Origin of the sequence: Hymenobacter terrestris (assembly GCF_013377905.1) — a bacterium.
GTDB lineage: Bacteria > Bacteroidota > Bacteroidia > Cytophagales > Hymenobacteraceae > Hymenobacter > Hymenobacter terrestris.
The window spans coordinates 1-56,912 of record NZ_JABKAV010000019.1; the positions used below are offsets into that span (position 1 = coordinate 1).

At 59.8% G+C, this 56,912-nt stretch carries 51 protein-coding genes (1 of these 51 running past the window's edge); 13 read left to right on the plus strand and 38 right to left on the minus strand.

The window, feature by feature from the left end; all coding sequences use genetic code 11:
* Window positions 1–1,054, minus strand: a 1,054-nt coding sequence (locus tag HW556_RS08700; protein WP_246289575.1) for an acyl-CoA dehydrogenase family protein, incomplete at its 3' end; no start/stop codon positions are given.
* Between the two features lie 233 nt (window positions 1,055–1,287).
* On the opposite strand from HW556_RS08700, the gene purH reads away from it, so the two are divergent.
* Window positions 1,288–2,820 carry a bifunctional phosphoribosylaminoimidazolecarboxamide formyltransferase/IMP cyclohydrolase gene (gene purH, locus HW556_RS08705; RefSeq protein WP_176899636.1) on the plus strand — a complete coding sequence of 511 codons (1,533 nt, stop codon included), beginning with the start codon at window positions 1,288–1,290 and terminating at the stop codon, window positions 2,818–2,820.
* A gap of 104 nt (window positions 2,821–2,924) precedes the next feature.
* Here the strand turns inward: purH and HW556_RS08710 are convergent, their stop codons facing one another.
* Window positions 2,925–3,245, minus strand: coding sequence for a PKD domain-containing protein (locus HW556_RS08710; RefSeq protein ID WP_176899637.1), 321 nt, complete (start codon window positions 3,243–3,245; stop codon window positions 2,925–2,927).
* A 240-nt stretch (window positions 3,246–3,485) separates the two neighbouring features.
* On the opposite strand from HW556_RS08710, the gene HW556_RS08715 reads away from it, so the two are divergent.
* The 5 genes from HW556_RS08715 to rodA all read left to right on the plus strand — a co-directional run bounded on the left by HW556_RS08715 (window position 3,486) and on the right by rodA (window position 9,727).
* A complete protein-coding gene (locus tag HW556_RS08715) occupies window positions 3,486–4,511 on the plus strand; it encodes a rod shape-determining protein (protein WP_176899638.1) in 1,026 nt (341 codons plus the stop codon).
* A gap of 200 nt (window positions 4,512–4,711) precedes the next feature.
* A complete protein-coding gene (mreC, locus tag HW556_RS08720) occupies window positions 4,712–5,635 on the plus strand; it encodes a rod shape-determining protein MreC (protein ID WP_176899639.1) in 924 nt (307 codons plus the stop codon).
* Complete coding sequence (locus HW556_RS08725) at window positions 5,632–6,168, plus strand: hypothetical protein (protein ID WP_218136888.1); 537 nt, start codon at window positions 5,632–5,634, stop codon at window positions 6,166–6,168. The genes mreC and HW556_RS08725 overlap by 4 nt, the downstream gene beginning before the upstream one ends.
* 296 nt (window positions 6,169–6,464) lie before the next feature.
* Window positions 6,465–8,309, plus strand: coding sequence for a penicillin-binding protein 2 (gene mrdA / locus HW556_RS08730; protein WP_176899640.1), 1,845 nt, complete (start codon window positions 6,465–6,467; stop codon window positions 8,307–8,309).
* A gap of 119 nt (window positions 8,310–8,428) precedes the next feature.
* Window positions 8,429–9,727 (plus strand): rod shape-determining protein RodA, encoded by a 1,299-nt coding sequence (rodA, locus tag HW556_RS08735; RefSeq protein WP_176899641.1) that lies wholly within the window; start codon window positions 8,429–8,431, stop codon window positions 9,725–9,727.
* A gap of 22 nt (window positions 9,728–9,749) precedes the next feature.
* Here the strand turns inward: rodA and HW556_RS08740 are convergent, their stop codons facing one another.
* Window positions 9,750–10,808 carry a hypothetical protein gene (locus tag HW556_RS08740; protein ID WP_176899642.1) on the minus strand — a complete coding sequence of 353 codons (1,059 nt, stop codon included), beginning with the start codon at window positions 10,806–10,808 and terminating at the stop codon, window positions 9,750–9,752.
* Window positions 10,809–10,867: 59 nt separating this feature from the next.
* On the minus strand, window positions 10,868–12,010 hold the full coding sequence (locus HW556_RS08745; RefSeq protein WP_176899643.1) for a hypothetical protein: 1,143 nt from the start codon (window positions 12,008–12,010) through the stop codon (window positions 10,868–10,870).
* 34 nt (window positions 12,011–12,044) lie between these two features.
* On the opposite strand from HW556_RS08745, the gene HW556_RS08750 reads away from it, so the two are divergent.
* The 4 genes from HW556_RS08750 (at window position 12,045) to recO (ending at window position 16,361) form a co-directional block, all read left to right on the plus strand.
* Window positions 12,045–12,377 (plus strand): 2Fe-2S iron-sulfur cluster-binding protein, encoded by a 333-nt coding sequence (locus tag HW556_RS08750; RefSeq protein WP_176899644.1) that lies wholly within the window; start codon window positions 12,045–12,047, stop codon window positions 12,375–12,377.
* A gap of 40 nt (window positions 12,378–12,417) precedes the next feature.
* On the plus strand, window positions 12,418–13,020 hold the full coding sequence (locus HW556_RS08755) for a thymidine kinase (RefSeq protein ID WP_176899645.1): 603 nt from the start codon (window positions 12,418–12,420) through the stop codon (window positions 13,018–13,020).
* A 69-nt stretch (window positions 13,021–13,089) separates the two neighbouring features.
* Window positions 13,090–15,465: a type IX secretion system anionic LPS delivery protein PorZ gene (gene porZ / locus HW556_RS08760; protein WP_176899646.1), complete on the plus strand. Its 2,376-nt coding sequence runs from the start codon at window positions 13,090–13,092 to the stop codon at window positions 15,463–15,465.
* Between the two features lie 179 nt (window positions 15,466–15,644).
* Window positions 15,645–16,361, plus strand: a complete 717-nt coding sequence (gene recO, locus HW556_RS08765; protein WP_176899647.1) for a DNA repair protein RecO — start codon at window positions 15,645–15,647, stop codon at window positions 16,359–16,361.
* A 174-nt stretch (window positions 16,362–16,535) separates the two neighbouring features.
* On the opposite strand, the gene HW556_RS08770 is transcribed toward recO, so the two are convergent.
* The 7 genes from HW556_RS08770 to HW556_RS08800 all read right to left on the minus strand — a co-directional run bounded on the left by HW556_RS08770 (window position 16,536) and on the right by HW556_RS08800 (window position 22,099).
* Window positions 16,536–17,513: an FKBP-type peptidyl-prolyl cis-trans isomerase gene (locus HW556_RS08770; RefSeq protein ID WP_246289576.1), complete on the minus strand. Its 978-nt coding sequence runs from the start codon at window positions 17,511–17,513 to the stop codon at window positions 16,536–16,538.
* 187 nt (window positions 17,514–17,700) lie between these two features.
* Complete coding sequence (locus tag HW556_RS08775; protein WP_176899648.1) at window positions 17,701–18,177, minus strand: FKBP-type peptidyl-prolyl cis-trans isomerase; 477 nt, start codon at window positions 18,175–18,177, stop codon at window positions 17,701–17,703.
* 25 nt (window positions 18,178–18,202) lie between these two features.
* Window positions 18,203–18,742: an FKBP-type peptidyl-prolyl cis-trans isomerase gene (locus HW556_RS08780; RefSeq protein WP_176899649.1), complete on the minus strand. Its 540-nt coding sequence runs from the start codon at window positions 18,740–18,742 to the stop codon at window positions 18,203–18,205.
* Window positions 18,743–18,785: 43 nt separating this feature from the next.
* Window positions 18,786–19,277, minus strand: coding sequence for an FKBP-type peptidyl-prolyl cis-trans isomerase (locus HW556_RS08785; RefSeq protein WP_176899650.1), 492 nt, complete (start codon window positions 19,275–19,277; stop codon window positions 18,786–18,788).
* Between the two features lie 28 nt (window positions 19,278–19,305).
* The gene (locus HW556_RS08790; RefSeq protein ID WP_176899651.1) at window positions 19,306–19,836 is read right to left on the minus strand and encodes an FKBP-type peptidyl-prolyl cis-trans isomerase; all 531 of its coding nucleotides are present in this window, start codon (window positions 19,834–19,836) and stop codon (window positions 19,306–19,308) included.
* 107 nt (window positions 19,837–19,943) lie between these two features.
* Window positions 19,944–21,002 (minus strand): FKBP-type peptidyl-prolyl cis-trans isomerase, encoded by a 1,059-nt coding sequence (locus HW556_RS08795; RefSeq protein ID WP_176899652.1) that lies wholly within the window; start codon window positions 21,000–21,002, stop codon window positions 19,944–19,946.
* 53 nt (window positions 21,003–21,055) lie between these two features.
* Window positions 21,056–22,099 (minus strand): DHH family phosphoesterase, encoded by a 1,044-nt coding sequence (locus HW556_RS08800; protein WP_176899653.1) that lies wholly within the window; start codon window positions 22,097–22,099, stop codon window positions 21,056–21,058.
* 287 nt (window positions 22,100–22,386) lie between these two features.
* On the opposite strand from HW556_RS08800, the gene HW556_RS08805 reads away from it, so the two are divergent.
* Complete coding sequence (locus HW556_RS08805; protein ID WP_176899654.1) at window positions 22,387–22,791, plus strand: nucleoside-diphosphate kinase; 405 nt, start codon at window positions 22,387–22,389, stop codon at window positions 22,789–22,791.
* Between the two features lie 296 nt (window positions 22,792–23,087).
* Here the strand turns inward: HW556_RS08805 and HW556_RS08810 are convergent, their stop codons facing one another.
* The 13 genes from HW556_RS08810 to HW556_RS08870 form a co-directional block, all read right to left on the minus strand.
* Window positions 23,088–24,455 (minus strand): nucleoside permease, encoded by a 1,368-nt coding sequence (locus HW556_RS08810; RefSeq protein WP_176899655.1) that lies wholly within the window; start codon window positions 24,453–24,455, stop codon window positions 23,088–23,090.
* A gap of 272 nt (window positions 24,456–24,727) precedes the next feature.
* Window positions 24,728–25,123 (minus strand): group III truncated hemoglobin, encoded by a 396-nt coding sequence (locus HW556_RS08815; protein ID WP_176899656.1) that lies wholly within the window; start codon window positions 25,121–25,123, stop codon window positions 24,728–24,730.
* 70 nt (window positions 25,124–25,193) lie between these two features.
* Entirely contained in the window at window positions 25,194–27,599 is a 2,406-nt protein-coding gene (locus tag HW556_RS08820) for a TonB-dependent receptor (protein WP_176899657.1), read from the minus strand.
* A 100-nt stretch (window positions 27,600–27,699) separates the two neighbouring features.
* Complete coding sequence (locus HW556_RS08825; protein ID WP_176899658.1) at window positions 27,700–29,076, minus strand: HTTM domain-containing protein; 1,377 nt, start codon at window positions 29,074–29,076, stop codon at window positions 27,700–27,702.
* 174 nt (window positions 29,077–29,250) lie between these two features.
* A complete protein-coding gene (locus HW556_RS08830; protein WP_176899659.1) occupies window positions 29,251–30,369 on the minus strand; it encodes an imelysin family protein in 1,119 nt (372 codons plus the stop codon).
* 99 nt (window positions 30,370–30,468) lie between these two features.
* Entirely contained in the window at window positions 30,469–31,578 is a 1,110-nt protein-coding gene (locus HW556_RS08835) for a DUF4856 domain-containing protein (RefSeq protein WP_176899660.1), read from the minus strand.
* A 470-nt stretch (window positions 31,579–32,048) separates the two neighbouring features.
* A complete protein-coding gene (locus HW556_RS08840) occupies window positions 32,049–33,158 on the minus strand; it encodes an alkene reductase (RefSeq protein WP_176899661.1) in 1,110 nt (369 codons plus the stop codon).
* Window positions 33,159–33,362: 204 nt separating this feature from the next.
* Complete coding sequence (locus HW556_RS08845) at window positions 33,363–33,968, minus strand: superoxide dismutase (RefSeq protein WP_176899662.1); 606 nt, start codon at window positions 33,966–33,968, stop codon at window positions 33,363–33,365.
* 180 nt (window positions 33,969–34,148) lie between these two features.
* Complete coding sequence (locus HW556_RS08850) at window positions 34,149–34,595, minus strand: nucleoside deaminase (protein ID WP_176899663.1); 447 nt, start codon at window positions 34,593–34,595, stop codon at window positions 34,149–34,151.
* A 42-nt stretch (window positions 34,596–34,637) separates the two neighbouring features.
* Window positions 34,638–35,207 carry a hypothetical protein gene (locus HW556_RS08855; protein ID WP_176899664.1) on the minus strand — a complete coding sequence of 190 codons (570 nt, stop codon included), beginning with the start codon at window positions 35,205–35,207 and terminating at the stop codon, window positions 34,638–34,640.
* Window positions 35,208–35,331: 124 nt separating this feature from the next.
* Window positions 35,332–35,793, minus strand: a complete 462-nt coding sequence (locus tag HW556_RS08860; RefSeq protein ID WP_176899665.1) for a hypothetical protein — start codon at window positions 35,791–35,793, stop codon at window positions 35,332–35,334.
* Between the two features lie 210 nt (window positions 35,794–36,003).
* Complete coding sequence (locus HW556_RS08865) at window positions 36,004–39,636, minus strand: ABC transporter permease/M1 family aminopeptidase (RefSeq protein WP_176899666.1); 3,633 nt, start codon at window positions 39,634–39,636, stop codon at window positions 36,004–36,006.
* A 147-nt stretch (window positions 39,637–39,783) separates the two neighbouring features.
* Window positions 39,784–40,674 carry an ABC transporter ATP-binding protein gene (locus HW556_RS08870; RefSeq protein ID WP_176899667.1) on the minus strand — a complete coding sequence of 297 codons (891 nt, stop codon included), beginning with the start codon at window positions 40,672–40,674 and terminating at the stop codon, window positions 39,784–39,786.
* A 219-nt stretch (window positions 40,675–40,893) separates the two neighbouring features.
* Between HW556_RS08870 and aspS the strand changes: the two genes are divergently transcribed.
* Window positions 40,894–42,657 carry an aspartate--tRNA ligase gene (gene aspS, locus HW556_RS08875; protein ID WP_176899668.1) on the plus strand — a complete coding sequence of 588 codons (1,764 nt, stop codon included), beginning with the start codon at window positions 40,894–40,896 and terminating at the stop codon, window positions 42,655–42,657.
* Between the two features lie 91 nt (window positions 42,658–42,748).
* Here aspS and HW556_RS08880 read toward each other — a convergent pair whose 3' ends face one another.
* The 6 genes from HW556_RS08880 to nuoK all read right to left on the minus strand — a co-directional run bounded on the left by HW556_RS08880 (window position 42,749) and on the right by nuoK (window position 49,179).
* Window positions 42,749–43,318 (minus strand): murein L,D-transpeptidase catalytic domain-containing protein, encoded by a 570-nt coding sequence (locus tag HW556_RS08880; protein WP_176899669.1) that lies wholly within the window; start codon window positions 43,316–43,318, stop codon window positions 42,749–42,751.
* Window positions 43,319–43,409: 91 nt separating this feature from the next.
* Window positions 43,410–44,819, minus strand: a complete 1,410-nt coding sequence (locus HW556_RS08885; RefSeq protein ID WP_176899670.1) for an NADH-quinone oxidoreductase subunit N — start codon at window positions 44,817–44,819, stop codon at window positions 43,410–43,412.
* 131 nt (window positions 44,820–44,950) lie between these two features.
* On the minus strand, window positions 44,951–46,438 hold the full coding sequence (locus HW556_RS08890) for a complex I subunit 4 family protein (protein ID WP_176899671.1): 1,488 nt from the start codon (window positions 46,436–46,438) through the stop codon (window positions 44,951–44,953).
* A 41-nt stretch (window positions 46,439–46,479) separates the two neighbouring features.
* Complete coding sequence (locus HW556_RS08895; protein ID WP_176899672.1) at window positions 46,480–46,650, minus strand: hypothetical protein; 171 nt, start codon at window positions 46,648–46,650, stop codon at window positions 46,480–46,482.
* Window positions 46,651–46,812: 162 nt separating this feature from the next.
* The gene (gene nuoL / locus HW556_RS08900) at window positions 46,813–48,768 is read right to left on the minus strand and encodes an NADH-quinone oxidoreductase subunit L (protein WP_176899673.1); all 1,956 of its coding nucleotides are present in this window, start codon (window positions 48,766–48,768) and stop codon (window positions 46,813–46,815) included.
* A gap of 78 nt (window positions 48,769–48,846) precedes the next feature.
* Entirely contained in the window at window positions 48,847–49,179 is a 333-nt protein-coding gene (gene nuoK, locus HW556_RS08905; RefSeq protein ID WP_176899674.1) for an NADH-quinone oxidoreductase subunit NuoK, read from the minus strand.
* A 276-nt stretch (window positions 49,180–49,455) separates the two neighbouring features.
* Between nuoK and HW556_RS08910 the strand changes: the two genes are divergently transcribed.
* Complete coding sequence (locus tag HW556_RS08910; RefSeq protein ID WP_176899675.1) at window positions 49,456–49,917, plus strand: MaoC family dehydratase; 462 nt, start codon at window positions 49,456–49,458, stop codon at window positions 49,915–49,917.
* Window positions 49,918–50,010: 93 nt separating this feature from the next.
* On the opposite strand, the gene HW556_RS08915 is transcribed toward HW556_RS08910, so the two are convergent.
* The 8 genes from HW556_RS08915 to HW556_RS08950 form a co-directional block, all read right to left on the minus strand.
* A complete protein-coding gene (locus HW556_RS08915) occupies window positions 50,011–50,523 on the minus strand; it encodes an NADH-quinone oxidoreductase subunit J family protein (RefSeq protein WP_176899676.1) in 513 nt (170 codons plus the stop codon).
* A 96-nt stretch (window positions 50,524–50,619) separates the two neighbouring features.
* Window positions 50,620–51,183, minus strand: coding sequence for a NuoI/complex I 23 kDa subunit family protein (locus HW556_RS08920; protein WP_176899677.1), 564 nt, complete (start codon window positions 51,181–51,183; stop codon window positions 50,620–50,622).
* Window positions 51,184–51,243: 60 nt separating this feature from the next.
* Window positions 51,244–52,323, minus strand: a complete 1,080-nt coding sequence (nuoH, locus tag HW556_RS08925) for an NADH-quinone oxidoreductase subunit NuoH (RefSeq protein WP_176899678.1) — start codon at window positions 52,321–52,323, stop codon at window positions 51,244–51,246.
* 85 nt (window positions 52,324–52,408) lie between these two features.
* Window positions 52,409–53,413 carry a 2Fe-2S iron-sulfur cluster-binding protein gene (locus tag HW556_RS08930; protein WP_176899679.1) on the minus strand — a complete coding sequence of 335 codons (1,005 nt, stop codon included), beginning with the start codon at window positions 53,411–53,413 and terminating at the stop codon, window positions 52,409–52,411.
* A gap of 121 nt (window positions 53,414–53,534) precedes the next feature.
* Entirely contained in the window at window positions 53,535–54,875 is a 1,341-nt protein-coding gene (gene nuoF, locus HW556_RS08935; protein WP_176899680.1) for an NADH-quinone oxidoreductase subunit NuoF, read from the minus strand.
* Between the two features lie 20 nt (window positions 54,876–54,895).
* Entirely contained in the window at window positions 54,896–55,465 is a 570-nt protein-coding gene (locus tag HW556_RS08940) for an NADH-quinone oxidoreductase subunit NuoE family protein (RefSeq protein ID WP_176899681.1), read from the minus strand.
* Window positions 55,466–55,484: 19 nt separating this feature from the next.
* A complete protein-coding gene (locus HW556_RS08945) occupies window positions 55,485–56,753 on the minus strand; it encodes an NADH dehydrogenase (quinone) subunit D (protein WP_176899682.1) in 1,269 nt (422 codons plus the stop codon).
* 104 nt (window positions 56,754–56,857) lie between these two features.
* Window positions 56,858–56,912 carry the final stretch of an NADH-quinone oxidoreductase subunit C gene (locus HW556_RS08950; protein ID WP_176899683.1) on the minus strand. It continues 509 nt past the right edge of the window, so 55 of the gene's 564 nt are visible here — the last part of the coding sequence; its start codon lies off the right edge, out of view — the gene reads right to left on this strand; its stop codon occupies window positions 56,858–56,860.

Here is a 56,912-nt window from a genome sequence, read left to right on the forward strand (position 1 = left end):
GGCGCTCGAAGGGCTCGGGCCGCAGCAGGCCGCGGGCCCCCACGCATCGCTCGGCCAGCGGCAACACCCGCAGGCAAATATCCTCGATGGCCGAGCGTACGAGGTTGGCGTGGGCTACCACAGTTTCAGCGTCGGGGCCAGGGCGGGCGGCCAGCTCGGCGGCGGCGTGCAGCCAGTGCTGGCCGCTAGCCACCAGAATGCTCAGCTGACCCAGACGCTGGCGCTGGTAGGGGTCGTCGGTTCGACCAAGGGCACGCAGAAAGCGGCGGGTTTCGTCGAATATGGCTTCGGCCCCGCCCAGCTGCACGGCGGCAAACCGGATGGCTCCACCGCTGAACCAAGGCTGCTGGTAATAGTCGCCGGGCGCACCCAGCAGCTGCTCAGGGACCACTTCCAAGCCCGTAAAATCGACCCGGAAGCTGGCCGAAGCCCGCATGCCCAGCGGCCGCCAGAACCGGGCGTCGTATTCGGGTGCCTGGGTGTCGGCGGGGAGTACCAGCATCTGCCAGCCGCCGTCGGGCAGGGCGGCCGTAAGCAGCGGGCGGGTGAGGTGGCCGGCACCCGAGCCGAAAGTTTTGCTGCCGCTGAGCCGGTACCGGCCATCGGACAGCGGCTCCAGCTTCACGCCGTCGTGCGCCTCGGTGTTCCAGACGCCAAACAGGTGGCCCGCCCGGGCATCTGCGGCCCAATTCTGCACCTGCGCCGGCCGGCCGAAACGCTTTATGAGCTGCAAGGCGTTGGCGTGGCCCTCATATACCCGGCCCACCGCCAGGTTGCCCCGCCCAATGTGGCGCAGGGTGCTGAGCAGCTCGTAGGTATGGGCAGGTTCGTTGAGGCCGCTGCCACCAAGTGCCTCGGGCAGCGGGGCAGCCAGCAGCCCGGCCTCGCGGAGCCAGTTGAATTCCTTGGTCGGGAAGCCGCCCTCAACGTCGGAGTGGGCGGCCTGGGCGAAGAGGCGCGGGGTGAGGGCTGCCGCCCCGGCAGCGGCCAGCGCTGGAGTAGCCGCGGGTAAAGTAGCGGCAGAAGTAGCAGGTGGATTAATCAGTTCAGGCATAAAAAACAGGGCCGGATGACAACTGTATCCTCTACGCACAGCAGCCCGCTTCGGCTGCCACGGTTGAGCTACGGAACTCGCCCGGTTGCCACCGCGCCGTGTGCTGCCCGAGTTGACTTTGTAGTAGTGCGGGCGCTGTGGCCGGGCCGGCTTAACAATTCGGTAACAGCCGGCCGCGCGCCGGTGCCTACCTTCGCGGAGCATTTCACAAACTCTTTCAGCCCCCTTCCGCCATGTCGCAGCCCATTCGTTCCGCCCTGATTTCGGTGTATTACAAAGACCGTCTCGGCCCGCTCGTGGAGTTGCTGAGCCAGCACGGCGTAACGATCTACTCGACCGGTGGCACCCAGCAGTTTATCGAGGAGCAGGGCGCGGCGGTAACGGCCGTGGAAACTCTGACCGGCTTTCCGGCCGTGTTTGGCGGCCGCGTGAAAACGCTGCACCCCACCGTGTTCGGTGGCATTCTGCACCGCCGCCACGAGGCCTCCGACCTGGCCGAAGCTGCCCAGCACGGCATCCCGCCCATCGATCTGGTGGTGGTGGACCTATACCCGTTCGAGGAAACTGTGGCTTCGGGCGCCGCTGAGGCCGATGTGATTGAGAAGATTGACATCGGCGGCATCTCGCTGCTGCGGGCGGCGGCCAAAAACTACCGCGACGTGCTCGTGGTCAGCAGCCGCGACCAGTACGCGCAGGTAACCGAGCTGCTGGCCCAAAAGAACTGCGCCACCGACCTGGAGGACCGCAAGCAGTACGCCGCCGCTGCCTTTGCCACCACCGCCCACTACGACACCGAAATCGGCCGCTATTTCATGGGAAGCAAAAACCCGGCTTCCACCGAAAAACCGGACAGCGCAACCGCAACACCTCTGCGCTACGGCGAAAACCCCCACCAGGCGGGCACGTTCCACGGCGACCTGAGCGCGTTGTTCGACCAGCTCCACGGCAAGCAGCTCAGCTACAACAACCTTGTGGATGTGGACGCGGCCGTGCTGCTCATGCGCGAATTCGAGGCGGCCGGCCCAGCCGCCTGCGCCATTCTCAAGCACACCAACGCCTGCGGCGTGGCCCAGGCCGATACGCTGCACCAGGCCTACCTCAACGCCCTGAGCTGCGACCCGGTGTCGGCTTTCGGCGGCGTAATTATCATGAACAAGCCAGTGGATGCGGCAACGGCCGAGGAGCTGAACAAGCTGTTTTTCGAGGTGCTGATTGCGCCCGAGTTCGAGGCCGAGTCGCTGCCGCTGCTGCAGAGCAAGAAAAACCGGATTCTGCTACGCCAGAAGCCCGTGCAGTTTCCGGTAAAGCAGGTGAAAACCTTGCTCAACGGCACTATTGAGCAGGACTTCGACCAGGCCATGGAAGGCGCGGCTGAATTCAAAACCGTAACTGAATCGGCCCCGACTTCCGACGAAATGGCGGCCCTGGAATTCGCCCTCAAAATCTGCAAGCACACCAAGAGCAACACCATTGTGCTGGCGCGCGCCGGCCAGCTGCTGGCCTCGGGCGTAGGCCAGACCTCGCGGGTGGATGCCCTGCGCCAGGCCATCGAGAAGGCCGGCTCGTTTGGGTTTGACCTGAACGGGGCGGTTATGGCTTCCGACGCCTTCTTCCCCTTCCCCGACTGCGTGGAAATTGCCGGCGCGGCTGGCATCCGGGCCGTGGTGCAGCCCGGCGGCTCCATCAAAGACCAGGATAGCATTGCCGCCTGCAACCAGTTGGACATGGCCATGGTGCTGACGGGCGTGCGCCACTTCAAGCACTAATTATCTGCCCGAGGCTTAAAACTTCGCCCCGGACTATGCTTGTCGAAGTGATGCGACAAACATGGCCCGGGGCGAAGTTTTAAGGCTACAAGCACCTTACTGCTTTATTGCACAATGGTAACGGGCTTGCTTGTGCTGGCCGACTTACCGTCGCCCTTAGCCGTGAGCTTAATTGTGAAGTTGCCGGCAACATTGTACTTGTGCTTGGCCTTAATGCCAGTGTCGCTGGCTCCATCGCCCCATTCCCAAACAAAACTGTCTGCATCGGAGGCACAGCCGGCGTTTACCTCTACCTCGTCGTTGACTTTAGAGCTAGGAATCCCTTTCTCAATGGTGAAGCAGGCGTCGGGCTTTTTGCTGCAACTCGTCAGCCATAAGCCGCTTATGAGAAGGGCCGCACTCAGCCGGGTAAAGGAGGTGTTCATGAAAAAGTTATATTAGTGGCAGGTGGGTGCAAGATATATGATTCGCAGTTAGCAGAACCAGTGTTAAAGAATTCTGCACACAGTGCGTACTGCCGCCCCGACCGTTGGGCAACATGCGCCAAGAGGCAATAGCGCGGGCCCGGACAACGGTACCATTATGGGCCCACTTAAATCTTCCGTACTTTTGCCCCACTTTTGACGGGCGCAAGCGCCCCGTTCTCATTTACTTGCCGTAACGCAATGGGTTTCTTCAATTTCTTTACCAGCGACATTGCCATCGACCTGGGCACGGCCAACACGCTCATCATTCACAACGATGTTATCGTGGTGGACGAGCCGAGCATCATCGCCAAAGACCGCACGACCAATAAGGTAATTGCCGTGGGCCGGCAGGCGCAGCAGATGCACGAAAAGACCCACGACAACATCAAAACTATCCGGCCCCTGAAAGACGGCGTAATTGCCGACTTCCACGCCGCCGAGGAGATGATCAAGGGGCTTATCAAGATGATTGATACCCGCAACCGCCTGTTTCAGCCCTCGCACCGCATGGTTATCTGCATCCCGTCGGGCATTACCGAAGTGGAAAAGCGGGCCGTACGTGACTCGGCTGAGCACGCCGGCGCCAAGGAGGTCTGGATGATTCAGGAGCCCATGGCCGCCGCCATCGGTATCGGTATTGATGTGGAGCAGCCCATCGGCTCGATGATTATCGACATCGGGGGCGGCAGCACCGAAATTGCGGTTATTGCCCTTTCGGGTATCGTCTGCGACCAGAGCATCAAAACGGCCGGCGACGTATTCAACCAGGATATTCTCGACTACATGCGCCGCCAGCACAACCTGCTGATTGGCGAGCGGAGCGCCGAGCGCATCAAAATTGAGGTAGGCGCGGCCCTCACGGAGCTGGACGTTACGCCGCCCGATTATGAGGTGCGCGGCCGCGACCTGATGACGGGCATCCCGAAAGTTATCAAGGTAACGTCTTCGGAAATCGCCATTGCCCTCGATAAGTCGGTGGCTAAAATTGAGGAAGCCGTGCTCAAGGCCCTCGAGATCAGCCCGCCCGAGCTGTCGGCCGACATCTACGAAAACGGCATTCACCTGACCGGCGGTGGTGCCCTGCTGCGCGGCCTCGACAAGCGCCTAGCCGCGAAAACCAAGCTGGCCATTCATATTGCCGAAGACCCGCTGCGCGCCGTAGTGCGCGGTACCGGCAAGGCCATCAAGGACATTCAGGCTTTCCGGGGCGTGCTTCTTACTTAGAAGCTAGGAGCTAGAATTGAACGTCATTCAGCGCGAAGCGAAGAATCTTGCGTGGCACCGTTGCACTACCTTTGTCCAACGTCAGCCCGCAAGATTATTCGCTTCGCTCTGAATGACGTTCTTTTTTCAGGCAGTTAAACCTTCCGTTACCACGGCCTGTCCGCTTCTAGCTACCAGCTTCTACCTACCAGCTTCTCCGAATGAATAACCTGTTCGCCTTTCTGTTTCGCTACCGGGCTTTCCTGGTATTTGCGGTGCTGGAAGTGCTGAGCCTGTTTTTATTAGTGCGCAATAGCACGTACCAGCGGGCCGCGTTTTTCAACTCGGCCAATACCTACGTGGGGCAGGTGCTGGGCTGGCGCAACCAAGTGCAGGATTATTTCCGGCTGGCCGATGTGAACCAAGAGCTGATGCGCGAAAACGCCCGGCTCCGCCAGCAGTTCTATCCGCCCGACCTGGGCGGCCGCACCGCCGATTCGCTGCCCGTTCGCCAGGACAGCACCACCCAGGCCCGGCTGGCCATTCTGGGCCGCCCCGATTCGCTGCTGCTGGGCTTGCGCCCCCTGGCCACCCGCGACCCCGATTACCCGCTGATTCCGGCCCGGGTAGTGAGCAGCACCCAGCGCCTCGTAGATAATTACCTCACCCTGAATGTAGGCCGCGCCGATGGCGTGCGCGACGGCATGGGCGTAGTGTCGGCCGAAGGTATTGTGGGCCGGGTGAAGGTATTTTCGGAACATTACGCCACCATTGCATCGGTGCTGCACTCGCAGAGCCGCACCTCGGCCCGCATCCAGCGCGACGGCACCATTGGCACGGTGCGCTGGCTCGGCGACGACCCCACCCACGTGCTACTCGACAACATTCCGCGCCAGAACAAGCTGGTGCGCGGCGACACAGTAGTGACCTCGGGCTATAACGCGGTATATCCGGAGGGCGTGCTGGTGGGCACCGTCGACTCGTTTGTGAAGGAGCCGGACAAGAACTTCTGGACGGTGCGGGTGCGGCTGGCCACCGATTTTTCGCGCCTCACCTACGTGTACCTGGTGACCAGCCGACCTCAGGCCGAGCGCGACACGCTGGAGCTACGCGCCGGCATCAAACCCGAAACCAAGCGTCCATGAGCGGAGGAATTTTCAGCGTTCTGTGGCAGGCGGTGCGGGGCGTGTTCTACCTGGCCCTGTACGTGCTGCTGATTAGCGGCACCGATTTCGTGCTCTTCAATCTGGCCTGGTGCTTCATTTACCTGGGTTTTCTGCTGTTTCTGCCGCTGGCCACGCCGCTGGTGGTGCAGCTGGTACTGGGTTTTGTGGTGGGTTTCTCGCTCGATATGGTGTTTGACACCGGTGGGGTGCACGCCGCCGCCGCCGTGCTGCTCATGTACCTGCGGCCCTGGGTGCTGCGCCTGCTCACCCCCCGCGACGGCTACGATACCCAGGATTCGGTGAACATCCACCAGATGGGCTGGCAGTGGATGGTGGTGTACCTGGTGCTACTCACGGCCATTCACCACGCGGCTTTCTTCCTGCTGGAGCTGGGCTCGTTTCGGTTTGTGGGCCTTACGCTGGCCAAAATCGTGCTCAGCACGCTCTACACGGGCCTGGCGCTGCTCATCATCCAGTTGGTGTTCTTCCCCACCAAGCGCCGCAAGCGGTAGGGAAAAGGTAGGCTGCGTGGGGTTGATGGAGGGAAAGAAAGAAGTGAGAACGGTGTCATGCTGAGCGAAGGCGAAGCATCTCTACCGCAGTGCTAATACTGACGACTGCACAACGAAGCGGTAGAGATGCTTCGGCTACGTTGCACTCTGCTCAGCATGACGTTCCTTTTTCCCGTCTTCCCGCGCGTCAACTCTCCATCTCACCTTGCCCGCACCTTTTCCCAACGGTCGGGGTTACCTTTGTCTTCTGACCGCCTGCTCGGGGCGGAAACCCTTTCCTTTCAGATTCTTCTGCCTTGCAATACCTCGAAGGCCGCAAATACGTCGTCCAGGCAATTTTCCTGGCCGTCGCGCTGGTTTTTGCGACGCGCCTGTTCTACATCCAGGTTCTGGACAGCAGCTACAAGCTGGCCGCCGACCGCAACACGCTCCAGCGCATTGTGCAGCCCCCCTACCGGGGCCTGATATACGACCGTAAGGGCCAGATTCTGGTCCAGAACACGCCCGTGTACGACCTGATGGTGGTGCCGCGCGAAGTGAAGCAGCTCGACACGCTGCGTTTCAGCCAGCTGCTGCAGCTGCCGCTGGAAGAGGTGCGCGAAGGCCTGCAGCAGGCCCGTAAGTTCAGCCGCGTAAAGGCCTCGCCGCTGGTGCAGAACCTGAATACCCAGGAGCTGGCCGCTATCCAGGATAACCTGATCGACTTTCCCGGCTTCAGCGTGAAAGCGCGTATGGCCCGCTCGTACAACACCCACACCATGGCCCACGCCCTGGGCTACGTGGGCTCGATTACGCCCAAACTACTCGAACGGCCCCAATATGCCAAGTACCAGCCGGGCGAGTTTTTGGGTATTACGGGCCTGGAGTCATTCTACGAAAAGCAGCTGATGGGCCGGCGCGGCGTGCAGTACCGCATGGTAAACGTGCGCGGCATCGAAAAAGGGGCCTTCCGGGGCGGTGAGTACGACACGCTGTCGGTGGCCGGCCAGGACCTGCACCTGAGCCTCGACTCGGAGCTGCAGGGCTATGCCGAAAAGCTGATGGCCGGCAAGCGCGGCTCGGTGGTGGCCCTCGACCCCAAAACCGGCGAAATCCTGGCCTTTGTGTCGGCCCCAATGTTCGACCCCGAAATGCTGTCGGGCAAGGGCATGGGCAACCGCTATATGGAGCTGCTCAACAACCCCGAGCAACCACTGTTCAACCGCCCCCTGATGGCCACCTATCCGCCGGGCTCCACCTTCAAGCTGGTGAATGAGCTGGTGGCGCTGCAGGCGGGCGTGGTGACGCCCAATACACCATTTGCGTGCAATTTTAAGCTGGTGCGCTGCACCCACCGCCACGAGTACCCCAGCAACGTGGGCATTGCTATCAAGCAGAGTTGCAACCCGTATTTCTACCAGGTAATGCGCGCTACCGTGCTGCGCGGCCGCTCCAGCAACCGCTTCGAGGATGCCCGCTTGGGCCTGGGTGAGTGGCGGCGGCAGGTGATGAAATTCGGGCTGGGCGAGAAGCTGGGCGTGGATATGGGCAACGAGAAAAGAGGCCTGGTTCCGTCGCCGGAGTTTTACGACAAGCGCAACGGCTACCACCGCTGGACGTACCGCACGGTATACTCGCTGAGCATCGGGCAGGGTGAAATTGGCATTACGGGCCTGCAGATGGCCAACGTGATGGCCACTATTGCCAACCGCGGCTGGTACTACACGCCCCATTTTGTGCGCGGCATCGGCAGTGGCGGCCCGCTGCCCGAGTACCAGGTGAAGCACACGGTAGGCGTGGACGCGCAGCACTTCGAGGCCATCGTGCCAGGCATGATGAGCGTGGTGGATGGCAACGGCGGTACCGGCAACAACGCCAGCCTGGCCGACGTGGGTATTTCGGTGGCCGGCAAAACCGGCACCGTGCAAAACCCCCACGGCGACGACCATGCCACCTTCGCCGCCTTCGCCCCGGCCCAGGACCCCCAGATTGCCATCGTTGTGTTCATCGAAAACGCCGGTTTCGGCGGCAGCTCGGCCGCCCCGCTGGCCGCACTGGTTATTGAAAAACACCTGCGCGGCAAAATAGCCCCCTGGCGCCATCGTTGGGAAGAGTGGCTGCCCGGCCCCGCCGACCGCTTCATCAAGCGCCGAAAATACTGATAGAGTTGTCCAGAGAGTTACTCAGAACGTCATGCTTCGGAAGGCCCAGCATGATGTTCCTCTGACGTTGGAAACTGCTCTATCAAACCAGGAAACAATTTTTAATTCTCAATCAGTAATTGAATTCGCTCCCCGCCCGCTATAACCGCAGCATCGACTGGGTCACGGTTCTGCTCTACCTGCTGATGGTGGGGGTGGGCTGGCTGAACGTGTACGCGGCCAGCTACTCGCCCGATACGCCCGCCAATCCGCTCAGCTCGTTGAGCTTCGGCCAGCTGATGAGCTACGACTGGTTCAAGCAGATTATCTGGATTGGAACGGCTCTACTGCTCGTGGTGATGGTGCTCGTCGTCGACCCCAAGGCCTACGATACGCTGGCCTACGGCCTGTATGGGCTGATGATTGTGCTGCTAATTATTACGCCCTTTATTGCCCGGCCCATTGCCGGCTCGCGCTCGTGGCTGGAACTGGGGCCAGTGCGCCTGCAGCCCGCCGAGTTTGCCAAGTTCATCACGGCCCTGGCGGCCTCGCGCTATCTGGCCAGCATCAACCTGCGCCAGCAAAGCTTCCGCGACCAACTGGTGCTGGCCGGCCTCACGCTGCTGCCGCCGGTGCTCATCATCGCGGCCAATGAAACGGGGCAGGCGTTGGTGTTTGCGGCGTTTCTGCTGGCCTATTTCCGCGAGGGCATGTCGCCTATTATCCTGCTGATTCTGGCCGCTGGAGCTGTTATCCTGATTCTGGCGCTGCTCGTGCCTAAGCTGTGGCTACTGGCCGGATTTACGGTGCTGCTGGTAATTGCGCTGGCGGCCAACTGGCGGACGCTACGGCACTACATTCCGCTGAGCCTGGGCGTGTGGGCGGTGGTTGTCGGCATGGTGTTCGGGGTAGATTTCTTCTTCAACAACGTGCTGCAGGACCACCAGCGCAAGCGCATCGAAATCCTGATAAACCCCTCGGCCGACCCGCTGGGCGTGGGCTGGAACGTCACGCAGTCTAAAATTGCCATCGGCTCGGGCGGGCTGGCCGGCAAGGGCTTTTTGCAGGGCACTCAAACCAAGTTCGATTTCGTGCCCGCACAAAGCACTGATTTTATTTTCTGCACCGTGGGCGAGGAGTGGGGGTGGCTGGGCTCGATAGTCACCATTGGCCTGTTCATGGGCCTGCTGGGCCGCATCGGCTACGTGGCCGAGCGGCAGAAATCGGTGTTTGGGCGCACCTACGGCTACTGCGTGGCCAGCATCATCTTCTTCCACTTCTGCATCAACATCGGCATGACCATCGGGCTTGCCCCGGTGGTGGGCATCCCGCTGCCGTTCTTCAGCTACGGCGGCTCCTCGCTGTGGTCATTCACCACGCTGCTCTTTATTCTGCTGGCCATTGACGCCGCCCGCAAGCAGGATCTGGAGCGATACTGAGAAGGCTGAGTGAGCCCTCGACTCACTCACTGATGTGTACTGGCTGATTTGGCCGCAACCAATCAAACATCGAATCACGGCCAACAATCAACGAAAAAGCCACCGCGAAAACCGGGGCGGCCAGGTAGCCCATGCGGCCCAAATCACCCGAAAGCAGCATGTGGGCGGCCACGATAACCAGCAGCCCGATTCCGGACCAGCCCACGGCGGGCAGCCAAGCCTGACGGGCCGCACGGCTGCTCAAACCGGCCAGCAGCGCGAGGCTGAAGAAGCCAAAGATGCTGAAGATTTCACCCGCGCCCTTCACTGAAAACAGCCGCCGCAGCGAGTAACCCAGGTTTTCGAGGTGGCCCAGGGCATTGGTTACGCTGGCTTCCGGCGGCGTGCCGGCCTGCTGGTCAATCCAGAGGCGCAGGGCCAGCCAAGCGGCCCCGCCCAGCACCAGCCAGGCCAGCTGCCAGGGCCAGCGCAGCGCGTGGCGGCCGTACCACAGCAGCCACGGCACCAGCATGAGGCCCGATTCTTTGGCGGGCAGCGCCAGCAGCAGTACGGCCACTACTGCCCCGGCCGAGTTGGCCCGCACGGCGTAAAACGCCAGCGCAAACACCAACAGGTACAGGCTATCCACGAGCGGTAGGCCGGCCGTGTACACCGTCCAGCGGCTCGTGAAAACGGCCGCCAGGGCCAGCGCGGCCGCTAGTGGTGTGGCTCCGCAGAGTTGGCAGGTGCGGAACATCACCAGCCCCGCGCCAGCCAGCAGCAGGCAGTTCACCACGTAAAAGGCCAGCCGCAACGGCCACTCGGAGCCGGGACGCTCGGGCCAGATGCGGGCGTACACCTGCTCGATGGGCCAGGCCACCGCGGCAGCCAGCGCCGGCACCAGGGGCCGGTAGCGCCGCGTCAGGCTCACGCCTTTAAACTCACCGCGAGCCACGCTCAGGTAACTACGCGTATCGAGCGAGTGCGAGAAATCGTAGTGCCGGTACATGGGGTAGGCCGGCCCCGCCACCAGGCCCAGGCCCAGCAGGTACACCAGCAGCCAGTGGGGCCAGCGCAGAGGGGCAGCGGCGGGGTGAGACATGGGGCGGCAGTGAAGAAACGAATGGAGCCAGCCCCGAAGCTGGGGCTGGCTCCGGAAAATCAGGCGCTGAACTTGCGGTCGATCAGGCGCAACAGCTTGTTTACGTGCTCGTCCTTGCGTACCCACTGCTGTTCGGCGGCCAGGTTGTCGGTTACGTAGCGCTTGGCCGCATCGGCGTCGGGCAGCGTGTCGAGGTGCTGGATGGCGGCGTGGTAGCGCATGTTCTCGCCCCCAAACAGCTCGTTGATAAAGCTGAACCGCTGATTGATGGAAATAGCCTCGCGCAACGACTCGACGTTTGGGGCTTTGTCGGCCAGTGTGGCGGCGCGCTCGGGGCGCAGGGTTTCGCTCAGCGAGGGGGAGCCCGCCCGCTCGGCCTTGAGCTTGGCGTGCAGCGGTACAACAGCCTCTGCCTCGGCTACAGGCGCTGCTTTAGCCACCGGAGCTTCCGGAGCCATTGGAGCCGGCGCTACCGGCGCTGCGGAAACGGCTGCAGACACGGGAGCCGGAGACGGAACAGGCGCGGCTTCGGGAGTCGCCCGAACCGGCACTGCGTCAGGCGGTGCCGATGCTTCGCGTAACTCCTCTTCGGTAAGTGGCAGCAGCTCGTTGAACTGTGCTACCAGTTCCGTTAGAGGCTCCAGCTGGCCGGAATTGGTTTCCAGGTGCTGGCTGAAGCGGCTGATGAGGTAGTCGCGTGGCTGCACCTGGCCAGCCGGCAGCGCGTCGATGAAACGCTCGAATAGGTCCTTGTTGGTATTGAGGTAGCGCAGGCCCTCGCGCAACTGTTCGGGCGTGCGTGGGCCGGCTTCGGCGGGCAGCAGCTTGGTGGCCAGCGTATCGGTCGGGCTGAGGGCACCGGCCAGCGTGTCGGCCACGGCCTGGGCCAGCAACGGCTCGTAGGTGGGCCGGCTGAGGCGGATGCGCCGCGAAAGCACGTTCATGAACTGGGTGAGAGCCTGGCGCACATCGGCATCCTCGAAGTCGAAATACGCGCTGCGCAACTGAGCCATTTCGGCGGTCCACTTGCCCAGCAGCTCCTGCACCACAAACAGGTTTACCTGCCGGATAGGGGTGAAACTGAGTACCGCCGGGCCATCGAGCGTGGCCGTGGGGCGGGCCCCGAAATGTTGGTCGCAGAGCCGGGCTGCCAGCAGCCGGCCGTATTGTTCACGCTGTGCGTGGCTATATTTGGTATTCATTGAGAGCCTGGTTCAGCGAGCAATTTACAGAAAGATGCCCACTCTGATTGTTGAAAACCTGGCCGGCGTGGCCATTCCGGTGCCTGCCGGGGCCACGCTGCTGGCCGCCATCCAGGTGGCCGGCCACGACTGGCAGCATGCCTGCGGAGGGCGGGGCCGTTGCGTTACGTGCCGGCTGCGGGTGTGCGCCGGGGCCGAGCTGCTGAGCGAGCCCACGGCCCCCGAGCTGCGCTACCGCGCCGCCGGCCGCCTCCGCCCCGATGAGCGCCTGAGCTGCCAGACCCGCCTGCCCGCCGGCCAGGTAAGCGCCCGCGTACCCCGCGCCACCCAGTTGCCACACGTGGTGTATTCGCTTCGCTCTGAATGACGTTCTTTTGTATTCCCTCATTCACCCATTGACTCCGCCTGTGTTTATTGAACCCCGCGTTGGTACGCGTCCTGGTAGCAACAGCGCCCGCCGGGGCTGGATTGAAGTTGTGTGCGGCTCTATGTTTTCGGGTAAAACCGAAGAGCTGATCCGGCGGCTGAAACGGGCCGAAATTGCCCGCCAGCGGGTGGAAATCTTTAAGCCCGCCCTCGACACCCGCTACCACGCCGAAGATGTGGTGTCGCACAACCAGAACAGCATCCGCAGTACGCCCGTGCCAGTGGCCCAGGAAATCCTGCTGCTGGCTACCAGCTGCGACGTGGTGGGCATCGATGAGGCTCAGTTTTTCGACGAATCGTTGGTGGAGGTTTGCGTGCAGCTGGCCAACGGCGGTACCCGCGTAATTGTGGCCGGCCTCGATATGGATTTCCAGGGTCAGCCCTTCGGCCCCATGCCCGCCCTGATGGCCGTGGCCGAGTTCGTAACCAAAGTACACGCCATCTGCGTGCGCTGCGGCGAGCTGGCCTCCTACTCGTTCCGGGTAACGGCTGCCGAAGACAAAATTCTGCTCGGTGAAACCGATGCCTACGAGGCCCGCTGCCGCGTCTGCTTTCAGGAAGGGCTGCGACAAAAGGCGAAATAAGGCCCGGCACTAAAGCCCGGCCTGGGGCGTTAACTTGCGTCTGTTCGCCTCGTTTTTACCGCCCGCTACATGAGTCTATTCTTACGCCTGCGCGCTGCGCTGCTGTCGCTTTTTCTGCTGCTGGCTTTCCTGCCGGCCGGCCCTGCCCGGGCCCAGTCGGCGGCGGCTGGCTACGGCGAGTGGCAGCTGCACCTGCCCAACAACCGCGCCCTGGCGCTGGCCGAGGCCGACGACCGGGTGTATGTAGCCGCTCAGGATGCGTTCTTCTACCTCGACAAGAAGCTGGGCACCACCCGCCTGCTCTCGCGGCGCGACGGCCTGAGCGACGTGGGCGTGAGCACGTTGGCCTACGACTCGGTGGGCCAGCAGCTGCTGGTGGTGTACCAGAACGCCAACCTCGACCTGCTACGCCTGCAGGACGGGAAAATCAGCAACCTCAACGACATTTTCCGCAAAGACATCAACGGCGGCAAAACCGTGTATCAGGTCCAGATTACCGGGCGGCGGGCCTATCTGTCGGCCAGTTTCGGCATAGTAGTCCTCGATCTGGATAAGCGCGAAATCCGGGATTCCTACACCAATATCGGGCCTGGCGGCACGGTGGTGCAGGTATACGCTACGGCCGTGGCCAACGGTACGCTCTTCGCCGCCACCTCTAACGGGCTGATGCGCACCAGCCTGGCCGGCAACCCGCTCGACTTTCGCACCTGGACCACCGACCTGCCCGCCCGTTCCGGCGACCCCTTCCGCACGCTGGCCGTGCAGCAAGGCCGGGTGGTGGCTGGCATCAACGGCGACCGGCTTTACGTGTACACCGGCCCCGGAAGCTGGCAGCCGCTGGCTGGTTCGCCGGTGGGCGTAAACTTCCGGCAGCTGACGGCTTCGGCGGCTGGCCTGCTGATAACCGAGCCGGCCCAGGTATCGGTGCTGGATGTGGTTACCGGCGTCCGGCGTCTCACGCTGCGGCCGGCGCTTTTGAGCAACCCACAGGCCAGCCTGCGCAGCCGCGACGGGAATTTTTATGTGGCCGATTTTGATAACGGGCTGCTGCGTATTGCTCCCGATGGCCAGCAGGCCGAGCAGTTCCTGCGCAATGCCCCCGCCGGGGCCCAGGCATTCAGCGTGCTGGCCGATGCCCGCACCAACACCGTAAACATCTTCACGGGCGGCTACACCGACCGGTATGTACAGCGCGGCTTCCTTCGGGGTTTCTACGAGTTTCAGCAGGGGCAGTGGACCAACATCACGCCTGCCACCCTGCCCGACCGGAATCAGTACCCCAACCCCCTGGACCTGACCCGGGGAGTCCGCACGCCCGACGGTACCCTGTATGTGGGCAGCTACGGCAACGGCCTACTGGAGTGGAAGGGACCGGGCGAGTTCCGCCTTTTTAACCCCACCACCAACCTGCCCAACCCCCTGCGCAGTGCTATAGCCAACCCTAACTTTACCCGCGTAACCGATATTGCGGCTGATGCTGAGGGCCGCGTGTGGGTAGTAAACCGTCACCAGATAGCCGGGCAGTCGGGCCTGTTCGTGTTCGACCCCGTGGCCAGCAGCTGGCGCATTATCGATTACTTCGCGGGCAGCGAAAACCTCGACCGCATTGCCCTCGACGATGCCGGCGCGGCCTGGGTATCGCGGGCCCGGGCCCCGAACAGCGGCCTGGGCATGGTGGCCCACAACGCCGAAACCCGCGAAACCCGCTACTATATCCAGGCGGTGGGCCGCGAAAGCACTGTGCGCGACATCAACGACGTGTACGACGTAGTTAAGGACCGCGTGGGCGACATTTGGGTGGGTACCAACAAGGGTCCGGCCTTCTTTCCCAACCCCGGCGGCGCCTTCGACCCCCAGCAAACCATCGGTTTTCAACTGCCTTATGTGGATAAAGGTGGGGAAGGTGAGGTGGGCTTTGCGACGTTGGACAACCAGAAGATAAACGGCATTGCCATTGATGGAGCCAACCGCAAATGGTTTGCCACCGAAAGCGGCCTCTGGCTGTTTACGGCCGATGCCAACGAGGTGCTGCTGCATTTCACCACCGAGAACAGCCCCTTGCCTTCCAACAACATCGTGGATGTGGCCGTGAACGACAAAACCGGCGAAGTATTCGCCGTGACGGACGCGGGCGTGGTCAGCTACCGCGGCGACGCCACCATTACCGAAGGCAAGCCCAGCTGCGCCAGCGTGTTTCCAAATCCTATTCGGCCCGATTACGCCGGCCCAGTGGGCATTTCGGGCCTGGCCAACAACGCCAGCGTTAAAATAACCGATGTGGCGGGCCGAATCGTATACCAGACCCGCGCCAACGGCGGCACCGTAAGCTGGAACCTGGCCGACTACAATGGCCAGCGCGTACGCTCGGGCGTGTACCTGGTGCTCACCTCCGACGCCGACGGCAAAAACGGCTGCGTAAGCAAGATTGCCGTGGTGAGCCGGTAGATTTTAGTATTGAGTAGTGGGTACTAAGTAGTTAGATGAAAAGCCGCGGACGAGCAGCAGAAGCGGCTATGGTTGCATTGCGCTAGCCGGAGCCTGTTCTCATTTTCCTTCACCTTACTTATCAACTAACCAACCAGAAGTCAACTCACTACTCAATACCAACTACTCAATACTGAAATATGCTTATCAAAACCCGCGGTATTGTGCTTAGCCATATTCGCTACCGCGAGACCAGCATTATTGCCCGCGTGTACACCGAGCGGCTGGGCCTGCAGAGCTACCTGGTGAATGGGGTGCGCAAAGCCAAGCCGCCCGGCCGGATTGCCTTGTTTCAGCCCCTCACGCTGCTGGAGCTGGTGGCCTACACCTCGCGCAACGGCGGCCTCACGCGCCTCTCGGAGTTTCGGTGTGCCGAGCCTTTCCGCACGCTGCCCTACGATGTGCGCAAGAGCAGCATTGCTCTGCTGCTGTCGGAGGTGGTGAGCCGGGTGCTACTGGAGGAAGAGGAGAACGAGCCGATGTTCACGTTCCTGCACGACTCGGTGCTGGCCTTCGACCGGCAGCAAACGGGCTTCGAAAACTTCGCACTGGTGTTTCTGCTGCAGCTAAGCCACTACCTGGGCTTCGGGGCCGAAACGGGCGAGGAAATTACCACCCAGGTAGCCTTTGCCACCGACGCTGCGGCCGGTACCAACCGTGGCCCCACGGCCCTGCGCCGCGAGTTCGACCAGTACCTCGACGAGTTGATTCGCACCCCGGCTTCAGCCTCCATCCCCAACGGCCGCGTCCGACGCGAGCTGCTGGGCGTACTCATCCGCTACTACCAGCTCCACGTCGAGCGCCTCGGCGACATCCGTTCCCTGGCCGTGCTGTCGGAAGTGCTGGCGGAGTTGTAGGGAAGGGAGACACGAGAGGGGAGAAGCAGAACGTCATTCTGAGCGAAGCCGAAGAATCTCTACCGCTTCGTTGAAATTGCTACAACGAAGCGGTAGAGATTCTTCGACTCCGCTCAGAATGACGTTTCTTCACTAACCACTAACCACTAACCACTAACCACTAACCACTAATCCCTACTTCACGTCCACCAGCTCCACATCAAACAGCAGGACGCTGTTGGCGGGGATGGACTCGCCGGGGCTGCGGGGGCCGTAGGCCAGAGCCGAGGGGATGAGCAGGGTGGCTTTGGCACCTTTGGAAAGCTGGGCTAGGCCTTCATCCCAACCCGGAATAACACGGCCGGCGCCCAGCGGAAACTCGATGGGCTTGTTGCCGTGGTTGGCTGAGGCATCAAACTCCTGGCCGCTCAGCAGCTGGCCCCGGTACAGCACCGAAACCGTTTGGCCGGGCTGCGCTACCGGGCCGCTGCCGGGGCGGGTAACCACATAGTATACGCCGCGGGGCGTTTTTTTGGGCTGTAGCTGGCGCTCTTTGGCGTAGGCCAAAATAAGCGCTTCGTCGCGGCGGGCCTGCTCGGCGGCTTTAGTGGGGGCTGTTTCCTGCTGGCGAACTTCCTCCTGCCGCATCTGCGCCTCCACTTCGGCCGGCGTTTGCACGCTTACGGCCTTGGCGAATACCAGCATAGTAGGGCCGGCCCGGCGGATGAAACCGGGCACGGGCTGCCGGAACGACTTGCTGAACACCGTGTCGAGGTTGAGGCGGAACACGCCCGAGTCGCCGGGCTGGAGCAGCGCCAGCGCCTGCTCGACACTACCGCCCTGGCTGGGCCGCAGGGTGTCGAGCGGTACGCGCACGGGCTGGCTTTCGTTTTGGCGGCGCGAGTGCATGAGCACCGAATCTTTGGCGGTTCGGAACTGCAGGTGCAGGCTCAGAATGCGGCCTACGCGGCCGGCGTAGGTGGGGTCGCCGGTAGCAGGCAGAGCGGGGCGAAGCACGTAACGCCCTTTTTCAAGCCGATAGATGCGGTACTCCAGGCCTGATTTCAGCCGGTTGTACGGCACAGGTTTACCCTGAAACGATACCAGTCCCGCCGCCGCCAGCAGCAACGCACTCACCGACCCCAACACGCGCATCCGGACAGAATAAGGCATACAAACAAGTGCTTTTAGAAACGTGAACAAAAGTAGCACACGCTTCGAACAAGAAAAAAACGGTCATTCCGCCCAAGCAGAACAACCGTCGTACCGTTTTTTACTTCCCGAAGCTGTTTTAAATAATCAATAGAACGGTTACGCTGAGTATGTGGCTCTAAGCGCCACATACTCAGCATAACCGTTCCTATTTCACCTTCAGCACTTCCAGCTCAAAAATCAGGTCGGCGTTGGGCGGGATGAGGTAACGGCGCTTATCGTCGTCGTCAGGGTCCGTGAGGCCTTTGGCACCGTAAGCCAGCCGGGCGGGTATCCAGACGCGCGCCCGGCTACCCGCAGGCAGCAGCAGCAGCGCCTCGTCAAACCCTTTGATAACCTCTTGCTCGCCCGCCCGCACCTTCAGCGGGCCGCCCTGCTGCACCGAGGTATCAAAAATATGCCCGTCGGCGGCCAGAAAGCCGGTGTAATGAACGCTAACCCGGCTGCCGATTTTTGGCGTCGGGCCGGCCCCCGGCTGGCGCAGCGCATAGCGCAGGCCCGACGAGGTAGTGAGAGCCCTAGTTTCCAGGCTGTCGGTGGGGGAGAGGGGCGCAGCGGTGGTGAGGGTGCGCTGGGCATGGCCAGCCAGGGGCCAGCCGCCCAATAATAGTATAATAGCCCACATCAGCCCTTGCCGCATCACTCAGTTGTTATTCTACGCTCAGGATTTCCATATCAAACAGCAGCGGCGTTCTGGCTGGAATGGGTCCCGATGCTTCGAACCCGTACCCCAGATAGGAAGGAATGAGGACCAGTTTACGGTCGCCCTGGCGCATTTCGAGCGTCGCCTCGTCCCAGCCTTTTATCACCCCGCCAGCTCCATTGCGGAAGCTGAAGCAGCCGCAGTCGGTGCGGTTGGTGCTGGAGGCATCAAATACCTGCGACTCGTTGCGCTCGTTGATAAACCGGCCCACATAGTTAACGGTCACTTTCTGACCGGCCTTAATCAGCGGGTTGGCTGCCGGACCATCGGTGAGAGGCACCAGATAGATGCCTGAATCGAGCCGGCGGTAGGTGGTGATGGCGTTACGGGTCAGGTAGGCCTGAATGGTGTCGTCATCGGCCTTCTTCTGGGCCTCAATCACCTTAGGGTCAATCTGGAAGGGGTTTGCGGGTTGCTCGCAGCCGCTCATGAGCGAGGCTCCCGCCAGCAGGACCAGCAACGACAGAAACAGGGTCAGTTTTTTCATTATCATAGAGCAAAATGGAAACGCCACCGCCTGTGAGGCCGGCTTACTTGATATTTACCACCTCCACATCGAAGCGCAACACCGAATTGGCCGGAATAGAGCCCGTTGCAGTATTGCCGTAGGCCAGACCCGATGGAATAAGCAGGATGGCCTTGGTGCCCTTATTGAACTGCTTGAAAGCCCGGTCCCAGCCCTTGATTACTTGGCCCGCACCCAGCACGAATGGAAAGCCAATAGTGGACTCCTTGGTTTCGTCGAACACCTGGTCATCGAGCGTCGAGCCTTTATACTTGACAATGATGGTTTGGCCCTTTTTAGGCAACGCGCCCGTGCCGGTCTTGGTAACCGCCACGAAGATGGTCGAGTCTTGCGTGAAGCCCGTTAGGTTGTTGGCCTGAATGTAGTTGGTAATCAGCTGCTCATCGCGCTCGGCGAAATTGGTGGCAGGCTCATTATCATCGTCCTTTTTGCAGGCGCCAAACGCAAAAAGCAACATCAGCAGAAAAAAAGGAAGCAGCGAAAACCGGGAGTTCATGGCAGGCGAAATGCGTGGTGAGAAAATGTTACTGAACCCGCAGCAGCTCTACATCGAAGCGCAGCACGGAACGGGCCGGAATCGGGCCCGTGGCGCGGGCGCCGTAGGCCAGGTCTGAGGGGATGAGCAGGATGGCTTTGCTGCCGGGGCGCAGGCCGATGAAGCCCTCGTCCCAGCCCTGAATAACCTGGCCCCGCCCTACTGTAAAGGTAAGCGGATCGTTGTTGCGGTTGGCCGTCGAGTCGAAAATGCGGCCATCGAGCGTGAGGCCGGTGTAGAGCGTCGTCAGCTGCTGGCCGGCTACGGCCGGGTTGCCGGTGCCGGGCTGCGTAACGGCCACGTACAGGCCCGACGCCTGACGTACGAAGCCCGTCAGGTTGTTGGCCTTGATGTAGTCGGTAATCAGTTGCTCGTCGCGCGCGGCGTAGTCGGTATCATCGGTAGGGTCGGACTGACAGCCGGCCAGCAGCAGCGGCAGCATAATCAGTAGCAGCGCCAGCGTGTGGCGGCTGCGCTGGCCAGTGCGGTAGACAGCAGAACAAAGGGAAGAGAACAGCATCAGCAGGAAGAAAAAACATGGAAACCCCTGAGGGTAGGATACAAAAACCCCCGGCCGGGTTGCACCGCAGGGCCGGGGGCTTATGCTAAACGAGCAGGTGCCCGATATTATTTGCCTTGCTGCTGGCGCTGTATGGCTTCAATCTGACGACGAATTTCGGCTTCGTCCATCTGCGCGCCGGCAGCCGGCTGGGCAGGCGCGTTCTTGATGTCGACCAGCTCTACGTCGAAACGCAGGATGGCGTCAGCCGGAATGTCGGCACCGGCACCGCGCTGCCCATAGGCCAGCGATGAAGGCACCAGCAGGATACCCTTCGAACCCTTTGGGAACTGGGCAATGCCGGCATCCCAGCCCGGAATTACCTGGCCCTGGCCGATGGCGAAGTCGAACGGCTTGTTGCCTACTTTCTCCGACGAGTCGAACACTTTGCCGTTTTCCAGCAACGAGCCTTTGTAGAGCACCGATACAATCTGGCCGGCTTTGGGCTTGGGGCCGGGGCCAGCCGTGGTAATGGCGTAGTACACGCCCGAAGCATCTTTCTGAACGGTGAGGTTATTTTTCTTGGCGTAGGCCTGGAGGGCTACGTCATCTTTTTTGAGCTGTTCATCGGCGTAGGCGGCCATTTTGGCCTGCTGCTCCACCTGCATTTTCTGCACGTCGGCCTGGGCTTCGGCCTGGTCCTGCACCTTGTCCACCTTCACGTACATGGTCATGGTTTTGCCGGCCTTGCTCATGAACGCCGGTACCGGCTGGCGGAACGACTTGGCAAAAATGGTGTCCACGTTGAAGCGGAACACGGCCGAGTCGCCGGGCTGAAGCAGGCTGATGGCTTCTTCGAGGCCGCCACGTTGGGCCGCACGTACGGTATCGAGCGGCACGCGCACCGGGAAGCCCATCTGCTGCTTACGCGAGTTGAACAGCACCGAGTCTTTGGCCGTGCGGTACTCCACATGCAGGGCCATTATTTTGCCGATGCGCTCCTTGTACGTCGCGTCGCCGTCCTTGCTCACGTCCTTGTCTTCGTACTTGCCGGCCGCGGTGTTCTTGAAAATCTTGTACTCAATTCCCGAAGGCGTCTTGCTGAAATCCCCGCTTTTGTTGCAGGAAGCCATGCTCAGGATGCCGGCCGCCAGGGCCAGGCTCAGAAAGGTGCGTTGAAAAAACATGAAGGGGTTTGAGAGGAGTGAAGATGCAAAAACAGCGGCGAAGTTACGCCGAATTACGCCACCGGGGCCGGGCTGGCAAGCGGCGCGCCCAGCAGCTCTACCTGGTAGTCGGGCAGTAGCTCCAGGAAACGGTCGAGGGTGGCGGGCAGCGGCACGTGGCTGATGCCGCCGGCGGCGTTGTGGTGTCCCCCGCCGTTGAAGTGGCGGCGCGAAAACTCACTGGCCGAGAAGTCGCCTACAGAACGGAAGGAGATTTTAACGGCCTGGGTACGGTCGATGAAAATGGCGGCAAACACAATGCCCTCGATACTGAGTGCAAAGTTCACCAGCCCTTCCGTGTCGCCGGTTTTGGAGTGGTACTGACGCAGTTCGTCGGCCGTAATGGCAATGTAGGCCGTGTTGTACTCGCGCAGCACCGTGAGCTTGTCTTTCAGCACGAAGCCTAGAAAGCGCAGCCGCTCCTCCGAGTGCGAGTCGTAGATGCGACGGTGTACCTCGGACGTGTTAATGCCGGCGCTGAGCAGCTCGGCAATAATCAGGTGCACATTGCGCGAGGTGCTGGGGTGACGGAACGAGCCCGTATCGGTCATGATGCCCGCGTACAGACACTCGCCGATGCCGGAGTCCACCAGGTCCTGGTCGCCCAGGTCGCGGATAATCTCAAAAATCAGTTCGGCCGTCGCGGCGGCTTTAGGGTTGGAGAACTCAATCTGGGCGAACTGCTCCGGCTGCTGGTGGTGGTCGACAAGCACCTTCGTGCCGGGCGCGTCGCGTATGTACTCGCCTAACTCGTTGATGCGGCTCAGGCAGGAAAAGTCGAGGCAGAACAGCACCTCGGCCTGCTTCACCAGCTCCCGGACCTTGGCATCGTTGCGGCGCGGGTCGTACACCACTACCTCATCGTTGCCGGGCATCCAAGCCAGAAAATCAGGATAGTCGGAGGGGGTTACCACCGTAACGTGGTGACCTTTTTTACGTAAGTAGCCTGCCAGACCCAGCGACGAGCCCAAAGCATCGGCATCGGGCTTGTGGTGGGTGGTGATGAATACCTGCCGGGGATGGGCCAGCAACTCCTTTAACTCAGCAATTTGCGACATTTCCTACGGGGTAGGTGACTGAAAGTGGGCTGGTTAGCCCGAATGTAAAGGCGGCAAAATTCGGAAATATTCCGCTCTCCAACAAAACGCCTTTTGAAAAGGTGCGCTAAGGTAGTGCTTAGCGGGTAGTAGTTAAGGGTAACGCTTGCTATACTTTCTCGGCGACTCTTGAAGTCAAGGGCAAAGTCGCGACATGACACGTTCTGCCGCTAACCGGTGTTCGGTATAAAACTGCTACTTTTGCACCCGCAAATTTGCATTCTCTTTCAACCAAACAAACCTGCCTTATGGCCACCAACCGCACTTTCACGATGATTAAGCCTGATGCCGTGCAGGACAACCACATTGGTGGTATCCTCGGCATGATTGAGGCGGCCGGCTTCCGTATCGTGGAGCTCCAGAAAGTACAGCTGACCGCCGAGCGGGCCGGCCAGTTCTACGAAGTGCACAAGGAGCGCCCCTTCTACCAGGACCTCGTAAAATACATGTCGAGCGGCCCGATCGTAGCCGCCATCCTCGAAAAGGATAACGCCGTAGCCGATTTCCGCACTCTGATTGGCGCTACCAACCCCGCCAACGCCGAAGACGGTACTATCCGGAAGAAGTACGCCAAGAGCATCGAAGCCAACGCCGTACACGGTTCCGACTCCGACGAAAACGCTCAGATTGAGGGCGAATTCTACTTCAACTAAGTACAGCTTACGCTGATTCAGCTGATTTTTTTCAGCCTTGATTCAACATACAAGCCACACAAAAAGCCCGCCTGGCAATGCGCCAGGCGGGCTTTTTGTGTGGCTTGTAGTAGAGTAGTGGCCTTCAGCATTGGGGTGGTGGCCAGCTACCAAAAGCTAATGGCTGCTCGCGCAGAACGATGTAGGGTGCGGGGTTTGTCCCCGCCCGCCATTGAACGATTCAATCTTGGACCGTTCAACGGCGGGCGGGGACAAGCCCCGCACCCTACTCGTGCCAGCATAACAGTTCAAAATACTTATGCCTGCTCAATCGTCAGCAGCGGCTCTACCTCATCCACGTGCTCATCTACTAGGTTGGGGTTGTGCTTGTGTTTGAAGAGGAACACGAACAGCACGGCAATGACCAGCGCGTAGGCCGCGAAGGACAACCAGATGTTGTGCCAGTCCTTCACGCCGTTGGCATCGGTGAAGTAGCGCTCAATCACGATGCCGCTGATGGAACTGCCCAGCACCGCACCGAAACCGTTGGTCATCATCATAAACAAGCCCTGGGCGCTGGCCCGGATAGAAGCCGTAGTCTGGGTTTCGACGAACAGCGAGCCGGAGATGTTGAAAAAGTCGAAGGCCATACCGTAGATGATGCACGAGAGAATAATCATCCAGAGGCTAGATTCAAGGTCGCCGTAGGCAAACAGGCCGAAGCGCAGCACCCAGGCAATCATGCTGAAAAACATGACCTGTTTGATGCCGAAGCGCCGCAGGAAGAACGGAATAGCCAGAATGAAGAGTGTTTCCGAAATCTGGGAAATCGACATGATGATGGCTGGATACTTTGCAGCCAAGATTTGAAGACTATCAAGTGGATTCGATAGCAATTGACCTGAGAGCTGCAGAAACGATTTGAAATCGACGACCTCTGGCAGGGTAGGAGTTATCGTGGTAACCGCTAAATCGTGCAGGAAGGTGTCGCCATAGGCGTTGGTGAGCTGCAGGGCCGCGCCCAGCAGCAGCGCAAACAGGAAGAACACCAGCATCTTGGAGTCGCGCAGCAGGGCAAACGACTTGAGGCCCAATGCATCAACCATTGAGCGGCCGGGAGTGTCTTTGGCCAGCGGCGGGCACTTGGGCAGCGTGAATGAGTAGAAGCCCAGCAGGAAAGCCGCGCCGGCCGCCACGTAGAACTGGCTGGCCGACTTCTCGAAGCCTAGCAAACTCACCGTCCACATAGCCACAATGAAACCGATAGTGCCCCATACCCGGATGGGCGGGTAGTCCTTCACTACATCGAGCCCCTCACGCTTGAGCACCGAGTACGACACGGCAATGGACAGCGCCAGCGTGGGCATGTAGAAAATCATGTTCAGCAGAATCACCCAGAAAAACGTGCTGGGGTCGGTTACCAGCGGTACGGTACACAGCACCACCGCGCCCAGCAGGTGCAGCACACCGTAGAGTTTTTCGGCGTTGATGTACTTATCGGCCACGATGCCCATGAGCGAGGGCATGAAGATGGAGGCAATGCCCATCGTCGAGAAGATGGCCCCGAACTCCGAGCCCGACCACTGCTTGGTCTGGAACCAGTATGCCCCGATGGTAATCAGCCACGAGCCCCAGATGAAAAACTGAAGAAAGCTCAGAATAATGAGACGCAGCTTGGTACTCATGCAGAGGGCAGGTTGGTGAGTGAGGAGGGGCGCCGCCGAAGTCACAAAAAGACGTTGGCCAGCTGCGTGGCCCGGTTTGGCCTGGGTTTAGCCTTCAAATATAGGTAAAGTTGCCAGTGGTTGGCAGGGAACAGCGAGTAGTTGGCCAAAAACAGCGAGATTCTTCGCTACGCTCTGAATGACACGCTATTCGTACCCCACCTGCCAGCCCGATGCAGTCCGCCTGTCCTACCAAACAAACACCGGAGTTGTTACTGATGGGAGAGGGAGGGCTACAGAATAGAAAGCGGATTGTTGACCGCCCGCATGCGGTGCTCGAAAATGTAGGCAATGCTACCGGCCCGCACCTTGGCCTCCTGCGCTACCGGCCCGGCAAAAAGCGAGTCGACGGTGCGGCAGAACAGATAAAGCCACTGCTGGAAATGGCTGCTGCCGATGGGCAACGGGATATGCTTGGCAAAGGGCTGGCCGCGGTAGCGGTTGGTGTGCAGCAGCAGCCCGCTCCAGAAATCGTACATGCGCGGCAGGTGGGCTGCCCAGTTCACGTGGGCCACATTGTTGAAAACGGGTCCCAGCAGCGGGTCAGCATTCACGCGGTCATAGAAACTGTCAACCAAGGCCTTGATGTCGGCTTCGGTTTGAATATCGGGCAACACGTCGTCGGGCATGAGGGCAGGGAAAAGAAACGAGCGATAAAGGCCGTTGTCGCTCCATGGGCCTCAGCCGAAGATCTATAGGCTAGAATTGCGCCTGCAGCGTTACGTAGAAGCCACGGGCGTCGGCCGGGATAATGCCGGGGCCGGGGTAGGCGGTGGCGCGGCGGGTGAAGTAGCGGTTGTCGGTGAGGTTGTTGAGGCCGGCTTCGAGCTTCAGAAACTTGTACTCGTAGCTGCCCGACAGGTCCATAATCCAATAGGCTGGTATTTCGCCGAACACGGCCGTGGACTCGAGTACGCTGTTGGTGGCATCGGTGAACTGGCGACTGGTGTAGGCGTACTGGTAGGCCAGCTTAAGCGGGCCGCGGCGCAGCGTGAGGCCCGCTTTGGCGATGAGCGAAGGCGCCAGCTCCACCTTTTTGTCGCGGAACACGGCCCTGTCGATGTTGTAGCGGGCATCCACCAGTGTGAGGTTGGAGAATACGCTCAGACCGGTGCGGGCGTTTTCCCCCTGCAGCAACCGCAGAATGTCGGTTTCCACGAAGGTTTCGAGGCCCAGGTTGCGCGAGCGGCCGATGTTGGTGCGTAGCAGATAGCCATCGACGGGCAGCAGGCCGATACGGTTTTTGTAGGCCAGATAAAACAGGCTGGCGTCGTAGGTGAACACGCCCGGCCGGCCGCCGCGCAGGCCCAGGTCGGCGCTGTAGCCCCGTTCGTCGAGCAGGCCCTGGTCCACCCGAATGCCGGGGTTCACCACCCGCATATCGTTGAAGTTGATGGCGCGGTAGTTCTGCGAGAAGTTGGCGTACACCTCTGCCTGCTCGGTGGGTTTGAAACTGGCGCCGAGTCCGCCCAGCAGCAGGCCGCGGGTGTTCTGGCGCTGCTCGGCAAACTTTTCTTCCGACAGAAAATTGCCGGCCTGGTCGTACTCCTCGCGGGCAAACGTGCCCCCGGCTTTGGTGCGGATAAACTCGTAGCGCAGGCCGGGCGTGAGGCTCAGGCGGGGTGTGAGGTTGAAGATGTTCTCGACGAACACGGATGCGTTGCGGCTCGGGTACTTGTAGGCGGCCTGAACGATGGAGACGTTCTGCTCGGCCGGATAAAACGTGAAATCGGCATCGGCGGCGCGCGAGCCGGGGCCCTGGCGCTGGTCGGTGAAGCCGTGGTAGTAGCGCCCGCCCACTAGCAGCGTCGAGAACGAGCCACCCAGGGCGTAGCGGTGCAGCAGCCGTAGCTCTGAGCCCACGTTACGGAACTCGTCGCGCAGCAGCAGCCGGATCGAGTTCAGGTCGTCGGGCCTGTCAATGCGGCTGAGGTTGCCCAGGGCGGTGCGGTCGGCGAGCAGCCCGAAGGTGCGCCAGTTGAGGCGGGTGGCGTCGGAGAAGCGGTAGTCGGCGGTGGCGGCCAGTAGGTTCCAGTTCACGCGAAACCAGTTGCGGGTGCGCTTGCTCTGGCGGGCATCCTGGGCAAACTCGGCGTCGGTGAGGCCGCCGGGCTGCTGGGCCAGGTAGTACATGCGGGTGTAGTCGAGCCCGATTTTGAACTTCTCGGTGGCCGCGTGCTGCACGCTGGCGTAGGCTGTATGCACATCGAAGCCCGAGTTGGGCCGCCAGCCGTCGCCGCGCTTGTACTGGTAGTAGGCGTAGTAATTGGTGCGCCCGAGCTGGCCGCCCACGCTGTTGAATGAGTTGAAAAATCCGAACGAGCCGCCCGTCTGCCGGGTCGTGAATTGCACCTTTTTATCAGTTGGACCCTGGCGTAGCACAAAATTCAGCATGCCCCCAAACTGGGTGCCGTACTGCAACGAGGCCGCTCCGCGCACTACCTCAATGCGGTCCAGGGCCTCGGTAGGAGGCGTGTAATAGCTCTCGGGGTAGCCCAGCGCGTCGGCCGAAATGTCGTAGCCGTTCTGGCGGGTATTGAAGTTGGCGGTGCGGTTGGGGCTCAGTCCGCGCCCGCCAATGCCCAGTTGAATGCCCGCCCCGTCGCTTTCCCAGATGTTGAGGCCGGCCACTTTGGCAAACACCTGCCGGGCGTTGTTGGTGGCCAGGTTGGCCGTTACGTTCTCCAGCTCGATTACCTCCGTTTTTTTGGCCTCATAAATAGCCGTGCCCTCCACCGAATTCAGCCGCCGGATACCAAAGCCCTGCTCGCGCTGGCCCTCCACGTTCACCTCGCTCAGCTTCACATCCGAAGGTGCGAGGGCAAAATCCAGCGTGGCATCGGCCGTTAGCTCTACGGGTTTGGTGATGGAAGTGAACTGCTCGGCAAAGGCCGTGAGGGCGTAGGTGCCGGCCGGCAGCTCGCCGAACTGGTAGCGTCCCTGCGCATCGGTGCGCGTGAGCTGGCCCGAGTTGGTAAGCAGCACTTCCGCCTGCGCCACCGGCCGGCCCGTGCGCGCATCCGTTACCCGGCCGCTCAGCGTCAGGTTCTGGCCGAGGGCGGGCAGCGTGAAAAGCAGCAGGAGCAGAAGCAGCAAGCGGGACATTGGGCGGGGGTGAGGTGAATCGGGGTGCAAAAGTACGCTTATACTGAGCGAGATACTACGGTAGGAGAGCAGTTGAGCCTCTTCCCTACGGCAGCCGAAATCATTTGCCCGTCGGCTCGACCTGCTCTAGCGGAAGAATCCAGGCCTTAGCCCCGAAGCCTTCCTGCTGTTGAGCCAAGTTGAGCTTGGGGTTGATGAGCAGGCGGGAACTGCGGCCGTTGAGCGTTACGTACGCTTCGGCCCGCACCTGCGGGTTGGGCACGCCGCGGCGGCGGTAGTCGTCGCGCAGGACGTGGGCGAACTGCAGCAACATATCGGGCTGGGTGGCTACCTGCTTTTCCTGCGTTACGGTAAGGTAGTCGCGGTTGCGAATTTCGGTTTCATGGCCCGTGCGCGGGTCGAGCACATAGAAAAAGGCCGTACCGCTTTTCTCCATCAGCATCACCCGCCACGAAAAACGGTAGCCCTGCTCGCTCCAGAACAAGTCGCCCGGGTACAGCAGAAACCGCCACGGTAGCAGCACCTGCACCAGCAGCCACAGCCCTAGCGCCACTACCAGCCCCCGCGGCGCGGCCGAAAGTGCAGAGTGTGCCGGAGTCGTTTCCGGCACCCCAGCCGGCTGGCCCAGCAGGCGGCGGCCCCAGCCCAGCAGCTTTTCATGGAAGGAAGCCGGAAAGAATAGCAGTGTGCTCACCATCATAATGTAGGGGAACATACCGATCTGAAACAGCACTGCCGTGAGTACGTGAAACACCACCACCGTGGCGTAGGCCCAGTAGCGGGTGCGCCGCGCGCTCAGAAAGAACGGAATCGTGAGGTCGTAGAACGCGCCGAACCAGCTGAACGCGTAGGCCACCCAGAGCTGGTCGAAAAACCAGCCGATGATCGGTAAATCGGTGTGGGCGGGCAGCCACAGGCGTAGCGGCATGGCCTCAAAGAGCCAGTCGGGGTTCAGCTTGGCCACGCCGGCGAAGAAGTATACCATGCCCATCTGGGTACGCAGCAGCAGCCCCGCCCACTGCGGCACCGTGGACCGCCACCGCTCCGGCTGCCAGCGCGCATCGAGCGAAAACTGCGCGTTGGCCGGCACCCAAATCAATAAAAAAGCCACTACCGACACGAAGTAGTAGTGGTTGAGGTAGTTGCTCTTGTCCAGCAACTCAACGTAGGTAAACGCCAGGAAAAATAGCCCCGCCGACCAGCGGTACCACGCGCCCAGCATAATTCCCAACGCCCCGAGCGCCATCAGTCCGAACACCACGGGCATACCCACGGCCCCAGCCGGCTGTACCCACTCGAACCCGTAATACGGGAAGAACACCTTGGGTGCCACGTACAGGTCGGTAATCCAGCCTTTGGCCGCAAACCGCGCAATACTGGCCAGCATCATGCCGCCAAACAGCACCCGAAACACCACCAGCGGCGCCGCCGAAACCGGCCGCATCAACCAGGAAGTGGAAGGGTTGAGGGTGGACATGAGACAAGTGAGAGGAGAAACGGTTTAATGAGAACGTGTCATGCTGAGCGCGGCGGAGCGTAGTCGAAGCATTTCTACCGCTGTAGTAAACCTAGTAGCAGGAATACCACTGCGGTAGAGATGCTTCGACTACGCTCCGCCGCGCTCAGCATGACACGCCTTCAGATACTTCGGTTAGTCGCCGTCGTTGTCGGCGTAGGTAATGGATACGCCGAGGGCCGAAGGCATATCGGTTTTGGTGAGGATGATGAGCTTCTGGAACTCGTCATAAACCTTATTAACGCTGGCCGGCTGGGTGGCTACAGCCTGGGTGAGCGGGCCGGGCACCGCATCAATGGCAGTCAGCACGGCATCAAACTGCTGGCTGATGGCGTCGGCCAGCGGCTTGCCGTTGTATTGGGCCTTCACGTGGGTAAGGTAATCGTCGAGGCCCAGGCCATTGGCAGTGCCAGCCTGACCCAGAAACAGCGCCTTTTGGGCCTGCACGTTGCGCTTAAGCAGTTCCAGCGAAAGGTTGCCATAGGGCGACTCGGCCCTGGTTGGCTGGGCCGTACCCGCCGTGAAGCGACCAGCCGGAACGCCCACTTTGAAGCGCTTGGTTACGTCAATGTCGGAATTGAGCTGGTTGACCAGGTTGGCTACCGCGCTGCCCACGGCCGTGCCGGTAGACTGCTGGAAGGTGGTGGTGTAGCCGCCGCCCAGCCACTTATTGTAGGTCACTTCAGTGCGCTGCTTGATTTCGGCCGCTACGGCCTTGGCGTAGGCCCCGCGGGCCGCCGAAGCCGTAAACTTCGCCGCTACTGCCGTGGGCGTCGCGCCTTCATACAGCAAGTAGTCGAGGGCCGGAAAGCCTTTGGCCGACAGGTTGGCGGTTGTGCTCAAATCGTAAGAACCAGCCCCGATATTGGCTTCAATCCGGTCGGTCGAGGTGGGGTAGATGTTGAGGTTGGACCGCAGCATCTGCTCTTCGGAAGGGCCAAACTCATAGGAGCTCATGGCCTGCCAGGCTAAGTTGGCTTCGCGCAGCTCGGCGCGGGCCGTTTGTAGGGTAGCCTCCGATGGGCTGGCCGCAAAGGCCGAAACGGCTGCGCTCAACTGACTCGACTCGGTGCTCAACTCGCGCAAACCGGGTACAATCAGCTGGTCGGAATAGTTGGCCAGCATGGCGGCCCGGTCGAATGAGTCGGCGGGGGCGGCGTTTTCCGACTTGCTGTCGGAACTGCAGGAAGCCAGCAGGGCCAGGCTAAAGGTGGCGGCCATCAGGCGCAACGTTTTCAGGTTAGGTAGCAGCATCGAAGGAGGAAGAAAAGCAAAGGGCAACCTCAGTCCGAATAACGGAAAAGGGCTGCCAGATGCAGGTAACAGGTCCGGCGGGTGCCAGGTTCAACTTATTTATATGCTGCCTTTGATGGCATCGAGGCCGTAGGCAGAGCTGAGCAGGTTGAGGGCGTCGTTGATGTCGGCGCCGGTTGTGGCGTAGAAGTTGTCGCCGAGCTTGGCCATCACCTGGGCGTAAGTAGCGTCGCTGATTTTGCGGTCCTTCCGGTAGCGCAGACCCATTACGAAGCCCCGGGCCTCGGAGAGGTAGTGGCTCTTGAGGGCCTGGTCGGCCACTGCACCCTTGGCGATGTTCAGCTCATGCATGGCCGACGAGACAACGAGCGTCTCCCAGTTGGTGCGTAGCGTGGCGGCCGCTTCGGTTTTGCCGGCCATGTCGTTGTTGGAAATAGCGGCCCGGCCTTTCCGGAAAGCATCCATCAGGATTTTGTTCGATTTCAATGCCGGGTCAACCTGGTTGCTGTAGTTCGCCCAGTACTTGAGGCCCGTCGTGTTAGCCGGGAAATCAACCGGAGCTCCGAAGTAGCCAAACGCCTCATCCCAGTGGTGCTCCATGGCCGTGCCTTCGCCGGGCTTCACGGTTTTGTTATCTACGGCGTTGCCAATCTTGTCCTCCGTCAGGTAGCTGTCTACGGCCTGGTAATAGAACACGGCGCCCATCAGACCCTTCTGAATGAGCTGGCCCAACTCCACGCCCTTGGCGTTTACGAGGTACTTCTTGGTGCCATCGGCCGAGGTGAGGATACCGGCGGTGCCATTAGTAGCAGGCACCCGGGCACTGAGGCTGGCCGTGGCCACATCCTGCAGGTAGCCGTCGTATTCGGCCTGCACGGTGCTCAGCGTTTTGTCGCGCAACTGCTTGCCGGCTGTGTTCAGTTCGGTGGCCGCGAAGGGGCTGCTGGTGTTGGCATACATGTTCTGCAGCTTCTGGGCATTGAGCACCGCGCCGGTATTGGCGGTTTTGATGTAGGTGTCCATCTCGCCGAGCATGGCCAGGCGGGCCTGCTGGCCGCTGTAGTTCACGTTGGCGAAGCTGTAGGTAACAGGCACCTCATACGTTGGCGCGTTCGGCGTTATCTCGTCTTTATCATCGGAGCAGGCGGTGAAAGTGGCAGAGGCCAAGGCCAGAGAAGCAAGCGTGAACAAGCGGGCAGGGAAACGCATGGGTCGTAATAGAGAGTAGTTGTTTAGAATCGTTTCGATTATAGAACAAAAGTAGAGGTCAATGTTCAAGCTCGCAAGCTTATCTTTAATTATTTTAAATAAGAATAAGCAGGCAATAGGTCGGTTCATTCGCTCAACACTACTTAAAATATGCGCATAGAATGCAGAATCAAGCTTTCTAAAAGCTGCCGCCATGATGCTCTGTTATAAAAGAGAAAAGCCCCGTTCGGACTTACCGGCTTGTCCTTACCCAAAACTCGAACGCCCTTCCAGCCGTGCGGCTGGAAGGGCGTTTTGGCGCGGTTGCCTATCCGGTTTACCGCTTTTCAAGCGGGGGCAGCCAGCGAGAAAAGGCCTTGGCGTTACCTCGGCGAGGTCGGAAAAAGATTTGGGTAAGGACAAGTTCGGACTTACCGGCGGGGCTTTTCTCTTTGCACGTGCTACCGGGTCAGGCAGACTGCCCAAGCTGGTTATGCCGGTTGCTGTGCCTCGGCCAAAGCCGGGTAGTCGGTGTAACCCTGGTGCAGGCCTTGGGGGCCCGGGCCGTAGTAGGTCGACTGGTCGCCCTCAGCTAGTTCGGTACCGGCCTCCATGCGCTCCGGCAAATCGGGGTTGCTAATGAATGGGCGGCCAAACGCTACGAGGTCGGCGCGGCCCTTCTGCAGTTCTTCCTCGGCCTTGGCAGCGTCGTACTCGCTGCTTAGAATGAATGTGTTGGTGAAGGCACGGCGCATAATTCCCACGGTGTCGGCCGAGGCCGCCGGGGCCTTAATGGTTTCGGGGTTGATGAGGTGCAGGTACACCAGATTGCGGCTTTGCAGCTCGGTGGCTAGGTACTCGTAAAAGTCGTTGACGCCCTCGTAGGCCCCCATATCGTTGAACGTGCCCCAGGGCGAGAGCCGGATGCCGGTGCGCTCGGCTCCAATAGCTGCTATGGTAGCATCGGCCACTTCCAGCACAAAGCGGGCGCGGTTTTCGGCCGAGCCACCGTATTCGTCGGTGCGCTGGTTGGTGTTGGGGTTGAGAAACTGCTCCAGCAGGTAGCCGTTAGCCGCGTGCAACTCTACGCCATCAAAACCAGCCTCCACGGCTAGTTTGGCAGCCTTGGCGAAGTCCTGGATTACCTGTTTTACCTCGGCCGTCGTCATGGCACGGGGCTCGGGGTGGGGCTGCATCTGCTGCTGGTCGGTCCACATTTCGCCGCCGGCCTTTACGGCCGATGGAGCTACCATCTCTGCACCCTCGGGCAAGTTGAGGGGGTGGCCAATGCGGCCGGTGTGCATGAACTGCACAAAAATGCGGCCCTCGCGGGCGTGTACGGCGTCGGTTACCAGCTTCCAGCCTGCTACCTGCTCGGCATTGAACAGGCCCGGAATACGGGCGTAACCCAAACCGTCGATATTCGGGGCCGTGCCCTCGGCAATAATGAGGCCGGCCGAAGCGCGCTGCGCATAGTACTCGGCTACCAGCGGGCCGGGCACGTTGCCCAGCGAGCGGGCGCGCGTCATGGGGGCCATTACTACTTTATTGCGGAGGGTAATTGGGCCGAGCTGGGCAGCCGAAAAGAGCTTGTCAGACATTGGATTCAAAATGATGTAGATACATTGATTGGTTCTTAAGCGTATCTGCTCGCAAAAGGTTTGCTGTCCTGGTAAAAAAACTGCCGGCGAGCCACAAAAAAACCTCCGCCCCAAATGGAGCGGAGGTTTTAACGGTGCCTTTGTTGTTCAGAAACTACAAGTTATTTGAGCCGAACTACGAAGAACAGGCAACGAAAAACAAGGTTAAGCAGCTTGGAAGCGCTTGTTCACCTCGTCCCAGTTGATGAGGTTGTAGAAGGCGGCCACGTAGTCGGGGCGCTTGTTCTGGTACTTGAGGTAGTAGGCGTGCTCCCACACATCGATACCGAGCAGCGGGGTGCCTTTAACACCGGCATCGGGCATGAGCGGATTGTCCTGGTTGGGCGTCGAGCCGATAGTCAGCGAGCCATCGGCCTGCTTGCACAGCCAGGCCCAACCCGAGCCGAAGCGCGTGCCGGCGGCCTTCGTGAATTCTTCCTTGAACTTCTCGTAGCCACCAAACGACTTGGTGATGGCCTCGGCCACGGCACCAGTAGGCTCGCCGCCGCCTTTAGGGCTCAGCACCTGCCAGAACATGGAGTGGTTCCAGTGGCCGCCGCCGTTGTTGCGCACGGCCGTGGGGGCGGCGGCAATGTTATGCATCAAATCATCCAGGCTCTTACCTTCCATATCAGTGCCGGCAATGGCATTGTTGAGGTTGGTAACGTAGGCCTGGTGGTGCTTGTCGTGGTGGATCTGCATGGTTTGCGCATCAATGTGCGGCTCCAGTGCATCAAAAGCATACGGAAGGGCGGGCAGTTCGAAAGCCATAGTAGAAAGGGTTTAGGTGAGAGTTTGCTATGAATTAGCTGGTACTGAGTAGTGAGATGCTGTTCTATTTGCCCGGATAGGCCGCTAGAACAGCATCTCATTACTCAGTACCAGCTAATTCATACTATATATACAACCCCGGCATGAGGGCCAGGGTTACGGTGGCGGGCTAAAAGTAGCCTATTTCCGCTTCTGGGCGAAAAACTCCCGCATCAGCTCCTCACTCTCTTCGGCTAGGATGCCGCTTACCACTTCGGCCCTGGGGTGCAGCAGCCGGCCGTGGCGGCGGTAGCCAAACTTGGGCTCGGGAGCCCCAAACACCACCCGTCGCACCTGGGCCCAGGCGCTGGCTCCAGCGCACATCACGCAGGGCTCCACGGTTACGTAAAGCGTGCATTCCTGCAGGTATTTGTTGCCCAAATGATTGGCTGCCGCCGTCAGGGCCAGCATTTCGGCGTGGGCCGTTACGTCCTGCAGCCGCTCGGTCTGGTTGTAGGCGCGGGCAATAATGCGCTGATCCAGTACCACCACGGCTCCAATCGGAATTTCATCCTCGGCCAGTGCATAACGCGCCTGCTTCAGCGCCTCCCGCATGTACTGTTCGTCGGAATGCAGAGAAAGGGTCATAGGTTGAGTTTCGCTAATTCAGGAACGGAGTAGGGGCGGGGCTTACTTCATCACCACACTCTCCATAGCAGCCTGGGCGATGGGCTGCCACTTGGCCTGCTCGTTGGCCGGGGCATCGAAAGTAAAGACGTACAGCTGCTCACCTTCGATGGCATACTGCACCAACTGATATTTGCGAATGGCGGCCATGTTGCCGCCGCCCCGGCGGTTGTCGGCCACCGTCGAAACGAACTCCAGCACCACAAAGTCGCGCTTGTTAACGGTGTAGATGTCTTCGCGCAGAAACTGCACCTTGCCGTACATGTTCTGGATGCTGGCCTTGTAAATCTTGAGCAGCATGGCGTAGTCGCGGTTGCTGAAGTTGGTGGGCTTCTGGCTGACACTCAGCCCCACCTGGCCGTTGGGGCTCGCAAAAACGGCCAACGGGCGGCGCTGAGCCGGGTATTTCATGGCAATACCCTCATCGGGCAGAGGTGCGAAACCGTCGGGCACGCCCATGGTCAGGTTTTTGGCAATGGTGGTTTTTTTGAGGCCGGGGCCGGCAAAGGCCACTAGCCCGAACAGCAGCCCCAGCAGCGGCATCAGACGGAGAAAACGCGAAACAGATTTCATAGCAGAAGAAAGAAGGTGGCCGGCCCAACCGGGCCCACCAGAAACGCAAAGCTCCGAAGCCCAAACGACTTCGGAGCCTTAAACAGTTGCCCGGCCCGCCAAAAAGCACGGGCCGTTCAATTTGTTAGCGCCGCTTTTTGCGGGCTACGGGTGCAGCGGGGTACTTTACCATCACTTTTTTCCAGTACACATAGTTGCCGGTTTTGGCCTCTACTAGGTAGGTGCCGGCCGGAATTCGACCTAAATCTACGGGCGCGCCGGTATTGCTTTGCGGGTCAAGCGGAGTCGAGTAGATGGCCTGCTTCTTATAGTTGGTGACGGTGAGCATGCCGGGCTGGGTGAACTGCTGGGTGAAGCTCAGCATGATGCTTTTGCCGCCCGTACCCGGGAAAATGTCAATGCCTGACAGCGTTTCCACCCGCCGGATGGGCCCGTCGAGTACGAGCGGCTCCACGTCGGTTTTGGTCTTTACCTCGGTGCCGTTGGCGGCCTTAGTTTTGGTCTTGATTTTGGTGGCCGTCTGCGCTTGCGTGGCTGATAAGGTGAGCAGCGAAGCGGCGAAGGCAAGGAGGAGAGAGCGTTTCATATTAGCAAAAATCGGGAGCAGAAGTTGGACTGCCGGGACTAATACAGAAGTCAGGCCAAGTTTTCAGCGCTGGGTCCGGGTAGCAAAAAGAACGTCATGCTGAGCGGAGTCGAAGCATCTCTGCCGCCTCGTTGCAATGGTATCACAACGAAGCAGTAGAGATGCTTCGACTCCGCTCAGCACGACGTTCCTTTAATAACCACTAGTCATCTACTTCCCTTTCACCACTACTGGCTTCACGTTATCGTCGGGGGTGCGGTCGACCAGCAGGTTGTAGGGGTCGATGCCGGCTTTTTCGGGTTTGCTGGGGACGATGACGCTCAGGCGGGTCGTGCCGTTGGGGAAACGGCGCTTCTGGCGGTAAAGTGGAATATCCTGCCACTGGCCATTCACCTTTTCGCGGCCGAGCACGGCCACGTCAATCAGGTCGTTCATGCGCTTGGTGGGCGTTTCGTTGCCGGCGCTGTCGGCGTAGAGCTTCTTGGCCGACAGTACCATATCCACCCGGTAGCGTCCGTCGGGCAGCTTGATGGCCGTTACCGAGTCGGCCTTGTTCTCATACAGCACAATGCGCTCGAACATATCGGTCACCAGGTATTGGAGCGAGTCGGGCGTTACCTGGCGCAGGTTGCGCATCAGGTCAAGGGAGGTAGTGTAGGGCGGCTCCTGGTATTTCACTTGGTTGAGGTAAGTGCTTAGGGCCTGGTTTACTTTGTCTTCGCCGAGGTAATTGGCCAGCGCGTACATCACCACCGAACCCTTGCGGTAATGGATGTACTGCTGGTTTTCGACCCGGTAAAGCGGCCGCTCGGCCACCCGTTCGGTACCCCGGCCCCGCAGGTAGGTATCAAGCTCGTACTTGAGGAACTTGCGCATCCGCTCGGGGCCGTATTTCTGCTTCATCACCATCAGGGCCGAATACTGGGCCAGGGTTTCCACCATCATAGTGCTGCCCTGGGCGGCGGCCCCAATCACCTGGTGGGCCCACCACTGGTGCGCCACCTCATGGGCCGTTACGTAGTAGGGATAGTCCACGTCCTTGGGGTCGGTGGTATCCACTTTGGCCACGAAACCGATGTTTTCGGAGAACGGAATGGTGTTCGGAAACGCCTGGGCGAAAGCCGAGTAGCCCGGGAATTCAATAATGCGCAGCTGCCGGAACTGGTAGGGGCCGAAGTTTTTGCTGTAGTAGCTCAGGCCGTCCTGCACGCCGCGTACCATGCGGTCGAGGTTGTACTCGTGGCCCGGCTGGTAGTAAATCGTGATATCCACATCGCGCCATTTGGCCTTGCGCTCAACGTAGCGGGCCGACTGAAACGAGTAGAAGTTGAGAATCGGGGCGTCCATGGCGTAGCGGAAGTAGCGGCGGCCGTTTTGGGTCCACTCCTTTTGCAGGTAGCCGGGCGAAAGAGCCACTTGGTCGGGCACAGTGCTCACGGTGGCGGCAAAGCGCACCCAGTCGGCGTCGGAGGCAATGTAGGTGTTGGCGCGGGCCATCGTGTCTTCGAGGCGGGCCATGCGGGCCTTGGGCTTGAGGCCAAACTTTTTGCGGGCGCTTTCCTCACTGATTTCGGCCTGCTCGCTGTAGCCGATGTGGGGCAGCGTACCGTTATTAACGAACGTGCCGTTGGCCACAATGCTGGTGCGGCCGGTGCGCTGCTCGAAGCCGGGGGAGTCGTAATACAGTTCGAAATCGAGGGTCAGCGAGTCGCCAGGGGCCAGAGGACGGGGCAGACGCTGCACGTAGAAACCCGTCAGGGAGTCGGCCAGCACGGTAGTGGCGCCCGAGCCAAGCTGCATCTTCCGAATCTTCACGTCCTCGTTGGAGGGCAGGTTCAGCACCACGGTATCGAGGGGCTGGGCCGTTTTGTTGCGCAGCCAGTACTGGCCCTGCACCCGCGCTTCCTGTTGGGTCGGGAACAAATCCACCTGCACATCCACGGCCACAATGCGGGGCTGCGGCAGGCTGCGGAAGCGGCCGTATTGCTGCTCGTAATTTACCCGAAGCTGCTGTTGGGCCTTGCTGCCGCGGAAAGTGTTGAGCACGTTGGTATTGTAGAAGATCCAGGAGCCCACGGCCACGAAACCCAGCAGCGTGAGGGCCAGGGCCAGCCGGGCCGGACCCGAGAACCGGCGAACCGCCAGCATCTGGCGGGTGCGCCAGTCGGTTTCGGTGCCGCGCACCCATAGCAGGTTGGCGGCCACGGCCAGCGCCACGGCCAGCAGCGCCCAGTACAGCTTAAACCACAGGAAAGGCCCCACAAAGTGACCAAAACCGTTCATGTCGGAGTAGCTGATGCCCGAGTCGCCGCCGTAAACCAGCAGGTTGTGCTCCAGGCCCAGCTGACCGGCAAACAGCGTGAACGCGAAGTACAGCACCATCACGAAGTGGCCCAGGTACTTGTTGTTGATGACCACTTGCACCACCACCGCCAGCACCGTCAGCAGCCAGTAATCTATCAGCTTGATACCGAACAGCCAGCGCAGGTAGAGCCCGATTTCGAGGTTGGTGTAGCCGGAAGCCAGCTGCACGCCAATGCCGAACACCATCACCACGAGCAGCAGCACCACCGGCACCAGTAGCAGGGCCGTGAGCTTGCTGGCAAACGGCACCCAGTTGGGGATGGGCAGCGCGTCGTGCATCTGGTTGAGGCGGGCGTCGCGCTCCTTCCACACCAGCTCGCCGGCGTAAAACGTAACAATGGCCAGTACAAACAGCGAAAACGAGCCCGACAGAATCTCAATTACCTGGGCCGTAATTGGGTAGGTAGTGGTATCGTAAATCTTGCCAATCTGCAGCGCCGCCGCCAGCAGAAATGCCAGTCCGGCCACCACAATGGCAATAAAGTAAGGGCTGCGCAGTACGTCGCGCAAGCTCAGCCAGGTAAGGCGCAGGTACTGGTTGAAATACTGAGTGAAACCGAAATGCTGGTCTACGGCCGGTAGGGCCACGGCCACCGGGGCCGGTGCAACTACGCCTAGCGCCGCCGCGGCGGGCCGTCGGCGCGGAGCCGCGCTGCCGGTAGCGCCCTGCTCGAAGCGGAAACGCAGGTAGCAGAAGCCCACCAGCAGCAACCCCACGCCCATCCACAGCAGCCGGTTGAGGCCCAGCAGCCCCGTGGGCCAGATGAGGCGCACGTTCTTTTCTACGGGCGTCCAGTACTTGGTCAGTAGCTGGGTGGCGCCGCTGCCCAGCGGGTCGAGCAGCGAGGCAATGGTCTGGTTATCGAGGTCGGAAAGCTGAGCCTGGGCCGCAATGTAGAGTACCAGAAACACGATGCTGCCCACATAGGTGCTCAGCGCCTGCCGCGTGAGGGTGGCCAGGGCGAAGAAAATAGCGCCCGTCAGCAGCACGTTGGGCAGCACAAAGGTCAGGTAGGGAACCAGGTAGTAGCTGAGGTGAAACTCGCCCAGTCGGTCGGCAGGAATGCCTGGAAACAGCGCCCCGATCAGCTGGCCCAGCGCAAGACCGCTCATCATCAGCAGCGTAATAACCAGGGTGCCGAAAAAGCGCCCACCCAGATAGCCCCACTTGCTGATGGGGGAGGTGTAGAGCAACGGGTGCATCTGCGAGTCAAAGTCGCGCAGCACCGCCGGCCCGAACATGGCCGACACCAGCAGAATGCCGGGCAGCAGCGTCAGAGCATTGGTGAGGCTGTTGATGGTGTAGGGCGAATTTAGGTGCACCTTACCGCTGCCCACCACGGCGGTCAGGCTCTCAAAAAAGCCACCGGTCACCAGCGTAAACAGCAGCGCCAGCGCTAGCAGAATACCGAAATAAATGTAGGTAGCCGGCCGCCGCAGCCGGTACCAGATTTCAAACTTGAATATCTGTAGAAACATGTAGGGAGAAGCAAGGAGTTGAGGAAGCCAGGAGAATGGAACGACGTAGGGGCGGGGCTTGTACCCGCCCGCCGTCCGTGTCATTGAACAGAATCGTTGAAACGGTGCGAACGGCGGGCGGGGACAAGCCCCACCCCTACGTCGTGCTTACACTTCGGCTCCAACCGTTTCGGCCTGCGCGATGCGGGCGAAATACACGTCTTCCAGGCTTGGTTCCACGGCGTCGTAGTCGGAGCCGGGTTGGGTGGGCGCTACTACGTGCACGATGGTGCGGCCAGCAAACAGCCGGGTCGAAATCACCTGCTGCTCCAGTAGCAGCGCGGGTAGCTGCTCCTTGTCTACTTCACGCCGCCACACCTGGCCGCGCAACTCCTGCATCACCACCAGCGGGTCGCCGGTCAGCAGCACCTGGCCCTTGTTGATGATGGCCATATTGCGGCACAAATCACTCACGTCGCCCACGATGTGGGTGCTCAGAATCACGATGATGTTCTCCCCGATTTCGGCCAGCAGGTTGTGGAAACGGTTGCGTTCGGCCGGGTCAAGGCCGGCCGTGGGCTCATCCACAATAATCAGGCGCGGGTTGCCCAGCAGCGCTTGGGCAATGCCGAAACGCTGTTTCATGCCGCCCGAGTAGCCGCCGAGATTTTTCTTGCGCACCTCGTATAGATTGGTGCGCTGCAACAGGCCCGCTACTACGTCGCGCCGCTGCTTGCTGTCGGAGATGCCCTTGAGTACCGCGAAATGGTCGAGCAACTGCTCGGCCGAAATCTTGGGGTACACGCCGAATTCCTGGGGCAGGTAGCCCAGCACCCGCCGCACGGCGTCCTTGTTACGCAGCACGTCCAAATCGCCCAGCATAATGCTGCCGCTGTCGGCCTCCTGGAGGGTGGAAATGGTACGCATCAGGCTCGATTTGCCCGCGCCGTTGGGTCCCAGTAGCCCGAACATGCCGGTCGGGATGGTAAGGTTGACGTCGCGCAGGGCCTGGGTGCCGTTGGCGTAGGTTTTGGAGAGGTGCTCGATGCGAAGTTCCATACAAAGGGAAGGAAGGAGGATAGCAGGCAGATGATTAGCCGCTTTGAGCGGTTGCCTGAAGGGTGCTCAACAAACATAGAAAAACCTGCATAAGCAACCGGCGCTTTTCAACGAACCGGCCCTGGCAGGGGGCTAACGGGCCGACGAAGGGTGTATCGTTGGTTCATCGATAGCATTACACGGAAAACCAATCTAGTATCTTCGCCAAAAATTAGATTTATGCTCCGGACCCACACCTGCGGCGAACTGCGCCCCGAACACATTGGCCAAACTGTTACGCTTTGCGGCTGGGTACAGCGCACCCGCGACAAAGGCGGCATTCTGTGGGTTGATTTGCGCGACCGGTACGGCATCACCCAGCTGGCCCTCGAAGAAGGCGTGGAAACGGCCGAGGTGCGCGAACAAGCCCGCCAGTTGGGCCGCGAGTTCGTCATCTGCGTGACCGGCCCCGTGGTCGAGCGGCACTCCCAAAACGACAAAATGCCCACCGGCGGCATCGAAATCCGGGTCGAGAAACTCGACGTGCTTAACCCGGCCAAGCTGCCGCCCTTCCTGATTGAGGACGACACCGATGGTGGCGACGACCTGCGGATGAAGTACCGCTACCTCGATTTGCGCCGCAACCCCGTCCGCCAGAACCTGATGCTGCGCCACCGCGTGGCCCAGGCCACCCGCCGCTTCCTCGACGGCCAGGAGTTCATCGAAGTGGAAACACCGGTCCTCATCAAAAGCACGCCCGAAGGCGCCCGCGACTTCGTGGTGCCCTCGCGCATGAACCCCGGCGAGTTTTACGCCCTGCCTCAGAGCCCCCAAACCTTCAAGCAGCTGCTGATGGTGTCGGGTTTCGATCGTTACTTCCAGATCGTAAAGTGCTTCCGCGACGAGGACCTGCGCGCCGACCGCCAGCCCGAATTCACCCAGATTGACTGCGAAATGTCGTTCGTGGAGCAGGAGGACATCCTGAGCACCTTCGAAGGGCTGGTACAGTACCTGTTCCGGGAAGTGAAGAACCTGGAAATCGGGACCCTGCCCCGCATGACCTACGCCGACGCCATGCGCTTCTACGGCAACGACAAGCCCGACACGCGTTTCGAAATGAAGTTCGTGGAGCTGAACGACGTCGCCAAGGGCCACAACTTCCCGGTGTTCGAGGCCGCCGAACTGGTCGTGGGCATCTGCGCCACGGGCGCTGCCAGCTACACCCGCAAGCAGCTCGACGAGCTGACCGACTACGTGAAGCGCCCCCAGATTGGCGCCACCGGCCTCGTGTACGCCCGCGTGGAAGCCGACGGCAACGTGAAATCGTCGGTCGATAAGTTCTACGACCAGGACGCCCTGCAACAGTGGAAAGCTGCCTTCAACGCCCAGCCCGGCGACCTGCTGCTGGTGCTGGCCGGCCCAGCCGACAAAACCCGCAAGGCCCTCTCGGAATTGCGCCTCGAAATGGGCCAACGCCTCGGTCTACGCGATAAGGATACCTTTTCGGCCCTGTGGGTGGTCGATTTTCCGCTGCTCGAATACCTGGAGGAAGAGGGCCGCTACTTCGCCATGCACCACCCCTTTACCTCGCCCAAACCCGAGGATATGGCCCTGCTCGACAATCCCGACACCATCGGACAGGCCCGCGCCAACGCCTACGACATGGTGATTAACGGCGTAGAAGTAGGCGGCGGCTCCATCCGCATTCACGACCGCGCCGTGCAGGCCCGCATGTTTAGCCTGCTCGGCTTCTCCGACGAGGAAGCCCAGGCCCAGTTCGGCTTCCTGCTCGACGCCTTCGAATACGGTGCCCCGCCCCACGGCGGCATTGCCTTCGGCTTCGACCGCCTCTGCAGCCTCTTTGGCGGCGCCGACTCCATCCGCGACTTCATCGCCTTCCCCAAAAACAACTCCGGCCGTGACGTGATGATTGACTCGCCCTCGGAAATTTCGGGTGCGCAGTTGAAGGAGTTGAGTATTAAAACGGATGTAGCGGTGAAATAAACCGTACTTCTTTTTGGGAGTGAAAACGGCGGCCTCCGAGGAATCGGGGGCCGCCGTTGTGCTTTAGGAATGGTGTACTTGCTACGTGTCCTTAATTCAGCCGAATCAGCAGGGGCTTGGCAGAGCTTTCGATAACCGTGGCTACTGAGTCAAGCACTAACGGGTTAAGCGCTGGGCATCCCTCACTCTGGATGGGATGCTGTTCAGTAGGCCATGCGTCAACGCCCGACCACGAGTGCAGCACTACGGCCCGTTTGCGCAGGTTTCGGGTGGAAGCCTCCAATCCATCGAGTCGGAAGGCCCTGCCAAATCTTCCGTGGTACTTCTCTCCAATCCGGGCCAGCCCGCGCGAGCTACAGTTGGAGTTGAGTTCGTTGGAGTAACGCACATTGCCCAACTTATCCGTCAGCCCATTTAGCGCCAGTCCCTGGTGTACTACCCGTTCCTGCTGCAGGTCAAGCAGGAAAAAGCGATACTGGGTATCGGGTCGCGTCAGGTCGACGTAGCAGGCCAGCCGTTGGTTGTAAGCGCCACCTGCCGCTTTTATATCGGCCCGTAGCTGTTGGATATATGCGCTTATGGGAGGTTCGCTCTGCTGGGAGGCGCTGGGGCTCTGGCAGGCACTCAGCAGTAAGGCAAAGAAAGAGAGCAATCGAAGCATCAGTTAAAATAACGAAGTCGTTTAGGAAGTCAAAAGAAAACGCCCCTACCAGCAGGCAGAGGCGTTTTTCGTTTAGATGAAGGCAATAAATCTACAGCACCCCGGCAATCAGGCCGGGCAGTACGCCCAGCAGCACCGTCAGCAGGGCCAGCACCAGCAGTGCGCCCGACTGAAACGTGGTAACCGGCACGGCCTCGGCAGTATCAACATCAGCAGCGCGCATGTACATGGCGATGATGGGGCGCAGGTAGTAGTAAATGCTCACCATCGACATCAGCAGAGCGAAAATCACGAGGCCGATGTAGCCGTTTTCGACGGCGGCCATGAACACGAAGAACTTGCCGAAGAAACCACCCGTGAGCGGAATACCGGCCAGACTCAGCATGGAAACCGTGAGGGAGAATGCCAGCAGCGGGTTGGTTTTAGCCAGGCCATTGAAGCCGGCGTAATCCTCGCGGTGGCGGGCATCGGCTACCAGTTTCAGCACCCCAAAAGCGGATACGGTGGCCAGCGAATAAGCCAGCGAGTAGAACAGAATACCGTTGGCCGAAGCACCTTCGAGGGCTCCGTTGAAGGCCACCAGCGCAACAAGCAGGTAGCCGGCGTGCGAGATGCTGGAGTAGGCTAACATGCGCTTCACGCTGGTTTGGGCCACCGCGCCCACGTTGCCCACGAGCAGCGTGAGCACGCACATGGCCGTGAGCGTAGGCAGCCACACGCCCTGAGCCGTGGCGGCCGGAAACACCTGCACCAGCAGTTTCAGGAAGGCGGCGAAACCGGCGGTTTTCACCACCGTGCTCATGAAGGCGGTGAAGAAGGTGGGCGTGCCCTCGTACACGTCGGGCGTCCAGAAGTGGAAGGGCGCGGCGCCTACTTTAAAGCCAATGCCGAGCAGCATCAGCAGCATGCCGATATAGAGCATGGGCCGTAGCGACTCGTTCACCGGGTTCTGCACTGCAAAGCTGATGCTGCTGAGTTCGAACGTGCCCGTAGCCCCGTACACCAGCGCCATGCCAAACAGCAGGATGCCCGTGAAGAAGGCCCCCATCAGGAAGTACTTCAGGGCTGCTTCGTTCGAGCGCAGGTTGCGCTTGTCGGAGCCGGCCAGCACGTACATGGCCACGCTCAGGATTTCAATGCCCAGAAACAGCATGAGCAGGTGGTTGTAGCTGGCCAGCATAATGGCACCTACCATCGAAAACAGCAGCAGCGAGTAGTATTCGGCTAGGTTGGCTTCCTCATCGAGCACGTACTTCTGCGAGAAAGGCACGAGCACCAGCGCCGTGAGCAGCACGATACCCGTGAAGGCCACTGAGAAGTTATCAACGATGAGCATGCCGCTGAAGAACGACTGCGGCCCTTGGTTCCAGTCAAGGAAGTTTACCGTCAGCACCAAGCCTAGGATGAGCATCATCACGGGCAGCAGCAGCCGGTTGGAGCGGCGGAAACCCAGGAACAGGTTGCCCAGGCCCAGCGCAGAAAGCAGAATGATTGAATTCATGTTCGTTGCAATGTAGCGCGAAGCCTGCGCTTCGCGTATCGTTGGAATCGTCGAACAACTGGCCATTGGCGAAACCTGCCGGGCCGTTCAACGAAACGCGAAGCGGAAGCTTCGCGCTACGGGTCAGCGGTTTATCGTTTCACTACCTGCCCCAGAATGCTCATCACACTGCCTTCCGACAGGTGCAGGAAGGTGTTGGGGAACAGGCCAATCCAGAATACGAGCACGATGAGCGGCACCAGCACCACCAACTCAGCGCCGGTAAGGTCGGTGAAAGTGGCCGAGTGGGCCGAATCGGGGCCGAGCATGACGCGCTGGAACATGCGGAGCAGGTACACCGCACTCAGGATTATGGTGATGCCAGCCACGGCACCTAGCCAGGCGTTGTACTCGTACACACCGGCCAGCAGCAGGAACTCGCCTACAAAACCGTTGGTGAGCGGCAGCGCTACGGTACCCAGCAGCAAAATCAGGAAGCATACCGTGAGCACCGGGGCCTGACGGGTGAGGCCTCCTAACTCGGCAATGTTGCGGGTGCCGGTGCGGCGCTCAATAGCGTCGGCAATGAAGAACAGACCCACTACGTTGATGCCGTGGGCCAGCATCTGGATGCTGGCACCCTGCATGCCAAGTTGGGTGAGCGAGAAGACACCGGCAATCATCAGGCCCACGTGCGAGAGCGAGGAGTAGGCGATGAGCCGCTTGACATCCTGCTGGCGAATGGCGATGATAGCGCCGTAGATGATGCCAATGACGGCCAGAATTAGAATCAGGTTCTGCCAGTAGTCCACGCCTAGGGGCACGACGGGCAGCAGCCAGCGCATGCAGCCATAGATGCCCATTTTGAGCATGATGCCAGCCAGCAGCATGGAGGCCGGGGCGGGCGATTCGGTGTAGGTATCGGGCTGCCAGGTGTGGAAGGGGAAGATGGGCATCTTCACGGCGAAGGCCGCGAAAATCAGCCAGAACACCCACATCTGCGTGGCCGCGGGCAGATTGAGGCTGTAGAACGCGCTGAGCGAGGCGTTGTGGGCTGAGAGGCCGTCAACGGTTGGGCCGGTCTGGAAGTAGAGGTACACGAAGCCGGCCAGCATGAACAGCGAGCCGATGATGGTGTAGAGGAAGAACTTGAACGTAACCCGCGCCCGCTCGATGCCGCCCCAGACGCCGGCCAGGAAGTAAATCGGAATCAGGGCCACCTCCCACATGAAGTAGAACAGGAAGGCATCCTGGGCCGTGAACACGCCAATCAGGCCGGTTTGCATAAACAGCACCAGCGCGTAGAACACCGACTCGTTCTCGAAGTTGCGGCGGAAGGCGCTGAGCAGAATAATGGGCACGAGTAGCGTGGTGAGCAGCACCAGCAGCAAACTGAGCCCATCCATGCCCACGTGGAAGTTGATGCCGGCCGATGCAATCCAGCTATAGTTGAACTCGAAATTGGGACTGATGTCGCCACCGCGGGCGAGGTTGACCCCGGAGAAGCCGGCGGCGTACAGCGCCAGCGCAAATTCGAGAAGGGCCGCGCCCAGCGCCGCCACCCGCGCCGACTTCCCCTTGAAGAAGTGCAGCAGCAGGGCGGCCGTTACGGGCCAGAGTAGAAGAAGGACAGTCAGCATGCTTTACTGTGAGGGTGCGGTGTTTTGTAATGCTAAATTTATTATTTCCTCCTGTGATAATTTCCTAACTTTTCAACCATTAATTCATCTGATTTTTCTAAATAGATAATATTCTGTTTTCCATTTGACCCTCTGTCTATAGTGATTTTTTCATCTTTATATTCCCCAACGAAAGGGGTTTCCTCGAAATAAACAAGCATATCGTCGTTCACTCTCTTGATAGAAATTCTGTGTTTATATATTAATCTGCCTACGTATTCATCATCATATACTTTCCTTTCCCAATTGCCAATATATTTATTCGAATCACTGTCAGTAGAACAGGATGATATTATGCAGAGGCAGAAGATGAGAAGTGATAGTATGTTTTTCATCTAAAATTTCCCGAAGTTCAGCGCCATAACCAGCACGATGGCCACGACCATCAGCAGCAGGTAGACTTCCACGGAGCCGGTTTGCACGGCGCGAACCAGCTGGCCGCCTCCCAGCGTCACGCGGCCGAAACCGTTGACGATGGGGTCGATGATGCCGTTTTCAACGAAGCGGTAGAGGCCGCGCGAGAGCCACATGATGGGGCGCACCAGCAAGGCGTTGTACAGCTCGTCGATGTAGTACTTGTGGTACACCAGGTTGTCGAGGAAGCCACGGGGCGCGCCTTCTTCGGCCGGGCGCACGCCGCGGCTCATGTATAGCACATAAGCGAAGAGAATACCCAGTACACCCGCGCCCACCGATAGGCCGATGAGCATCAGCTCGGTGCCGTGGTCAACAGCGAGGTCGAAAGCGGCGGGGTTGATCTTCTGCGAGTAAGTGAACAGCGGCGCGAGGTAGTTGGACAGGTAGGCGTTTTCCTCGCCCAAGAAGAACGGAGCGTTCATGAAACCACCCACAGCGGCCAGAATGGCCAGCACGATGAGCGGCAACGTCATGGAGGCAGGTGACTCGTGCAGGTGCTGGCGTTGCTGTTCGGTGCCCCGGAACTCGCCGAAGAAGGTCAGGAACAGCAGGCGGAACATGTAGAACGCCGTCAGGAACGCCGTGACCAGACCCACGCCGTAGAGCAGCTTGCTGTGCTGGAAGGTGTGGAGCAAGATTTCATCTTTGGAGAAGAAACCGGCGAAGGGTGGAATGCCGGAAATGGCCAGACAGCCCACCAGGAAGGTGATGAACGTGATGGGCAGCGCCTTGCGCAAACCGCCCATGCGGCGCATATCCTGCTCGTTGCTCATGGCATGAATCACGGAGCCCGCGCCCAGGAACATCAGGGCCTTAAAGAAGGCGTGGGTGAGCACGTGGAACAGCGACGTGCTGTAGCCCATCACGCCCAGCGCCAGGAACATGTAGCCCAGCTGCGAAACGGTGGAGTAAGCCAGCACCTTTTTGATGTCGTTTTGGGCCAGCCCGATGGTGGCCGCGAACAAGGCCGTAGCTGCGCCAATGATGGCAATGACCTCCAGCGTGTCGGGGGCTAGGGTGAAGAGCACGTTGGCCCGCAGAATCATGTAGATGCCCGCCGTAACCATGGTCGCGGCGTGGATGAGGGCCGAAACGGGCGTGGGGCCGGCCATGGCGTCGGGCAGCCAGGTGTAGAGCGGCAGCTGCGCCGATTTACCCGTGGCACCCACGAACAGCAGCAGCGTAATAACGGTCACCACTTCCGGGCCGTAGCTGCCAAACTGGCCGAGCGAAGCCTTCTGGAACACCTCGGCAAACTGCACCGACTCGAAGGTGAGGTAAATCAGAAAGATGCCGAGCAGAAAGCCCAAGTCGCCGACGCGGTTGATGATGAAGGCCTTTTTGGCGGCGTTGTTGTAGGCAGTGTTCTTGTTCCAGAAGCCGATGAGCAGGTAGGAGCACAGCCCCACGCCTTCCCAACCGATGAACAGAATCAGGAAGTTGGAGCCGAGCACCAGCACCAGCATCGAGAACACGAACAGGTTCAGGAAGCTGAAAAACTTGCCCACGTTCTCGTCGTGGGCCATGTAGCCCATGCTGTACACATGAATCAGGAATCCCACGCCGGTTACCAGCAGCAGCATAATCAGGCTGAGCTGGTCAATCTGGTAGGAAAACGGAATCTGCATTGTGCCCACCGAAATCCAATCGAACAGCGGCACGGTGTACTGGTACTGAAAGTTCAGGAACAGAAACACCGAAATGGCGAACGAGCCCAGCACGGCGGCCGAGCTAATCAGGCCGGCAACGGTGGCCGAAAGTTTGCGGTTGAGCAGGCCATTAATCAGGAAGCCCAGAAACGGCAGCAGCGGAATCAGCACGTACAGGAAGGTCGAGTACGGGGCGCCGGCAGCGGGAATAACGGTTTCTTGCATGGGTTGATGGGGCAGTAGCACAAGTGTCATCCTGAGCATGTGGCGCATTGAGCCACATATTCAGGATGACATGGCAAATCAGAACTTAAGGCGGCTCAACAGATTAACGTCGGTGCTCTGGATATTACGGTAAATCATCACGATAATAGCCAGGCCCACAGCTACTTCAGCAGCAGCTACGGCCATGATGAAGAACACGAATACCTGCCCGTTGGGGTCGGAGCGGAAAGCCGAAAAGGCCACCAGCAGCACGTTCACGGCGTTGAGCATCAGTTCGACACTCATGAAGATGATGATGGCGTTGCGCCGGGTAAGCACGCCCAGCACGCCAATGCTGAACAGCGCGGTGGCGAAGAAAACGTAGTACTGGAGGGGAACCGTCTGGATAACCTGCGGTATGTTCTGGTCCATGCGGAGGGGCTAACGGCCAAGCAAATCCCCTGGCGGTGGGGCCGGCAGGGACAATGGAGGGCAAAGGTATCCTGAAAATCGGAAAAGGCCACTGTTTGGGCTGGTTCTTTGGGCTGTTGCACTCTTTGTTATGCGCCGCAACAGCGGCGAGCGGGGCCGGAGCCCGAGCGTATCGGCCCGGGCCCACCCGGGTGGCCGGCCGTGGGGCCGCCAGCGTACTGGTGCTTATGGCACGAAACTGTATCTTCGGGCCTCTCTTTCTCGTTTCCTTTTCCTATGAGCATTACTATTGGCAGCTTAGCCGAACTTCAGCAGCACGAAGGCCAGGAATTGGGCATTACGCCTTGGCATACCATCACCCAAGAGCAAATCAACCAATTCGCCGCCGCCACCCTCGACTTCCAGTGGATTCACACCGACCCTGATCGGGCCGCGGTCGAGTCGCCCTTCGGCGGCACCATTGCCCACGGCTACCTCACGCTGTCGTTGCTACCCTACTTCTGGAATCAGCTGGTGCAGGTAGAAAACCTGAAGATGCAGGTGAACTACGAAATCAGTGAATTCCGCTTCAACCAGGCCGTACTCGTAAACACGCCGGTACGCCTGCACGCCACGTTGCTGGCCGTAAAAGACCTGCGCGGCATTGCTAAGGCTAACATCGGCGTGAAAATGGAAATAGAAGGCATCAAGAAGCCCGCCTACACCGGCGTTATCACCTTCCTCTACCACTTCGAGTAGGCCGCCTTACCACTGTTCAGAAGACCCCAAAAAGCCAGCGCGGCGACTGTAGCTACAGTCGCCGCGCTGGCTTTTTATAGAAGTTCGGAGAGTTTAGAAGTTCCGCTCGCCGGTTTCGCGCTTGCCGAGCATCACGGCGCCTACCATGGCTATCAAGAACAGCACCGAGGCCAACTCGAAGGGCAGCAGGAAGTCGGTGTAAAGCTTGAGGCCAAGCTGGTCGACCATACCAATTTGCGAGTTGAAGGCGGTGCCGGTGACTGCGCCGGTAGGCACGATATCCTTAAGGGCGGCTACCAGAATCAGTAGCAGCGAACCACCGGCAATGGCGGCGGCAATCTTAGCCAAGGCGGGCTTCTGAGGCTCGGTCAGCTCGTTCAGGTTCAGGAACATAATCACGAACAGGAATAGCACCATAATGGCACCCGCGTAGATAATGATGTTCACAGCAGCCAGAAACTGCGCGTTCAACAGCAGATAATGACCCGAGATGGTGAAGAACGTCAGAATCAGGAACAGCACACTATGTACCGGATTCTTGGTGAATACCACGCCCAGCGCGCTCAGCAGCGCCACAAACGAGAGGAAGAGAAAAAGAGGATGCATGGCTGGTTGTCAGTTTTTAGTTGTCGGTTGTCAGGGGTGATTTAGCCGTCAATAGCCGTGCGTGCGGGCCGACAATTGAAAACTAAAAACCAACAACTATACAATGCGGCTACGGAGCTTATCGGCCTGCTCAGAAGTGAGCTGAATGCCTTTTACGCTGCGCTCGTCGGGCGACACGGGCTCCACAAGGCGGTCCTTGCCGTAGGTAAACTCGTCGCGCTCGTAGCGCGGCGGGGCCATTTTGTCGGGCTGCAGGTAGATGGCGGCTTTCGGGCAGGCTTCCTCGCAAAGGCCGCAGAAAATGCAGCGCAGCATGTTGATTTCGTAGCTGACGGCGTACTTCTCCTCGCGATAGAGGCCTTCTTCGCCCTTCTTTCGCTCACCGGCGACCATGGTAATGGCTTCGGCGGGGCAGGCTACGGCACATAGGCCGCAGGCGGTGCACCGCTCCCGGCCCTGCTCGTCGCGCTTGAGCACATGCAGGCCCCGGAAGTAGCCCGAAAACGGACGCACTTCCTCGGGGTAGCGCACGGTGGCTTTCTTCATAAAGAAGTGGCGCATCGTGATGCTCAGACCCTGGAAGATGGCCGGCAGGTAGGCCCGCTCGGCCAGCGTCATGGGCTTCTTTTCTAATACCTTGGCTCGGTTGGTGAGTTGCATGCTATGGGTCCTTCTGCTGGTCTGAGCGCGCTCAAACTGGCAAAGTGAGGGAGTTATTACTTAAATCACCCCAAACAGGATGAGGGCGCCGGTGAGCACGATGTTAAATACGGCCAGCGGAATGAGAATGGTCCAGCCGAGGCGCATAAGCTGGTCGTAGCGGAAGCGCGGCAGAGTCCAGCGAATCCACATGAAGAAGAAGATGAAGGCGAAAATCTTCAGGAAGATGCCCACCGCGCCCATCAGGGTAATCAGGTTCTGGGCCGAATTCAGTTCCCAGCCTTGGCTGTTCACGAACCAGTCGCGCAGCTCGTACTGGAAGGGGAAGTTGAAGCCGCCGAAGTACAGCACGCTCATCACGGCCGACACCACGAAGATGTTCACATATTCCGAGAACAGGTAAAGGCCCAGCTTCATCGACGAGTACTCGGTGTGGTAGCCGCCCACCAGCTCGGTTTCGCACTCGGGCAAATCGAATGGTGTACGATTGGTTTCAGCAAAGGCGCATACCAAGAAGATGATAAAGCCTAGTGGCTGCTTCACGATGTTCCACATCTGCCACTCGCCGGCTACCGACTGCTGCAACGTAATTTCGCGCAAACTCAACGTGCCCGAAATCATGAGCACCGCAATCAGCGACATGCCCATGGCCAACTCGTAGCTGATATTCTGCGAAGCAGCCCGGATGGCACCCAGCAAGGAGAACTTGTTGTTGGAAGCCCAACCGCCAATCATCACCCCGTACACGCCCAACGACACGACCCCGAAAATCCAGAGCATGCCGATGTTTACCTCAATGCCCTGCAGGAAGAAGGCGTTGTTGCCGAAGCTCATGGTGTTGCCGAAGGGGATAACCGCCGACGACATCAGGGCCGTAATCATAGCCAGGCAGGGGCCTACCACGAATAGCACCTTGTTGGCACCACCGGGGAAGAACTCTTCTTTCGTGAACATCTTCACGGCATCGGCCAGGGGCTGGAGCAGGCCGTATGGGCCGGCACGGTCGGGCCCCACGCGGTCCTGCAAAAAGGCGGCAATTACGCGCTCGGCGTAGGTGCAGTAGGTCGCAATCAGCAATGAAAGCGCGAAAACGACAAAGATGACGATGGATTGCCAGCCGAGAGCGGGTAGTTCAATCATTGTTTTAGCTGATAGCTAGTAGCTGGTAGCCGTTAGCTTATGTTCAGTAGAAAATCACGTTAGCTATCAGCCAACAGCTCAAAAATTAGGAGCCTAGTTTGAGGGGCGGATTCTTTTCCAGCTCGCGCTGGGTGCTGGCGGGTAAATCGGCAATAACTGACTGATTGAGCACGGGCAGTTCGTAGTGGTTGGCTGAAATTACAGAAGAACGGTCGATATGGGACGGTCCTTCAATGGTCCAGTCGCTGGTTTCCTTCTTTTCGAAGCGGCACTCGTTGCAAATCCACTCCTTCACCTCGCCATATTGGTCCTTGCGGGCAGTGGTGCGCAGCACGTCGTTGCCCTTGTACCAGAGCACCACGTTGCCCGAACATTTCGGGCAGTCGCGGTGGGCGTTTACGGGCTTCGTAAACCACACGCGCTGCTTGAAGCGGAACGTTTTATCAGTCAGTGCGCCCACCGGGCACACGTCAATCACGTTGCCCGAGAAGTCGTTATCGATGATGTTCTCAATGTAGGTGCCGATTTCGGCAGCGTCGCCGCGGCCGAGTACGCCGTGAATTCGGTCGCCCTTGGCAATCTGATCGGCGGTGTACACGCATCGGTAGCACAAAATGCAGCGCGTCATGTGGAGCTGAATCAGCGGGCCAATGTCGATTTTCTCGAACGTGCGGCGCTCTTCCTCGTAGCGGGTCGTGCTCAGACCATGCTCGAAGGCAAAATTCTGCAGGTCGCACTCACCAGCCTGGTCGCAGACGGGGCAATCGAGCGGGTGATTGATGAGCAGCATCTCCACGATGCCTTTACGCACATCAAGCACGCTGTCGTTGGTGGTGTTTTCCACCACCATGCCGTCCTGTACGGGCGTAATGCACGAGGCCACCAGCTTGGGCATCGGGCGCGGGTCTTTGGCCGAACCGGCCGCCACCTTTACCAAGCAGGCGCGGCACTTGCCACCCGAGCCTTTCAGGGGCGTGTAGTAGCACATGGCCGGGGGCACGATGGCACCGCCAATCTGGCGGGCTGCATTCATGATAGTCGTTCCGTCCGGAACTTCTATCTCGATGCCGTCGAAGGTTATTTTAGCCATTTGATTCTCTTGTCATCCTGAGCAGAGCGAAGGATCTTATCACGTCCGCGCTCTGATATGTACTAATCCTGAAGAACGCGGCGGTGATAAGATGCTTCGTTCCTCAGCATGACAGGTAAAGTTACGCCGTTACTAGTTTGCCCGGGAACACCGCGCCGGGCTTAGTGGCTTCCTGCGGGTGCGTAACGTGCCACTCGAATTCGTCGCGGAAGTGGCGCACGGCGGCGGCAACGGGCCAGGCAGCAGCTTCGCCCAGCGGGCAGATGGTGTTGCCCTCAATCTGCTTGGCTACGCTTACCAGCAGGTCGATGTCGTGCATCTGGCCGTGGCCGTGCACGAGGCGGTGCAGCACCTTTTCTAGCCAGCCCGTACCCTCACGGCACGGCGAGCATTGCCCGCAGCTTTCGTGGTGGTAGAAGCGGCTGAAACTCCAGGTGTTGCGCACGATGTTGGTCGTCTCATCCATGGCAATAAAGCCACCCGAGCCGAGCATGGTGCCCGTTATGAAGCCACCGTCGCTCAACGACTCATAAGTCATCAGGCGGTCTTCGCCGGTGGCAGTTTTGAGGATGAGCTCCTTGGGCAGAATCGGTACTGAGGAGCCGCCGGCTACTACAGCTTTCAGGTCGCGGCCCTTCCAAATACCGCCGCAGTACTCATCAGAATAGATGAACTCCTCGACGGGCAGGCCCAACTCGATTTCGTAGATGCCAGGTTTGTTGAGGTGGCCGCAAGCGGAGAATAGCTTGGTGCCGGTGCTCTTACCCACGCCGATTTTGGCGTACTCATCGCCGCCTTCGTTCACAATTACCGGCACGGCCGCAATTGATTCGACGTTGTTAACCACGGTAGGACGGGCGTACAGGCCCTGCACAGCTGGGAAAGGCGGCTTGTTGCGCGGATTGCCCCGCTTGCCCTCCAGGCTTTCAAGTAGCGCTGTTTCTTCACCGCAGATATACGCGCCGCCGCCCGGATGCACGAACAGGTCAAGGTCGTAGCCCGAGCCCAGAATGTTCTTACCCAGGAAACCGGCCGCGTAGGCTTCGGCAATAGCTTTTTCGAGGATGCGTAGCACGTACAACAGCTCGCCGCGGATGTAGATGTACGAGGTGTTCGCACCCAGCGCATACGAGCCCGTAATCATGCCCTCAATTAGCAAGTGGGGCAGTTTCGACATCAACTCCCGGTCCTTGAAAGTACCCGGCTCCGATTCGTCGGCGTTGCAAACGAGGTAACGCGGCACGCCCTCGGGCTTGGCCAGAAAGCTCCACTTCAGGCCCGTAGGGAAGCCCGCGCCGCCGCGGCCCCGCAGGCCCGACTTCTTGACTTCCTCCACCACCTCATCGGGGGTCATGGTCTTGAGGGCCTTCTCCACCGAGCGGTAGCCGCCGTGCTTGCGGTACACGTCGAGCTTCTCGATGCCTTCAACGTTGATATGTTCGGTCAGCAGTTTGCGTCCCATAGGTTCAGAGCGAAAAGGCGTTAGTTGTTGGCCAGCGCGTTTGAGAGGCCAGTTTCTTCCCAGGGCAGGGCGGGCCGATGCACCTGGTTGCGCAGCTCGGCGAGCATGGCATCCACGGCTTCGGGGGTGTCGAGTTGCTCGTAGTACTGCTCGCGCACCTGCACGATGGGGGCGAAGCCGCAGGCGGCCAGGCACTCCACTTCTTTCAGAGTAAACAGACCGTCTTCAGAAGCTGGCCCTCCCACTTTGGCACCCGTAATGCGCTCCAGCTGGGCCGTTAGCTCCTCGGAGCCGCGCAGCATGCAGGGGCCAGTGCGGCAGATTTCCAGCACGTGCTTTCCTACTGGCTTGAGGTTGAACATGGTGTAGAAAGATGACACCTCGTACACCTCAATCGGCTTTATGCCCAGCACCTCGGCCACTAGGTCCTGCACTTCGGGGCTTACCCAGCCACCAAACTCGGCCTGGGCAATGTGCAACACCGGCAGCATAGCCGATTTGCGGCGGTCGTTGGGGTATTGCTTGCAGATGCGCTCAATCTCGGCCTTGGCGGCTTCAGAAAATTGCGGCTTGAGGGCAGTCGATTCCATATCAGTCAATTCAGAAAAACTACGCGTCGAGCTCCCCGGCAATTACGTTCATCGAACTCAGCGTCACGATGGCGTCGGAGAGGGTCTGGCCCACCACCATTTCGGTGTAGGCCTGGTAGTAGATGAAGCAGGGGCGGCGGAAGTGCAGGCGGTAGGGTGTGCGGCCACCGTCGGAAACCAGGTAGAAACCCAGTTCGCCGTTGCCGCCTTCCACCGAGTGGTAAACCTCGCCCACGGGAGCATCAATCTCGCCCATCACAATTTTGAAGTGATAGATGAGGGCCTCCATGTTCTGGTACACGGCCTGCTTGGGCGGCAGGTAGAAGTGCGGCGCATCGGCGTGATACGGGCCGGCTGGCAGGTTTTCCAGCGCCTGCTCGATGATGCGCAGGCTCTGCCAGATTTCCTCGTTGCGCACCATGAACCGGTCGTAGGTGTCGCCCTTGGTGCCCACCGGAATTTCGAAGTCGAAGTCCTGGTAGCTGGAGTAGGGGTTCATCACGCGCACATCGTAATCGACGCCGGCGGCCCTCAGGTTGGGGCCGGTAAAGCCGTAGTTGAGGGCGCGTTCGGCCGAGATGGCTCCCACGTCCACAATCCGGTCCATGAAGATGCGGTTGCGGTTGAACATGGTCTCGAACTCGCGCATTACGCCGGGGAAGGTCTTCAGCCAGGCGCGCAGTTTGGCAATGGCAATGTCGGAGAAGTCGCGCTCCATGCCGCCCACGCGGCCCATGTTGGTGGTGAGGCGGGCGCCGCTTACTTCCTCGTAAATCTCGTACACCTTCTCCCGCTCATCCATGAGGTAGAGGAAGCCGGTGAAAGCACCCGTATCCACGCCCAGAATGCCGTTGCAGATGAGGTGGTCGGTGATGCGGGCCAGTTCCATCAAAATTACGCGGATGTACTGGGCGCGCTTGGGAACTTCCACGCCGAGCAGCTTCTCCACCGTCATGTGCCAGCCCATGTTGTTGATGGGCGACGAACAGTAGTTCATCCGGTCAGTGAGGGTGGTAATCTGGTAGAAGGGCCGGCGCTCGGCAATCTTCTCGAAGGCGCGGTGGATGTAGCCGATGGTGGGCACGCCGGAAATGATCCGCTCGCCATCCATTTGCAGGATGTTCTGAAAAATACCGTGCGTTGCCGGGTGCGTCGGACCCAGGTTAAGGGTCGTCAGCTCCTGGTTGAAGTCATTGACAGTCGGGGCCAACGGGTTCAGGTGCGCCTGTTGCTCGCGCGCCGACTCGATTATCTTATGGGTGCCTTCCAGCGTGTCGTTTACTGCCATAATGCTAGTATTGAGTAGTTGGTAGTGAGTATTGAGAAACCATTATCGAGCGAAATCAGACCATTAGTCTCACTACTCAATACCAGCTACTCACTACTAAACACTTATCGGCCAAAGAACAGGTCGGTTTTGTCTTCGCGAGTGCCATCTTCCAGCGCG

What these genes read in the sequence shown, in the direction of transcription:
- purH (WP_176899636.1), top strand. Translation starts at nt 1,288, where the DNA reads ATGTCGCAGCCCATTCGTTCCGCCCTGATTTCGGTGTATTACAAAGAC.
- HW556_RS08710 (WP_176899637.1), bottom strand. Translation starts at nt 3,245, where the DNA reads ATGAACACCTCCTTTACCCGGCTGAGTGCGGCCCTTCTCATAAGCGGC.
- HW556_RS08715 (WP_176899638.1), top strand. Translation starts at nt 3,486, where the DNA reads ATGGGTTTCTTCAATTTCTTTACCAGCGACATTGCCATCGACCTGGGC.
- mreC (WP_176899639.1), top strand. Translation starts at nt 4,712, where the DNA reads ATGAATAACCTGTTCGCCTTTCTGTTTCGCTACCGGGCTTTCCTGGTA.
- HW556_RS08725 (WP_218136888.1), top strand. Translation starts at nt 5,632, where the DNA reads ATGAGCGGAGGAATTTTCAGCGTTCTGTGGCAGGCGGTGCGGGGCGTG.
- HW556_RS08740 (WP_176899642.1), bottom strand. Translation starts at nt 10,808, where the DNA reads ATGTCTCACCCCGCCGCTGCCCCTCTGCGCTGGCCCCACTGGCTGCTG.
- HW556_RS08745 (WP_176899643.1), bottom strand. Translation starts at nt 12,010, where the DNA reads ATGAATACCAAATATAGCCACGCACAGCGTGAACAATACGGCCGGCTG.
- HW556_RS08750 (WP_176899644.1), top strand. Translation starts at nt 12,045, where the DNA reads ATGCCCACTCTGATTGTTGAAAACCTGGCCGGCGTGGCCATTCCGGTG.
- porZ (WP_176899646.1), top strand. Translation starts at nt 13,090, where the DNA reads ATGAGTCTATTCTTACGCCTGCGCGCTGCGCTGCTGTCGCTTTTTCTG.
- recO (WP_176899647.1), top strand. Translation starts at nt 15,645, where the DNA reads ATGCTTATCAAAACCCGCGGTATTGTGCTTAGCCATATTCGCTACCGC.
- HW556_RS08770 (WP_246289576.1), bottom strand. Translation starts at nt 17,513, where the DNA reads ATGCCTTATTCTGTCCGGATGCGCGTGTTGGGGTCGGTGAGTGCGTTG.
- HW556_RS08775 (WP_176899648.1), bottom strand. Translation starts at nt 18,177, where the DNA reads ATGTGGGCTATTATACTATTATTGGGCGGCTGGCCCCTGGCTGGCCAT.
- HW556_RS08780 (WP_176899649.1), bottom strand. Translation starts at nt 18,742, where the DNA reads ATGAAAAAACTGACCCTGTTTCTGTCGTTGCTGGTCCTGCTGGCGGGA.
- HW556_RS08785 (WP_176899650.1), bottom strand. Translation starts at nt 19,277, where the DNA reads ATGAACTCCCGGTTTTCGCTGCTTCCTTTTTTTCTGCTGATGTTGCTT.
- HW556_RS08790 (WP_176899651.1), bottom strand. Translation starts at nt 19,836, where the DNA reads ATGCTGTTCTCTTCCCTTTGTTCTGCTGTCTACCGCACTGGCCAGCGC.
- HW556_RS08795 (WP_176899652.1), bottom strand. Translation starts at nt 21,002, where the DNA reads ATGTTTTTTCAACGCACCTTTCTGAGCCTGGCCCTGGCGGCCGGCATC.
- HW556_RS08800 (WP_176899653.1), bottom strand. Translation starts at nt 22,099, where the DNA reads ATGTCGCAAATTGCTGAGTTAAAGGAGTTGCTGGCCCATCCCCGGCAG.
- HW556_RS08805 (WP_176899654.1), top strand. Translation starts at nt 22,387, where the DNA reads ATGGCCACCAACCGCACTTTCACGATGATTAAGCCTGATGCCGTGCAG.
- HW556_RS08810 (WP_176899655.1), bottom strand. Translation starts at nt 24,455, where the DNA reads ATGAGTACCAAGCTGCGTCTCATTATTCTGAGCTTTCTTCAGTTTTTC.
- HW556_RS08815 (WP_176899656.1), bottom strand. Translation starts at nt 25,123, where the DNA reads ATGCCCGACGACGTGTTGCCCGATATTCAAACCGAAGCCGACATCAAG.
- HW556_RS08820 (WP_176899657.1), bottom strand. Translation starts at nt 27,599, where the DNA reads ATGTCCCGCTTGCTGCTTCTGCTCCTGCTGCTTTTCACGCTGCCCGCC.
- HW556_RS08825 (WP_176899658.1), bottom strand. Translation starts at nt 29,076, where the DNA reads ATGTCCACCCTCAACCCTTCCACTTCCTGGTTGATGCGGCCGGTTTCG.
- HW556_RS08830 (WP_176899659.1), bottom strand. Translation starts at nt 30,369, where the DNA reads ATGCTGCTACCTAACCTGAAAACGTTGCGCCTGATGGCCGCCACCTTT.
- HW556_RS08835 (WP_176899660.1), bottom strand. Translation starts at nt 31,578, where the DNA reads ATGCGTTTCCCTGCCCGCTTGTTCACGCTTGCTTCTCTGGCCTTGGCC.
- HW556_RS08840 (WP_176899661.1), bottom strand. Translation starts at nt 33,158, where the DNA reads ATGTCTGACAAGCTCTTTTCGGCTGCCCAGCTCGGCCCAATTACCCTC.
- HW556_RS08845 (WP_176899662.1), bottom strand. Translation starts at nt 33,968, where the DNA reads ATGGCTTTCGAACTGCCCGCCCTTCCGTATGCTTTTGATGCACTGGAG.
- HW556_RS08850 (WP_176899663.1), bottom strand. Translation starts at nt 34,595, where the DNA reads ATGACCCTTTCTCTGCATTCCGACGAACAGTACATGCGGGAGGCGCTG.
- HW556_RS08855 (WP_176899664.1), bottom strand. Translation starts at nt 35,207, where the DNA reads ATGAAATCTGTTTCGCGTTTTCTCCGTCTGATGCCGCTGCTGGGGCTG.
- HW556_RS08860 (WP_176899665.1), bottom strand. Translation starts at nt 35,793, where the DNA reads ATGAAACGCTCTCTCCTCCTTGCCTTCGCCGCTTCGCTGCTCACCTTA.
- HW556_RS08865 (WP_176899666.1), bottom strand. Translation starts at nt 39,636, where the DNA reads ATGTTTCTACAGATATTCAAGTTTGAAATCTGGTACCGGCTGCGGCGG.
- HW556_RS08870 (WP_176899667.1), bottom strand. Translation starts at nt 40,674, where the DNA reads ATGGAACTTCGCATCGAGCACCTCTCCAAAACCTACGCCAACGGCACC.
- aspS (WP_176899668.1), top strand. Translation starts at nt 40,894, where the DNA reads ATGCTCCGGACCCACACCTGCGGCGAACTGCGCCCCGAACACATTGGC.
- HW556_RS08880 (WP_176899669.1), bottom strand. Translation starts at nt 43,318, where the DNA reads ATGCTTCGATTGCTCTCTTTCTTTGCCTTACTGCTGAGTGCCTGCCAG.
- HW556_RS08885 (WP_176899670.1), bottom strand. Translation starts at nt 44,819, where the DNA reads ATGAATTCAATCATTCTGCTTTCTGCGCTGGGCCTGGGCAACCTGTTC.
- HW556_RS08890 (WP_176899671.1), bottom strand. Translation starts at nt 46,438, where the DNA reads ATGCTGACTGTCCTTCTTCTACTCTGGCCCGTAACGGCCGCCCTGCTG.
- nuoL (WP_176899673.1), bottom strand. Translation starts at nt 48,768, where the DNA reads ATGCAAGAAACCGTTATTCCCGCTGCCGGCGCCCCGTACTCGACCTTC.
- nuoK (WP_176899674.1), bottom strand. Translation starts at nt 49,179, where the DNA reads ATGGACCAGAACATACCGCAGGTTATCCAGACGGTTCCCCTCCAGTAC.
- HW556_RS08910 (WP_176899675.1), top strand. Translation starts at nt 49,456, where the DNA reads ATGAGCATTACTATTGGCAGCTTAGCCGAACTTCAGCAGCACGAAGGC.
- HW556_RS08915 (WP_176899676.1), bottom strand. Translation starts at nt 50,523, where the DNA reads ATGCATCCTCTTTTTCTCTTCCTCTCGTTTGTGGCGCTGCTGAGCGCG.
- HW556_RS08920 (WP_176899677.1), bottom strand. Translation starts at nt 51,183, where the DNA reads ATGCAACTCACCAACCGAGCCAAGGTATTAGAAAAGAAGCCCATGACG.
- nuoH (WP_176899678.1), bottom strand. Translation starts at nt 52,323, where the DNA reads ATGATTGAACTACCCGCTCTCGGCTGGCAATCCATCGTCATCTTTGTC.
- HW556_RS08930 (WP_176899679.1), bottom strand. Translation starts at nt 53,413, where the DNA reads ATGGCTAAAATAACCTTCGACGGCATCGAGATAGAAGTTCCGGACGGA.
- nuoF (WP_176899680.1), bottom strand. Translation starts at nt 54,875, where the DNA reads ATGGGACGCAAACTGCTGACCGAACATATCAACGTTGAAGGCATCGAG.
- HW556_RS08940 (WP_176899681.1), bottom strand. Translation starts at nt 55,465, where the DNA reads ATGGAATCGACTGCCCTCAAGCCGCAATTTTCTGAAGCCGCCAAGGCC.
- HW556_RS08945 (WP_176899682.1), bottom strand. Translation starts at nt 56,753, where the DNA reads ATGGCAGTAAACGACACGCTGGAAGGCACCCATAAGATAATCGAGTCG.